Source organism: Pseudoalteromonas sp. McH1-7, from assembly GCF_013366255.1.
Lineage (GTDB): Bacteria > Pseudomonadota > Gammaproteobacteria > Enterobacterales > Alteromonadaceae > Pseudoalteromonas > Pseudoalteromonas peptidolytica.
Genome location: NZ_JABWPQ010000023.1, coordinates 1 through 57,671, shown reverse-complemented (window position 1 = coordinate 57,671; position 57,671 = coordinate 1). Strand labels below are relative to the sequence as shown.

Sequence of the window (57,671 nt, the reverse complement as noted above, 5' to 3'; positions counted from 1 at the left end):
AGCGTGGCGATTGCTACGCTCTTATTTTGCTATTTAGTTGCTCTAAATAACCTGAGCTTCGGATAATTAATGCCTTTCTAGCAGCCAATTTTAACGCTAACTGGTATTACATCGCTCAAGCCAATGCTGGGCGAGAGCGATAATATTGGATGCAGCCAAGCTGAGCCGCATTAGTAAGTAAGATCATCACAAACATCATCACATGTGCCACGCTGACATGAGCAAGGCTCAACTCCGCCGCTAGTCCTATTCCACCAGCCAAGAATTGCAGAGAAAAATACCTTGCACTTAAATTAGAAACATCACCACTTTTTAGCGTTTTATATGTTTGTGGCATCACACGAATAGAGCTCATAACCAGGCCAAGATAAGTGAGCGCTTCAAATACCACCGATGCGGCCAAATTGGTAATCATTAATAATGTAAATGGCAACGCCGATGCACCCAGTAACAATGCAAGTTGATTACGCTGTTTGGTGCTTGCATTATAGCGAATAAAATAATATAAAATTAAAGCACTTAGTAATCCAGTGACCACAAAAGGCAGCACCATAAAGAAACGTTCAAAAAAGACGTTGTAAGCAATAAAGTAAGTGCTTTGCGCAACACCAAAGCTCATCATCAACAGCGATACACCTGACGCACTGCGATTTTTACGGATTTTCCCAATCAAAGGAATAAAGCTTAAAACCAAAACGAAAGAGGAAACGATCGGTAAATACTCGCTCAATGCAAACTCCAAATGTATAAAATGTTGCTAAGTTAAAGTGCTGTAAAACCTTTACTAAAAAACAGTAAAATAATGATTTTTAAGGTTTTATTTTTTGAAGGCGCGCATTTTAAGAGCTAACTTTTAAAATACAAGAATGATGGCGAGATCAGTATTGAGTGTGTTGGCAAGGTTAAAATACAGGCGTATAAAAATAAATACAGGGAACTCACAATGAAATGGCTATTTGTAGTACTTACCGCGATTGGACTGCTCGGGTGTAGCTCAACACCGACTTCTTCTACAGCTGATAAACCAAGTATGACGGTTGCCTCATTATTTAATCACACATTATTCACTCCTCAACCTGTAGTATCAGAGCAAGCTATCTTTTCACTGCCGCAGAGTGAAGTGCAAGCACTGTGGCAATATGTAGAAAAACACAAAAATAGTGACATCACCATAGATGAGTTACTCGGTAACTTTTTACAAAATAAGATTGGTGACTTTAGCTATGATGGCGCAACATTTATCGCCAAAGATGCCCTCTCACAACGCTCAGGAAACTGTATTTCGTTAGCAATTGTATCTCAAGCTTATGCCAATGTTTTAGGGATAAAAACCAGTTATGCTAAAGTTGATAGCTACCCTGTTTACCAAAAAAATAAAAGCTTTGTCCTGACCTCCAGCCATTTTAAAACCAAATTGATCACCCCAAGAGAGCAAGAAAACGATAGTATGATATTTTTTTCTTCGGGTACCATTATTGACTATTTTCCCAATCAAGACAGTGTGTTTTCTGGCAATGCAAACTATGCAGATCTGGTTGCGAAGTTTTATACCAACTTGGCTGTTTCAGCTTTATTAGCAGCAGACTATGACAAAGCTTACTCGCTACTGATGGCAGCACTTGAGTATGCACCCAATGATCCAGAAACAATTAACATTTCCGCGCTGTTACACAAACACGTAGGCGATAGAGTACGTGCAAAACAAATTTACGCCTACGCAGCACAGCAGCAACTTACTAGCACTAACCTACTTCTTAATTATTTAAACTATATACCTGCGGATCAAACCGCCTTGAGAGAATCTATTTTGGCACAACTCGAGCGCAGTCCTGCCTCTCCTTTTGACACACTAACTCTGGCTTCGAGTTATATTGATAAGCAAAACTATAGCAAGGCTAAAAAGCTCATTGAGCCACTGCTATTAAACTACCACTACCTGCCTGAGATCCATGCTGAGCTGGGTAAAATCGCTTATTTAGAAGGTAACCTTCAAGCGGCATTAGTATATTTTGATCAGGCAATTAATAAGTCCAGAGAAACATACAAAAAAACACTTTATAGCGCGAAACAAAACATGCTAACGCAACTGATGATGCAATAAAGCAATATTATCAATGCACAAGGTAAATTATTTGTATATTTTGTAAATAAAAACTTTACAATCCACACAGTCGTTTCTACTTTGGTGTATGGGTGTTTAAAAAACGCGCTAAATTTGTGCGCTATAGTGCACGTAGGTTATACCAGTTACCGTAATTACGTAGTCTATTTTGAGGCGAGAAACTCTTGTCGATAACACCGCTACCGCGTCCTGCTATCGGCAAGATAAAAATTTCGCTACTTAGTTGCTCTAAGTTAGAAATTTTTACGCAGTTAACTCCTTCAAACAGAGCAAGTATTAAGGCTAATTGGTATAAAACCAAATGGCTCGCAATGACCAATCACCCACTAAGCAATCTACGCTAATCACACTCAAAAGGAATAACAATGCAACGACAAATGATTACTGCCGTATTGGGTTTGGCCTCTGGTCTGGCAATGGCGCAGGCACCATTAACAGAAAACCAAATGATGGAATACACCAGTAAGGTGAGTAAAGCAACTATTGGTAAGAAGTATGATCTACATTTACCACTCGTATCGCAGCAAAGTCCCAGCATAGCTAACGCTTCAGCTGCAATTGTCCAGACAGTCTCCCACCCTGGCGCCAGTTATATCAAGCTACACTTTAAAAACCTGAACCTTGAACAAGGTGGCAAACTCATTGTGCGTTCAGAAAACAATGCCGAATACTACGCTTACAGCCAAGACAATCTTCGTGCTGCCACCATCGACCCTACGATATCTGATGATGGCATAACACAATTTTCAGCGATGTCGGTGTCTGCTGATAAGGTCATCGTTGAGTATATCCCAGGTGCAGGTAAAACCGATAAAATCCCTGAGATCGATTTTTACTATCATGGTGTTGAAGGTCAAAACTATCTTGAGAGTGCAACCGATGTCACTACTCTATCTACCTGTGGTGCCATGGAGCGTAAAGATGTACAGTGCTGGGCGCAGTCACACCCAGTGGAGTTTGAGCGCTCACGTCCTGTGGCTAGGCTATTAATGAATGGTAGTGGCTTATGTACGGGTTGGCGTGTCGGGGCTGATAACCGCATGTTTACCAATAATCACTGTGTTGGCTCTGCATCAGAGCTGGCAAATACTGAGGTCTGGTTTAACTATCAAAACACAAGCTGTAATGGAAGCCAACGTGAAACGGTCGTTAAAGTGACGGGTAAAGACTTCCTAAAAACAGATTACACCCTAGACTATACGCTTTTCACCATTAATGATTTCGCCAAAGCACAGCCGTTTGGCTACTTTGGGCTTGATGTGCGCAACCCATCTCAAGGCGAACGTATTTATATCCCACAACACGGTTCTGGCAATCCAAAAGAGTTGTCAATTGAGTCAGACCAAGACAATAGCGGCCTTTGCTCTGTGAACCAAGCAAATGCCAATGGTAGGGGAGCGGGCACAGATATCGGCTATTATTGTGACACTATTGGTGGCTCTTCAGGCTCTCCAGTACTGGCAGCTGCAACTAACAATGTTGTCGCACTGCACCATTTAGGTGGCTGTACTAACAAAGGTGCCAAAATTAGCCTGATCTGGCCGCAAGTTTCTAGCCACTTCGGTGGTCAGATCCCGGTTGGGGATAATGGCACAACCGATCCCACACCAATCGCCTTGTTTACCTATAACTGTACTGACCTTTCGTGTAGTTTCGATGGTTCAAGTTCCAGCTCACCCGATGGTGCCATCACACAATATAGTTGGCAGTTTAGTGACGGTGCAACTGCATTAGGTGCGCAAGCATCACACAGTTTTACAGGTTCGGGTAGCTACAATGTTGAGCTCACGATAACGGACAATACTGGTGCAACGGCATCAACTAGTCAGCAAGTAACTGTGAGCCTACCAGGTGAAGAGCAAAAGCTTTTCAAAGGTGTGGCAAAAAGCAACTTGTCGGGAAGCAGCGGTAGTGAGATGTTTTTCTACTATGATGCACCGGCGGGGGTAAATACAGTGACCTTCAATATTAGTGGCGGAACAGGTGATGCAGACCTGTATGTCCTCAAAGGTCAAGAGCCAACTACCAGCAATTGGACTTGTCGACCTTACCGCTACGGTAACAATGAGTCTTGCAATTTAAATGAAGGGGCTGGTCGTTATTGGGTGATGATCCGTGGTTACAACGCATACTCAGGATTACAAATTGTCGCAGACCACAACTAATACCGTTAGTTACAATTGTAAACTGGTATAAATTGCAGTGTAAAGCACATAGAGCGGGGTTTGCCCCCGCTTTTTTGACTACAACTCGTACCAAACTCCGAGCCAAACTCGGTTTTCATTTGCCATGTTATGCCCTTCTACGCGACCAATACCAGCACTAAAATACAGATCGGTTAAACCCGCAGGGGCAAAATTTGCGGCTCTGCCTAACACGGTTTTTGATAATGATGATTGCATTTTTATCCCGTAGCTTTGCCCAATAACGCTACTATCAACTTGATGCTGCTTATAGAATAATTTAGGTCTACCTTGCTGCCATGAGGTCGCAAATTCGTAACCCAAATAGCGACTACCTGTGGCAAACAAATAAGGTAACATTGGCTCACTTATGGCGTTCAAACCGTGACTAACTGAGGTACTTGTCAACTGACCACCGCCAAGTGAAATAGGGAGACTATTACTATAACGACTATCAACCGAAGCATAGAAAGGAATATGCCACGCTTTTGCGAATAAGTTTACTTGGTAATCAAAGCCATTTAGCTCTCCCAACCATTGACTAGCAGATACATGCAGCGCAGTACCATGTTGCTGTGCATCCCAAACCAAATTGCCGTTTGCCCCATAGCGGCTGCCGTTCCAAACAGTGTCACCCTGTTGTATCCGAATTACACCAAATTCAGGCGTTACATTATTGAGTATGTCACCAAAACGATAGCTAGATGTGAGCGCAAATTGCTTAAAGCGAGCTTCATTCCCCTTTCCTAATATTGCATTGGATTGCTTATCCGGTGCGAGATCTTGATACCCCGCATCTAGCGTTGTTTTCCAATTATGTTGATGGTATTCAAGCTGAGCAAACCCTCCCAATAACGCTCCATTATTAATGCTTTTCTCAATCCCCAACTGCCATGAAAGCTGCCTCAACACATCTTGTCCTTTTAATGCCACGCCAACACTGTCAAAGGCAGCGCTGTGTAGTGCACCGGATAAAGCAATGGAGTAAGACTGTTCAGATGCCGAATACGCCACGGCCTCGTGTGCTGTTTGATCTATTTTCGCAGGTGGTAGTTGATGTTTATGCTGCGCTTTTCGCTCAGCATTATCGACGGGCTCCGATACCCGAACGACTTGCCAACGCGGTGAAACAATTTGCGCCAATTTGACGCCATCAGGAGCCGCATAACTAACAAATACCTTTTGAGAGTGTACCAATACTTGCTTGAGTGGCTTTGCGTTTTTCGGTAAGGTTTCAAGTTTGCGGCTCGACAAATCATAACGCATCACTTTCATATGACCTTCAAGCCCTGAGATGAAATAGAGTTTATGTTCATCGCCTGACCAATGTAATGCCGTTAGATATTGGTGCTGCTTTGGTAGATAGACAATATCAATTAAATTGCCTGTAAGATCTTCAACTACCAGCTGCCAACGTTTATTTGGAGACACGCGCAAATAGGCTAATGTCGAGTTACTTTCAACTAATACAGGGAAATCATAGACATCACCAAGTTTTGCTGTAGTGATCGGAGTCAGCTCGCCAGAATCCAGCGCTATTTTCATTAATTGAGAATAGCCCTGACGCGATACCTCAGCGATGATAGTATTCGCATCAATAATACTAAAACGGCGAATACCAGCACCACGGGTTAGCTGCTTTAATACACCTGTATCACTTTGCCACAAGAACAAATCATTGACGAAGGTATGCTCTGAAGTTGGTGTTTTTGCGACAAAATAAATGTGCTTGTCATTGAGCCATTGTGGGTGATAGATCCCACCAAAGTTATGAGAATTAAATTGTGCAAGACGCTTTTTTGGAAAGACTTCCGGTTTAATATCCGGTACGTCTTCTGGATCAGCAGCCAAGATGGCTTGATTGCGCATGTTGAATTGCTCAGCAGCTTCGTCATTGTCTTTAGCTTCATAAATCCCTAGTGTCACTCGACGGTTATGGTCTTGCTCTACCACTAAGAACCGGCTTCGATCCGGCGAAAACACAATATCTCTGGCATCAAATGAAAACGTCTGCCACAACTGGCTTGCTGTTGGTGGCAGTGCCAATTCTTGCTGCATAGCTTGATAACTGTACTCAACAACAAAGCGTCGATATAACTGATTGGCAGATTTTCCAAACGCGCCTCGAAAAGCAGTTTCAAAATTACGAGACTCAAGCGCTTGCACTCTTGTCCATACCGCATCGAGAGTCTGCGCACCATAATTATCTTCCAACCATGCTAAAAAACGTACACCCACTAAATACGCCATAGAATTAGAAAGATAAGATTTATCACCATTGTTTAACGCACCATAAGTCGGCAATGCACCCTGCTGCGCATAGTAGCGCACAACGCTCTCACTGTAGTTGTCGTACAGCCGTCCACGACCCGTTAGTCTTGACTCCAACAAAGTGGCATACCCTTCACTCACCCAGCGTGGTAGTACTGCATCCAGCAAGTCAGTAATATCGTGCCAATCACGCAGATGCTGACGCCACAGGTTGCGGCTCGGCTGAGAAAGGTGTACCAAATGGATATATTCATGCAAAATCAAAAGCTGTTGCCAGCTCGTGTTGTTTGCGATAAAGGAATCGGATTGGGGAGGCGTTGCCAGCAGTGCCATCATTGGTTTATCTGTGCTAGGTAACGCAAAGCCATTTGCCGCATTATGAGGGTCATAGATCACCACATCAGCGCGCTCATCCAATGCCCTCCCTTGCTGGGCTAGCACTTTCTCTCTTACAATTTCTAGTTCATTTGCCGCTGAATAGGCCCAGTGTTGCAATGAACGGGGATAGTGGACATTAAAATTATCAGTTTTAATGGTTAGCCATTGAGCCTGTGCACCAAAATTTGCCACAGCGACTAATACGACGAGTAGAGCACGCATAACCTGTCCTAAAACGCTTAGATTATGACTAGCTTATCAAGATATTGAGAGAAAAAGTGTGATTTTTATACTTGTTAGTCGTTAAGTTTCGTTATTGTTGCTGTGGCTGTGCCAGCGTTATAAACAGGCTGAGTACACCCAGAGAAACAGCAAATACAAAAAATATCACTGTCGTACTTAGCCCAGCTTGCCACTTTGCAGCCGCAATCAAAGTTGCGCTTAACAGCACCGCACATTTCGCTTTGGTTTGCCCTTGAGGTTGACAAGACTTGGAGTAACTATTCGCGACAAACATAAATGCACAAGCCAATAGGTAGGTGAATAGCATATAAAAGCTCCTTGCTGAGATTTCGAAGACAACATTCATTATATGCTAATGATAATTATTATCAAATAGAAAAGATCATTTTTACTTGTCCACCTGTCTCTGTATTTTCACACACCAGTTGTCCATCATGTAGCTCCACTATATTACGGCTAAAAGTCAATCCAATGCCTTGGCCAGCAGCTTTGGTCGAATAAAATGGTGTAAGAATATTATCCAAATTAGCAAAACCAGGACCATTATCAAGCACTTCAATAACGGCCTGTTGCTGCTGGTAATACGCTTTTAACGTTAATTGTGCCTCTGTTGTGCATGCCTCAATGGCATTTTTGACTAGGTTAATCAATACTTGCTCAATCAGCGCTTTATCTAGTTGTAAGCTACTCACAGTACAATTTACTTCGATGTCAGTTGACTCAAACAAGGCTGCCACCGACGATAGCAACATCTTCACAGAGATCGGCTCTCGGGTTAACTCTGGCGTTTGTGTGACTTTTGCATATTGGCCAACGAATTGCCGTAGATGCTGGCAACGCTGACCGATCACACTCAGCGCCTGTTTATCTCTATCATTCTGTGCTTTAGCCAGTAACGTTTGCGCTAAAGAGCTCACCGGTGTCAAACTATTATGGATTTCATGGCTGATAACTCGGATCAGGTGCTGCCATGCGGCCAGCTCTTGCTGACGCAGAGCTTTGGTAATATCTAACGCCACCAATAAAGAAAACTGCTTACCCTCTTGAAAAAATTCACTGCTGTGTAGCTGCCATCGCGACTGTTTTGTGGGATCTCGAAACTGCCAATGCCCATCCTGCTGCATTAGTCCAAATTGAGTGACATTTACGCCTTTACATTCTTGCCATGGACGATGATAAAGTGACGAAAAAGCGCCATTGGCATACGCCAATTTCAAGTTATCATCAAACATTAAAATGGGCGTATTTAAGCTGTCAATTAGCTGATAAATAATAAATTGTTGGCTATGATAACGACGCTTTTGAGTATGAAGCTGAGTACTTAGTGCCAATAGCCGTTGCTCAAACTCAGCAACCACACCTGTTTTATAGTGGGGCTTCATTGTTTGAGTAAAGTCGCTCTGTGCGATGGCTTCTAGCTGCCAATTGGCACGTGTGATAATACGCCGACAATGGGATAACACCCGCAGTTGTAAAGCGCTTAACAAGATAAAGACACTCGATACTATCACCCCGACCCATACGATGTGTAATGGAGACTGAATAAGTAATAGCAGCACAAGTATCGAGCAACTTAGGGTTAATACGGTACAATACCAGTTGAGCCGCTGTTCGGCACTAGTTAGCAGTTTTAAGGCCATACTTTTCTAACCGCCTATAAAGCGAAGAAGCAGTTAACCCTAAGGCTTTAGCCGCAACGGCGACGTTTCCTTGAGCGCGCTGCATCGCTTGCTCTATCATATCGCGCTCGACTTGTTGTAAAGTCTGTCCAGAACCACTCGGCACGATTGAAGGCGCATGTTTAAACCGTAATTGGCAATCGCTTAGCGCAATATAACCACCTTCAGCCATCAACACTGCCCGCTCTATCACGTGACTCAATTCTCGAATATTACCCGGCCAAGTATGTTCTACCAATGCCGCCTTAGCTTCATCGCTTAATTGCCTTACAGGTTCACCATATTGCTGGCTGTACTTGGCAATAAAAAATTCAGCCAACGGTACGATATCCCCATGTCGTTCAGCCAGTGGTGGCACCTCAATCACTATGGTATTAATACGGTAAAATAAGTCTTCTCTAAACTCACCGGCGCTAACCATCTGCTCAAGATTGGCATTAGTTGCGCAAATGAGCCTGCAATCCGCTTGTTGAGTTTGACTACTTCCAACGACTTCAAAACTGCCATTTTCTAAAACGCGTAACAATTTGGCTTGCAACGGTAGTGGGATCGTCACTATTTCATCAAGAAATAATGTTCCACCTTGTGCCATCGTAAAGCGCCCTACCCGATGCTGTTTTGCATCAGTAAAGGCACCTTTACTGTGACCAAACATTTCACTCTCAAACAAAGATGCAGGTACAGCGCCCATGTTAACCTCCACCCAAGGTTTTTGAGCTCGCTCAGAGTGTTGATGTAACCAGTGAGCTAAATGGCTTTTTCCAGTTCCGCTAGGTCCTGTCAATAATACTCGCGCCTGTGTTTTCGCAACTTTTTCAAGCTGCTTATACAGCGAGCGCATCACGCTAGATTGCCACTGGAACTCTGAGGTAGTAGGCACCTGTGACATGATATTCGTTTGCTTTGCCGTGATGGTGAGTTGTTGTTGTATTGCTTGTAGTAATTGCTGGTTATCCCATGGTTTTTCGATGAAGTCACACGCACCAAGCTGCATTGCAGATACAGCCAAGGTCACATTCCCCCAACCGGTAATGCAGATCACCGGCAGCGTAATGTGCTGTGACTGTAACCACTGTAAAAAAGCAATACCTTCATTTCCCGAGGTGGTATCGCGAGCAAAATTCATATCTAACAGCGCAAGGGCAATCTTGTGTTTAGTAATGAGTGTTTTAGCAAGCTCAGGTGTGTCGGCTTCAATTACATTAAAACCCTGATCTTCCAAAAAAAATGCAGCACTTAGACGAACTTCAGCGTTGTCGTCAATAACCAAGATGGTCGGATTTTCCATAGCAGAGTTTTTATTCTTTTATTGCTTTTGCGGAGCGAAGTTACTCCGCAAAGATTTCATTTATGCCAATTTACTGAACCTGAGCTCAAAAGATGTAATATCACGCTAGCTCGCAGTTCTTTCTTGATACAAAGCAAATTTGTGCGTCAATAGCTAAACAAATTTAACGCTGTAGTAAGAGGTAACAGCTGCTAGAGTTCAAGTTATTATCCCGAATTCAGGTTGCTCAGTTATTTGCTTAGTTAAGTGAGCTACTTTTCACCGAGGAAACCTAGTCGGCATCACCACTATCACTACGACCTATACATCCTTATGCTATTTAGTTTGTACTAAATAACAACATTTAATGTCGTTAGTGTTTGATTTAGAAGCAAAGCACACACAAACACGCGTTATAACCAGCGCAGCACCGTGCCTAGTGTATGACTTTCTCCAGGTGCCAACTGTACAGCATCGTCCATAACATTCGCAGCTTCCAAGCACAGCATGTTGTGGTACTCCTCGTCATTAAAATTACTTAGGCGTTGTGACTTCTCAATCCAGGGGTTCCACAATACACAAGAGCTAGATTGCTCACGTTTTACTTCAATAATTCCAGCTGGGGTATTAATCGTTTGTACTGCGCCCGCTTGGGTATAAACCATGTCTGTTTCGCGCGCAAAACTCACTATCTCATTTTGCTCATATGGGCCTTCACCAAATTCAATATACTTAGCACCTTGTAACCCATCCACCGTGGTGCTGCCAATCTCTGGTGTCGGAAAATAGGTGTGTAAAGCTTGTGTCAGAGTGAAAGGCACATCACCTGTATTCGTATTGGTCAGTCGCACAGCCAGTTTATCTGAAAGCACAAATTCAACTGCTAATGTTGATTGATGGGGCCAATATTGCGCTTCGACCAAGGTCATTGGCAAAGTGAGTTTTACGATAATTTCGTTGTCGTTTTCTATCACACTATCAGCACGCCAGACCAATTTACGCGCGACGCCATGGATAGGCCACTCAGCCTGACTATGCACGCCAAACCAAGGCCAACAAATAGGAATACCACCACGAATTGGTTTTCCTTCGAGATAATCTTCAGCCTCAGAAACCCAGATTAAGTTGCCTTTTCCAGCTGGTGTAAACTCCGTCAGCTGTGCGCCTTGTAAAAAAATCTTTGCCTGACACAGTGCACTGTCAACCCAGATATATTCCAGACCTGACTCTGTGCGCTCAATCGAAACAGAAGGTGATAGTTCCATGGTAATTCCTACGTCAACTCGATGATATGCTTACCTTACCACTTAAATACTGCGAGTAAACTGTTATCAATCATTTTGAAACTTATTCAATTACTTGATAATTAAATATTGCGTTATCAGGTACTTTTTGAGCGCAGGGAAAAGCCTTAAAATATAGTAAAAGCGGGTTACTATGGGCGATTAGAACCATTCAGCTCACCCATCCCCACTTTCAGCGATACACATTAAGGTTTGGATAAGAGTGAGCATACTCATGCTGTTTCAATCTATGGCGAATCACACCTTAAATTTGCCAACTAAATCGGTCAATGCGCTAGATAAAGAATGCAGCCTCACTCCGTTTTCATTTGTGTTCACCGCTATATCACTCACACTATCTGCGGCATTTTTAATCTCTACCACGTTGCGATTAATATCTTCTGCAACATGCTGTTGCTCTTCGGCTGCGGTAGCAATTTGCGTATTTAAATCACTGATATTCACAATTGCTTGAGTGATCTCGGAAAACTGTTGCTGTGCAGAGTTAGTCAGCTCCACTGTTTTTTCTGTGCGTGTGAGGCTGCGCTTCATTTCCCCAGATACCAACTCAGTCATTTTTCGCAGCTTATCAAGCTGTGATGCAATTTCTTCTGTTGACTCTGAAGTACGTTGCGACAAGGCTCTTACTTCATCTGCAACCACAGCAAATCCCCTACCGTGCTCACCTGCGCGCGCTGCTTCTATTGCAGCATTCAACGCCAATAGGTTAGTTTGCTCAGCAATGCCTCGTATCACGCTTAAAATAGACATAATATTTTCGCTTTCAGTATCCAGCTGCATAATATCTGAGGTCGCCTTGTTAATAACCTCAGATAGAGTGGCTACACTCTCTACCGATTCTGTAATCACACTTTGCCCAAGCTCAGAGGCTTGTTGCGTTTGACCAGCCAGCTCTGCGGCATTTGCACAACTGGCCGCCACTTCATTGGCCGTAGCCGCCATTTGGTTGATGGCTGTGGCAGCCATTTCCAGCGCTTGTTGCTGTTGACTCGTCGCCCCAGTGAGCTGATCAGACTGTGACGCGGTTTGTTTTGATGTTTCATTTACTTGCTGCGCACATTCATTTATTTGTGCCACTAATTCAGCGATTAAATTTAGGAATTGATTAAAACTAGTTGCGAGTTTACCTGTTTCGTCTTTGGTTTTTATATCTAGACGTTGGGTTAAATCACCTCCCCCTTGCGATATTTCAGTCAGTCCATCACTCACCTCTACAATAGGCGCTGAAATCAACTTGGAAATGTAATTGGCCAGCACCACAAAAATGGCAATCAGCACGGCGCTCAAGATTAGAATGGTCAGCGTCATTGCATTTGATGCTGCCATTACTTCACTTTTTTCAACTAACCCAATAAATTTCCAGCCAAGCTTAGGCGACGTATAAATGTTAGCAAAATAGTCTTTTTCGTCTATTTCCAACTCAAATAGACCGTCATTATTTTGCGCCAATTCGCGATAACGGCCATTTGCGATGTCATTTAATTTCTTAAACCGGTGTTCCGAAAACTTCGCATCAACTAGGACATTACCGGTATCCTCCACCAGCATTAAGTATCCCGTTTCTCCGAGCTTAATATTACGAATAATCTTGGTTAATCCCTGCAAAGATACATCCATGCCTTGCACTGCAACATTTTGGCCGTTAGCTTTCACGGCCTTCACCGTCGACACTATCACCATATCATCTGGCGCCCAATAGTACGCACTTGTGCGGATAGTATCGCCATTACCGCCCTGTCCTGTTTTAAACCATGGGCGCTGACGTGGATCGTAATTGGCATTTACTTGTCCCAACGGCCATTGAATATACCCGCCTTGCTGATTACCCATATAGATATAGGCAATGCCAGGGTGGGTTTTGCCAAAGTGCTCAAACAGGGTATATGCTGCGCGTTCACTCTCACTACCAGCCATTGAGTTGAGACGGCTTGCACTGGTTTTGTCCATATACGTTTGTACGCCTTGACGGGCACTTAACACATCAGGGTGGGAAGCTAGATAATCAACATTTTTTGCAATTTCATCAAAAAACATCTGAATGCCATTATCGACTTGGATCGCTTCTCTATCGCTTAGCTCTGAAAAAGTCTCAATACCCTGCTGCCTTGTTTGACTAATAATGAGCCCCGCGATAATCAGTAACGGCAGGGCGATTGCCACTGCAAACGATAGTCTTAACTTTTGCGATATATTCATGAATCAACACCATTTCATCGATTATAAAAATATAGTGATAGATACCTTATTGAGCAAGAATGACACAAAAATATGACTACTTGAGCAGCGATTATTGTTCGTTATGACCGCTTATCTCGGTGACTTTGGGGTAAAGCCTTCGGCATGTTATTGTAACAACTTGATAAAATGTCTGGGTCAGGTGTGATAACGCACTTTTCAACTCAGCTTTTTAATTACTAGACCATATATGCCATCTTCTGCAAAATTGGTTTTTATAGTCTATTATCCGTAAGAAGTTTTTGCGCTCAACCACTTAACAACGGGACAACTATGTTAAAACTTTCAACCATCTCACTGGGATTAGGTCTAGCACTAAGCACTAATCCAGTGCTTGCCAATAATTCAGAAATTGACCTATTAAAACGCCAATTGGCTGAACTTCAAAAGAAACTCACGCAATTAGAGGAGAAGGAACAAGCTCGAGCTAAGCAGGAAGAACTTGCAAAAGCTGAAAAAGCTGAAGCGCAAGATAACACCACAACCACCGTTGCCGCAGCAGAGCCAAAGCCAAGTATCAAAGTTGGCGGCGCCGTACGAACTAATTTCAGTCATACCTCATACGATGATGACAATAAAAATCGCGGCGGTGATTTTGATTTCGATATTTTCAGGCTTAACTTTTCAGGTAACGTAGGTGGGTTTGGCTTAAATGCAGAAATCCGCTTTTTTGACTACATGACTGCTGTAAAGTATGCCTATTTAGACTACGATTTCGCCGAGAATTGGCAAGCACAGGTTGGTATGACCAAAGTGCCTTTTGGCAATTCACCTTACAACTCTCATAACTGGTTTTTTAACACCACCTATTATATTGGCCTCGAAGATGATCATGATATGGGGGTGGTCTTTAAACGAAAAGTTGCAGATAACTGGCAGCTCGACCTCGGCTTTTTTAAAAATGACGAGTTAGGTGGCGTAGATGGTTACGTTGATGACCGCAGTGACCGCTATTCTTATGACGTCGTCGGTTTTCGTAAGGCGGGAGATGGTGTCTATGATGATCCCACTCAACCAATCGGTGAATACAATACGTTTGTTGGCCGCTACGCCTACCACCTTGAGCACAGCGGTGGTGTCACAGAAATTGGCCTCTCAGGATTAGCCGGTGGTTTACACGACGGTAATGACCGTGCCGGCGATTACCACGCATGGGCGCTGCACCTAAATAGCAATATAGGCCCTTGGAACTTGCAGTTACAGCATGGCGAGTACAACTACGATATTGATGACGTGAATCGCATGGCTGTGGGCGCTTATGCTTTCTATGACTCAATTGCAGCAGAAGCAACCATGTCAAATGTTAACTTAGCTTACAGTATGCCAGTTGAGTTTGGTCCTATTACCGATCTGCAATTTTATAATGACTTCGGTATTATTTATGATAAATCCGATAACACTGAAGATACATGGATGAATGTAACGGGCGTATCACTTGCCGCTGGTGCATTTTTTACCTATGTTGACTTAGTTCACGCAAAAAACCAGCCGTTTATTGGTGGCTCAATTGCTGGCGATAGCGATGAAACCGAGCGTCGCTTCAATATTAACTTTGGCTACTATTTTTAGCCGTTCATGGGACGCCAATAAAATTCACGCATAAACCTGCAAAAAGCGTGGTATTCAGGGCGATGTAGCTATTAGCGCATCGCCTTTTGGTGCACGCAATGGAGCAGCAAATTACTACCCGCTTCAACATCATGCCAGTGACTCCATTCGTCTTGTGAATGGCTAACACCGTTAAGAGACGGAATAAAAATAAGCCCCGTTGGACATATATCACAAAAAACCTGACAATCATGTCCAGCGCCACTTGGCATGATTTGATAATTAAGTGACAAAGCGTCTGCCTGTAGGCGAATAAACTGGATCATATCAGGTGAACATTTTACTGGTGGTACCCAACTCATCCGCTCATGCTCAAACACCAATTGATGCTTACGAGCAATCGCGCTTAATACCTTATGACAGGCCAACTCCAAGGCTTCCATTATCGTTTCATCCATATCGCGCGCCACAATAGTAAAATTAACCTCGCCCGCAACAGTATGCGCAAAGCCAGGCTTGATTTCCGCTTTGCCAACCGTGATCCTTGTAGTATCAGTACCATCTTCGGCAATAATTCTATCAAGCTGATAAGCAAAGTCTGCCAGCCCCATAAAGGCATCACTGCGCATTTCCATTGGCACAGTACCAGCGTGGCTCGCTTTACCTATTAACTTAACCATCCATTTAAATACGCCAGCAATTCCCTCTACCACGCCGATTTGTATTCCGCTTTGGTCAAGTACAGGACCTTGTTCTATATGAAGTTCTAAAAAGCAGTCAATTTGCTCTGGCGGTAATTTTGCACCCAGCGCCGCCATCGGTTCTAACCCTTGAGCACGCATAGCGTCACTGAGCATATATCCATCGGCATCATGGCTACTGAGTAATTGCTGTGTGGTTAACTTTCCAGTTAACGCCTGTGCGCCAATCATGCCACTAAAACGTCCCTCTTCCTCACTAGTACCTATTACCCATACTGGATGAGTCAATGCTACCTCTTGCTCTTTAAGCACTCGCAGGCATTCAAAGCCTGCAACAACACCCAGCGTGCCGTCAAACATACCACCAGCTGGCACACTATCTAAGTGCGAACCTATGATCACTGCGGGTTTTGTTGCTATTTCAGGAGAAGTCATTTCAATGATCACGTTGCCTGCACCATCCATTCGGCTTATAAATCCCTCTTGTTGTGCACAGGACATCAGCCATTTTCTAGCTGCAAAATCTTCGTCACTAAACCCTTGTCGATAGATCCCCTTGTCTTCATGGTTGTAGCCAAACTCTGCGAGCGCGAATAGCATTGACTTGAGACGTTCCAAATTCACTTTCATAACTCATTCCTCATTTTCGATGACACCTTCCGTGTGCTGTTATTTACTTCGTAACTATAACCCTTAGCCGACAATGTGTGCCTGCTACGCTCACAAGTTACTACCTATACCAACTAGGTGCTCACATTGATTCAGGCTTGGGCTCTGCCTTAAGCTTAGCTTTAGCTTAGTTGAAAATTCGCGAATTTCCGGCTCTGTGGTATGCTTTTAAGTGTGTGAAGTGACTGTCTCTGTCGCTTGAAAAGTGAGAATTTCAATGCCAAAACATAACACCTCCCTATTCAACCGCTGTTTCTGGTTTCACGCAGCAGGGATCCTGTTTGTTGGCCTTGGCTTTATTGGTATGGCGTTACCTGTGATGCCTACGACTATTTTTTTCATTCTCGCGCTGGGCTGCTTTACGCGCTCCTCTCCAAAATTAGCGCATTGGCTACTGACTCACCCAAAATTTGGCCCCAGCCTAGTGGCATGGCAACAATATCAAGTTATTCCACCCAAAGGTAAAATTGGTGCAACAGTAGGAATGGCGATTGGCCTTGTCATACTAAGTCTAAGCGCTGCACCTATGTGGGTGATCTGGGTTGTCGCAAGCATCGAGGCCACAGTGCTTTGTTATATATTTTCACGCCCAAGCACAACACCCGTTAACATTAGAGATTAAAAACACACAAATAAAACAAAGTAAACCCAAAGTTTACATTACTACCCATTTAAGGTATATCTCTTGTTCTTGTAAAAGAAACAACAACAAGTTGAGATACTATGAAAATAAAAATAACCTATCTAGCAACAGTGTTAGGCATAATGGCAAGCTCTGCCAGCGCCCAACAGGAATACCCTTTATTTCCCGGTGATCCTCTCGTACACCAGCAATGGCATCTAAAAAACACCGGACAAAATGCTTTTTCTGAACGAGGTGGCGTGGCAGGAGAAGACCTGAACTTAAGTTTAACTCATGCGCTTGGCATTATGGGAAGCGGCGTCACCACCGCTGTAATTGACGGTGGTGTTGAGCTCACACACCCCGATTTAATTAATAATGTAAAACCAGGATCGTGGGACTTTCTAACCAACTCACCAGACTTAAAACCAGCCAACAGCAGTGACAGTCACGGCACCGGTGTTGCAGGGATTATTGCAGCAACTGCATTTAATGGTATTGGTGGTCGTGGGGTTGCTCCAAGAGCTGGACTTGTTGGTTTTAACTACCTAAAAAATGGCAATATGGAGAACTGGCTACAGTCTCACGGCATGTATTCTGATGGTTTTAACAAGGCTTCATTTGATTTTCCTCGCGTGTTTAACCAAAGCTATGGTCGCACCTTATCTGCACCGCAGCGCTTTAATTATGACTCAACACCATGGCTACAAACCTATGAACAGGCACAAGAAGAGATCACCACCACCAGTCACAGCGGACGCGGTGCTATTTTCGTGAAGTCAGCGGGCAATGGGTATCGGGTACAAAGCTTTAACGCCCGTGGTCTTGGCTCAGGTTACTTATGGTTTGCAAATCGTAACCACGGCTTACCCATGCAAAATGTAAACCTTGAGCGAATTGATACCAGTTACTGGAACTTAGTGGTCTCAGCATATAACGCAGATGGCAAACTTTCTTCATACTCTACGGTCGGTTCAAGTGTATTTGTGAGCGCGCCGGGTGGTGAGTATGGCTCCACAACACCAGCGATCATCTCAACCGATATCAGCGGTTGCGATTGGGGTAAAAACCCAGCCAATTTACGTAACAGCTTGCATGGTGGGCACCCACTCGACCCACACTGTGACTATAATGCCACAATGAATGGAACGTCTTCAGCAGCACCAAATACAACAGGTGCAATCGCATTAATTATGTCAGCAAACCCCGCTTTGACTTGGCGCGATGTCAGGCACATATTAGCTTCTACCGCACGCAAAATTGATGCGGAGCACCCAGGTGTCACCCTGACTTTTAACAATGCACAGGGCGAAGCACAACAGTACGACGCTATCCCTACATGGCAAACTAACGCGGCAGGTTATGACTTCCATACCTTTTATGGTTTCGGTGCCGTAGATGTTGACGCGGCAGTTCACATGGCAAGATTCTATAATGCAGATCGCGGCAATTTTACTATCACACCGTGGCAGCAAGTTGATGCCAACGTAACCATACCTGATGGTTCAGTTGCAGGTGGTGAAAGCTCGGTACAAATTGATAACGATGTCACCGTTGAAGCTGTCCAGATCCGAGTAACAGGAGAGCATACCAGCACACGAGACGTGGCAATTGAACTTATTTCTCCAGCAGGCACTCGCAGTATATTGATGACCCCAAGAACTGGAACGATCACAGGTCGTAATGGTTTTGATGACATGCAGATGTTGTCACATCACTTCTATGGTGAAGCCGCTCAAGGCCAATGGACAATCCGGCTCATTGATACACAAGGTGAAGATGAGGCGTTCGTATTTGACCCTCGTAATGGCGCACAAGATATTCGAGCAGTTCACAGAAATAATGCACAAGATGGTGTACTCACCTCATGGCAAATTCGTTTTATTGGTCATAACTAAGGAGAACCTTCATGAAAGCAATCGTTTTAACTACCTTATTACTGAGTGGCCACGCTTTTGCAAACAACGACGCATTGATCGAGCTGGTAGAAGCCTCTCAAGGCGCTGCTGTTACTATTAATAATCAAGAGTTTATTGCTGTAGAAGCGAATAGTGTTACCTTAACAAAAGGCTTGCAGCTACAGTCGCCGTCAACCGGCGAATTGTACACGGTCACGGGGGAAATTATCGTGGAGCACCTTTCAGTGATCGATGCCACAACTTTTGCGCGAGATAATACGCTGGTTTTAAGTTATGTCAGGGACAATCGTGCTATTTATAGGCATGCTGACTCACAGATAGATCTTCAAGTATTAAACGCTCAATTACGCGCTCAGCCAGGAGTATTGAGCACACAAATTGGTCTACAACTCGAAGGATTAGAAAGCGAGTAAAGGGTTATGAAGTGGAGGCGCTACGCCTCCTCTGCACACTATGCAAACGCCTTAAAAGCGTCATCTAGTGGCGTGTGTGCAATATGATTCACATAGTTACTCATCACTTTTTGACTTAGCGCTAAAATGATTTCCAACAGGTTTTGCTTGGTGTAACCCACGGCAAAAAACGCTTTAGTTTGTGCATCACTTAACTTACCGCGCTCACGCAGCATTTCGAGTGTTGTGGCACGCAATACTTCTAATTTTTCATCGCCCAATGGTGCTTGCTCACGCAATGCTTTGACCAACTCATCACTCACTTTCATTGATTTTGCGATAGCGGAGTGAGCAGGCACACAATAATGACATTCATGCTCTACGTTAATCGCTTGCCATACCACGGTTTTTTCATCATTATTGAACGAGCTGTTTAAAAACGCTTCGTGTAACACTTGATAACCATGTAGATGCTCAGGCGACTCAGCCATCACGCCATGAAGGTTTGGAATACGGCCAAACGCTTGCTGGGACTTCTCGAGTAATGGTTTACCTTTTTGCGGTGCTGAGTCCACAGTATGGATTGTAAAGTCAGTCATAACTTGCTCCTTTTGGTGCATTTTATATTGGTATAACCCGAGATCTAACTAACCTCAGGTTAACTACTCATTGAGTACTAGACTAACCTTACTTGAATGATCGTTCAAATAACTATTCGCTATAGTAAACACAATAACTTTCTAAATTAGTATGAAATATAATTCGCTACTGGCTGGTCGGGTCAAGCCAGCAGCATTGGGATCAAAAATAAATTTTGTTCTCAGCATAGTCGATAACTAGCTTGTCATCCTTAAAGTTACTTAAGCCAAGTAGGATAAATGGCTCATCTTTATATCCAAGCACCTCAAATACCGGCATATCTGACAAGTGACTTTCAGTATTGATGATTTCCTTGCCACCTACGCTAAAGCGCAGTGACTCTATGGCGACCTTTTTGTTTTCTATATTATTTAGACCTCGGCCGATATCTTCTTTACCAAGCGTCAAAGGTAGCTTATTTGCCAAGTGTGAGTTGATGTAATTAGTTGGCGCGCCGGTATCTAGTAACGCATCCACCCGTTCACCATTAAAACTTGCTGTGAGTTTGATAAAGTCGTCGTCTATTGTAAAGCGTGCACTTTCTAGACCGTGTGTCACACTACTTGGACAAGCCTCTTGATACAAGCTAAACGCATTATTTTTAAAATCAAACACATTACAATACTGCGACATATATCCATGCCCCAAAATGCCAGGTAAGACGCCTTCCACCTCTAAGTTATCCATATCTTTAAATACATAAGGCAGCGACTCAATTGCAAAATGCCCGACACTCGTGTGCTCTATCTTTGTCAATTCCAGCTTTGAATTACCATTAGCCCCTTGCACATTCATTGTGCTTATTTTGTCTTCTGGCAAAGCAAGTGCGGCTTTTAAATGAGAGGGTAAAACCCCCAAGTTCGCAGCAGTGTCTAAAATCATGGGATGCGTGATCTGATGATTAAGCGCTGTCATTACATAGGCATGACCTTTCTCGGTATACTTCATCGGTAAGGTTAGTGACTCAGGTTTGGTAGACGCGGTGATGCCACAGCCAACGGTAGTACATGCTAATACTGATAAAATAATTGCTCTCATAATCTTGCTCTCACACTGTTGATGTTTTTGTTGAGCTAACTATGCCGAGCAATTGTCAAGCAATTATCAAGTTATACTAATTTGCTTAATTAAGTGGTCTATTTTGAGGCGAGAAAATCTTGTCGATAACTCCGCTACCGCGTCCTGCTATCGCCAAGGTACCTACATCCGTGTAGGCAAGGCAAAAATTTTGCTATTTAGTTGTTCTAAATAAGAAATTTTTAACACTGTTAGCGTCAGATTTACTCCTTCAAATTGAGCAAGTATTAAGTCAAATTGGTATTAGTCGAGAAAACCTCAGCGTAAAGCTCGCTCCTTGATTTTCAGTGCTATTGGCAGTCAGGGTCGCCCCCATCAACTCAGCAAGTTGACGACAAATGGGTAAGCCGAGCCCCAAACTAGATGTGTCATGGCGTGACGCCTGAACTCGGTAAAAGCGTTCAAATATTTGTGTTAATTGAGTAGGAGACATACCCTGACCGCGATCAGTTACCGTGATAACCAGTTCATTGTCTTGATAATGTAGATGTAGCATTACAATGCCGCCATCAGCGCCGTATTTAAACGCATTATCGAGTAGATTCACCACTATCTGCCTAACTCTTCCTGCATCGAGCGTCACGGTTACGCCCGCTTGAATATCCGCTGTCAACGCCACACCTTGCTCCTGTGCCTGCGCTTGATAACGCACCAAAAGCGCACTTAGCAACTCAGAAACATTCACCTGTGTAGGTGACAACGTCAGTTGTTTTGATTCGGTTAACGATAATAAGCACAAGTCGTCGATGATACGATTGACGTTGTGAAGGTCTTGGGCGATCACTGCCAGCTGAGCTTTGTCCATCGGCAAGATGCCGTCTTCCATTGCCTCCAAGCGTGAGCGAATGCCGTTAAGTGGGGTTCTGAGCTCATGAGATAAGTCTGAGTTCATTTGTTTATATTGCTGATGTAACCCCTGTAACCACGCAGCAAGATTATTGAAGCTGCTAATGATTTCACCCACTTCATCATGGCGCTTAAGCGCCAAGCGGGTATCTAACTCGCCCGACTCTATCGCCTTAAAGCTACGTTTAAGCTGTTTAAGCGGCGACAAGAAGTACCACGACCCCAGCCACGCAAGTAATGCAGCAATAATCGATAAGATGACCAAAGTAAGCATAAAATCGTCCAGCATCGCTTGCTGTAGCGCTTCCTTTTCAAACGACCTGTCTAGCAGTACCTTGGGAAGCCAAAATAATTCTTCATTTTGCGCCAGTTCGTGTTGCACTTCATTAAATTGCACCACAAAGGCTGCAACACCGGGATGATGAATTGAAAATTGATGACCGGATTTGACCTGCTCATACTCAATTGAGAGCGTTGGGTCAAGGGTTTTTGCACTCGTGGTTAACTTGGTGTCTCGCCAAATAAACAGTTGCTCGGGAAAAGTCGCTGATAAAAACGTCAGCGTCGCTTCTGGGTTTACAAAAGCTTTGTCAGCCAATGCGGCTTCCACTAAGTCATCATCAAGCAATGTATGCCCAAATGTCACCGCACTTTGCTTATTGAACGCTAAAAAGGTGCGCTCCGCCGAGTGTTTAGATAACTGATAAAAGCTCCCAAGCAATGCAAAGGTACATAGTGCCACAAGTAAGGTAAATTTAGTTTTTAATTTCATGGCAATACCTTATTCGCGATAAATTGATAACCCTGACCATAACGCGTAGCAATAAACTTAGGCTCAGCTTTGCTATCGCCCAGTTTCTTACGAAGGTTTGCTAAATGCGTGTCAACGGCACGGTCTGTGATCGGTGCATCGCTCCCCCACACTTGCTCTATTAATTGTGCACGGCTAAATACTTGGTGAGGTTGTTTGGCCATGGTGAGTAGTAACTCAAACTCTACCGCCGTCAACGCAGGAGTCTGCTTTGCCACAGTGACGGATTTGCTCTCTAAGTTAATGCTTAAGCCATCAAACAGCAAAGCGGCACTTTGCTGTCCACGATAGCTGCGCTTACATAGCGCTTTTGCTCGGGAGATAACTTCACGCGGACTGTAAGGCTTACACACATAATCATCCGCGCCAAGTTCAAACCCCTCAAGGCGGTCGGTTTCAGACACTTTTGCGGTCACCATAATGGTAGGAATGTTGCGCATAACGGATTCTTTAAGTAGCTCACGGCCATCACCTCCTGGGAGCATAACATCCAAAATCGCAAGCTCAAATGTGAGGTTTTGTAAGGCTCGATGGGCATCTGGGGCGTTATCGAAATGGACAACCTGCATATCCGCTTGTGCCAGATATAAACTTAAAATCTCGGCACTGCTTGGGTCATCCTCGACATATAAAACAGTATATTGGTTAGGCATTGTTGAAATTAACTTAACGAGTCGTGCTGAAGTATTCGAAGCCTTTTGATAGCCGCAATACCTTTCATCATTATTGTGATGAGAGTCAATCGCGCCCACGCAAGTAAGCGATCCGTCAGCTGATAATGTCAATAGCTGCACTATGCCACAACCGCACAGCTTATTAAACGTAGTGACCATAGCAAATTATACCAAGCTGCAAACACCGCATAACAAAAAACAATCAACCATTCACCCTCTTGATTGATGGTAACTATCTATAATAAAAGGACTTTTACATTACTTATCAATGCAAAACTGCAACCTTTGCAACTTGTAGTTAATAGTGTCACTAAGACACAAATATACAACAATACAAATTTTGATCGATTTAAATATTAGTGTCACATAGACAAAAACTTATATTTATTAACATAAAAAACCCTTATTTTTGCTTTAATCTGGACAATCGTTTATTGTGTCCAAAAGACAGTATCTAGATAACCGATGACTTCTGAACACGATTTAACCGAGTTTCACACCCCACTTTTTTCAGTAAACAACGTGCTATTTACAATGTTGCAGGACAGCCTAAAAGTACTGTTGGTAAAACGTACTAGCGCCCCATTTAAAGGTCGCTGGGAGTTACCTGGCGGGTGTGTTGATATTGAACTGGATGACAACACGGATATGAGTGCGCTGCGCAACATCAAAGCGCTCACCGCTGCCACTCCGCAATTTTTTGAGCAGCTACAAGCCTTCTCTGGGATCAACCGTGATCCACGAGGCTTTAGCGTATCGCTGGTTTATTACGCTTTGATTTCACCGCAATGTATCGCCGTAAAACCAAGTGCAGTAGAGGAAGTAAAATGGATGGATCTGAGTGCGATCCAAGATCTCGCAATAGCTTTTGATCATAAGCAGATCATCGCAACGGCAAGATCTCAGCTACAACAAAAAGCATTATATTCAATGATCCCCGTTTATTGCTTAGCGGATCAATTTACCATCGGACAACTTAAAGCTGCCATTGAGGCCATCATCGCCAAGCCTATTCAACGTAAAAGCTTAATAAGGCGTGTTGAAGCTTCCGGCATGCTTGAAGCACTCGATGAAAAAGTGAAGTCTGGTGGGCGACTGGCACAGTTATACCGGCTAAAGTCAGACACAGAAACTGTGTATTTTGAACGGAGTTTGAGCTTTGGATAAAGCACAGATCGTGGTAGTTTTTACGACAACGACAATACTGCTCCTTGCAAATAATCTAGTGCCTGACATTGTGCTTGCAACTGTTCGATAAAATCCTTGGTGTGAGCCGGTGGGATCCGCTGGTTTGGCCAAAGCGCATAAATGTTACGAGTAAATTGACAGTCACCGATATATTTAAATGCTGTTTTAGAGTGCGCGCGCAGCGCGGCTATTTCCGTCATTGGCAATACACCCGCACCGTTCTCTGAACCAACCAATTTTCTCACCAGAGTGATATCACCCACATAAGATACGTGATTGAACTGTGCAATTAGTGTGAGCCACTCATCGGTTGCTGGAATTTGTGAAGCTTTAAACGGTAAGAACAAAGTTTGCGTAGTAGCAATTTCTTCAGCGACCACTACCCGCACTGTAATTTGCCCCAAGCGCTTTTGATAGACGCTAGAATCCTCCAGCTCGCCAACACGGATCGCTAAATCAAAGCGTTTTTGGCTTAACAAGGCCACACTGTTGGCAGGTTCAACATGTAATTGAATATCAGGATGTTGCGACTGAAACGATTGCAGTGCATCGTATAATGGATCAATTATTAGGTTTTGCGGGCATAGCAGGTGGAACGTCTTAGCTTCTAGTGTCGAAAGCGTTTCACTTTTTGCATGCAGCGCAAGCAACGGATCAGCCATCTCATCGACTACAGCTTGACCGTGATTTGTTAGTCTAAGCCCTCTGGCACTGCGCAGTAATAACGGATAACCAAGCTTGTCTTCTAGCGCTAACATCCGTTTAGACAGCGTCGGGGCGCCAATCCCAAGCTCTTCTGCCGCCTTGGCAAAACTTCCCCAGCGGCTTATCTCAATAAACAGTCGTAAGTCATCTAGCATAATTACCCTTGCAATCTTAGCTTTCCACTTCTGCCATTCTGATCGACTGGCTATTCCCTACAATCATACCAACAGCCAAAGGAGAAAACATGCAAAAACTCGTTTTTACATTGCTACTGTCACTATGCCTGTCACTTATGGTGTCTGGGTGGGTTACGTACATCAACTTAGGATTAGTGGCAGACTTTACCATGCGATGGGCACATGCTTTTGCCAACGCTTGGCCAGCCTCGTTTGTCGCAGCTTATTTATTATCAGCCCCCGTTACCGCCGTTACTAAACGCATTATGGAGAAATACCATGACCATCAGCCACAATAACGTTAACTTTATCGCCCATATCACACCTAAGCCCGAGCACTATCAAGATTGTATTAACGCAATCCAAGAGATCTTGCCTGCCACTCATGCAGAAGCAGGTTGTTTACGCTTTGAACTTTATGAAAATGAAAACCGCACCCAGCTTACCTTAGTTGAGCGCTTCATTGATCAAGCCGCGTTTGATTTTCATCACCAGCAAGCTTACACCAAACAGGTATTTACACTGTATCAAGGATGGTTGGCAAAAGCGGTGGATATAATCGCCATCAAACCGCTGTAACCAACACTTTAGCTCGATATAGCACAATGCCATTTTACTAGGTGTTGTGCGATTGGTTTAGTGACTTGTTAAACCTTGGGTATTTTTACAAAGACGATATACTAAGGTGAAGTACAACAATAAAAGGAAAATGCCATGCCAGGATTACCAGCTGCACGGATTTCAGATATGCACGTCTGCTCTTTGGTGACTGGCACCGTGCCACATGTAGGCGGGCCAATATCAGGCCCTTCGGTGCCAAACGTGTTAATTGGGGGAATGCCTGCTTCTGTTGTTGGTGATATCGCTGTTTGTGTTGGTCCACCAGATACCATCGTAAAAGGCAGTACCAGTGTGCTTATCAGTGGCAGACCAGCAGCAAGAATGGGGGACACCACCAGCCATGGCGGTAACATCGTCCTTGGCATGCCAACGGTGTTAATAGGCTAAACACAATTAGCGGTGAGCTTGAAGCCCAGATCTACGCTCACTCGCTGTCCAAGCACCACGTTAATCAGACAGTAAGGCATATCGCCTATGCAGCTTTTCCAAAGACATAGCCAAAGCCTGTAGTGCGTTACGCTCCGATTGACAAGCCGCATTAAGCCTTGTCATCGCAGGACGACGAGGACTGGTTCGATGTGTCGAGTCCAGCTGAGATAACCACTTTTGTGCAGGGTACAATACATCACGCTGCAAGATCTCGATACGGTGAGCAATGATGGCTAAGCAAGCGGGGATCTGCTTACAGTTACGTGGCCTAATTAATGCCTGTTTGCGCTGGCGGAAAAACTGGTAGTACTTACCAATACCATTGTCGATAGCTTTAGTAATTTCGTGACGGCGACCAAATTTCACCCATGTTAGCTTTTTCCACTGCGCGACATTAACTGGCGTCTGCTCCAGTGTATTCAAATCATGCGACAGCGACGATTTACCTAATAACGTTTGCCCAAGCAGCTTATAGTCTAAGGCCTGCAACTCCATTTCTAATCGTTTTAGTTGCGATAGCTGGTCAAACTGATTGGTGCTTTGTTGTTTCAGTACTTTTTTATTAAAAAGCTCAACTTGATCCAATACACTCACACCCTGTTTTACCGTCGTATTCGCTTTACTCAATGACTTTTTGTTGAATAATTCCAGCTGGTCGAGCACACCAACCCCGCGCTTTACTTGGGTATCACTTGGCATTAATTGTGAGGGGTTAAATCGGGTCACCTCATCTAGTAGTCCCAAACCGCGCTTTTCTATTGTTTTCACCGAGTTTAAGTTGCTCTGATTAAACAGCTCAATATCATCCAACAACCCATGACCGTGCTTTTCCTGCGTTGACGTTGATTTTAAAGTAGATTTATCAAAGCTTCTGATATCATCAAGTAAAGAGCTAGGCTTAGATAACTCCACTTTACTCAGTAAGGATTTATCAAAATTTTGTACTTGTTGCAGAAAAGGCGCAGGACCCACTTCATCGCTCTTGGTTTTCAGATCCTTCAACCGAATTTTACGAGACTCGATATATTCTTGCGCTCGCTCCTTTAGCGACTCAAATTCAGATAAATGCTCATTGCAGTAGTCAAGCCACACTGCCATATCCGTATTGTCTCGCACTGTTGCAAATAAAGTGGAGTCGGTTGCATTGACAATAAGGTAAGCAGCAATGAGCGGATCTTTTAGCAAATTGTCATCAAGATACGGATGATGTTTATTGATTTGCAGTAAATGTCGGTTAATCTTTCGAGTGTAGTAGTACTCTTTCGCTAATACTGCGATCTTTTGTACATAAAAAGCGGTCAGAGTCAGTATTTTCGTGACATTACCAGGGAGTGTGATCCCAGAAATGACCGAAAAGCTGTTATCAATTGCCTTCACCAACTGTTTACCTGCCTCAGCCATCGCCAGCAAGAATTGGTTATTCGCAAATGTCGTCAAGGCTGTTCTCAGCTGATAGGTTTTATTGGCCAGCATCATCGTTTTGCTATCTTTAAAACGCTGAGAGCAAGCTTTAGCTGCCATTTTCACCGCATCTGTGTACTCTTTTACAGATTTGGCGGCAGAAACGATAGCGTTGATACCAGGCACTAAAGCAATACAAATTTCAGCAACCAAGCTTATCAACAGTTCGCGGATACTCACCCAGCATTCTTTGACAAAGAACATAAAGTCTTGCGCTATGCCTTTCAAAAAATCGATAACGGTTTGCGCGATTTCTTTTACCCAGTGGTAGCCCTGTTTAACGGCGGTAGCCATGACATTGCCACTTTTGATTTGACTCACAATCGCATTGGCAATTTTATGAATTTCTGATGATTCACGCCGCTGCTCTTCATTGTAATTTGACTGTACTTGGCGATCTTTCTCTTGTTTTTCACGCTTTGACTGTGTGATGTCTTTCTTGGCCTGCTTCACCATGTCTTCCAAGTCATCTTTATACAGAAACTTTGCACGGCTGCCGTATAAAATCCTCACACAATCTCGCTTGGCCTCTTTGGCCAGCAACAAAGAGAAGTCATCAATCTCTTGATCTTGTTTTTCTGGAAATAGAAAGTGATGCAAGCGCTCAACAGGAAAGTTATTATCAGCCGAGTTTCGCTGGCTTGAACGCCAACCGTCTTGCTTCAAATATTTTTCTTCTTTGCTTACCTGCCATAAGAAATAGGCACTTTTTAGTTCTCTAAAGTTGGCAGCAGTTGCAGACGCTCGATACGCTGCAACTTTGCTATCCACTTTTCGTAATAATTTGCCTCTAGGTGTCAGTCTAATACTGGTGTCATTGCGCCATGTATTCAAAATATGAGTCGTGGCAAACGGCATGAAAGCTCCAAGGGATTATTGATCTATCATAGATAATAATATTGCAGCATTGATAGCATGGCCAACCATATTTTCAGGTGGTAGTACCACAGGTAACTCAGGTGCAACGATTGACCCGGTTCCTGACCAAAAGACTGAGTAAGCTAGCCAACCAAATGCGTTGTCTAGCCCTACCCGTTCAGCGAGTTGTTGTGCACGAATACGTAAGGTTTCGCTCGGGGACTGCAACCAGCTCTCTACACAGCTTAATACCTTATGCTCATCATCTGTGTTTGCGCCATAGGATTTCACTATTTCAAGCCCCCAGCGGATAGCATTCATCACCGCTAGACCATGTGCAATAAGTTGAATCGCATCCCGCTCTAGATCAGCTTTTAGCAGTACAGCGACCCCCTGCTGTGGCGTCAATGTTGGCTGTAATAAATGGCTGGCTTCTTCAGAAGCCTTATAGCGCCCGATAATCGTCGCGATAGACGCTTGCTTGAGTTGCCCAAGCACTTGCTCATTAATTCTCGTCATTAATCTACTCAGTTTATTTTTACCAACGCACCACTGATCTCAGCCATTGCCGTACCACTGAGCTTTGCCATTGCCGTTGAAGTGACTTGTGCACCGGCCGTCCCTTCTAGCTTTGCAATGGCTGTAGACTTAACATTGACCCCAGCTGTCCCCTCTAGATTAGCTTGAGCCGTGGCTTTTAAGTCCAAATTGGCGGTAGCACTAATTTTGGTGGAAGCTTTGCTAGCACTCGTAAAATTCATCGCCGAGATCGATGTATCTTGAGACGATTTCAGGTCAATAGCCGCGCCTTCTATTTTAATTCCAGAGCTAGATATTGTAATTTGATTGCTCCCCACTTTTAGCGCAATCTCACTGTCTCCTTCCAGTGTAATTTTATCCGCTTTCAAGCAATAATTTTTCGTCACAGAAACCGTTTGTGACTCTTCCACTGAAGTCGTCTGATTTTTCTTAACCGTTAGGCTATCATCGGCATTGACTAAATGTGTGGCATTATTTGCCACTGTGACGGTAAAGTCTTTACCTGACGTAATCGACAGTAACTCCTCACCTTTTTTGTCATCAAAGCAAATTTCATGGGCGGTATCGTCGGCTAAACCCGTTTTAATGCTCGACTGTGTCGCATCTTTTTGTGGGTAAAGTGGTTTAGTGTTGCTATTAAAAACACTGCCAATCACTATCGGCTTATCAATATCGCCATTGATAAAGTCAACGATAACCTCATCCCCTATCCGTGGGATAAACTGCATTGCGGCCTTACTACCAGCAGTTTGCTGCATTACACGCAAATAGCAACTGGTGGACTTATCATCTGCCGTATCCCAATAAAAATGTACTTTGATCCGCCCATCAGTATCTTGACTGATTTCACCTTTACTATCTGCAGCGCCACTTTCCGTGACTACCACCGCAGAGGTGATCCCACGAGCCAATGGCTTAGCTGGATGTCGGGGGGTCAATGGTTGCGCTTCATCACGACAGCGCACCACACAGCGATAACTAGTCGCTTGATTTGACTGACGCACATCAATATGGTGATTGACTGCTAAAACGTTATAATCGCCTTCTAATTGACTTTGAAGGTGCGTCACCACTGATAGCTTGTTCCCTACTACGACCACATTCGCATCTGTCTCCATTTCGATATCGCCACCTTGTGCTTGTTCAGCCTGGTTTAGCTGCGTCGCGAGTGTACTGACATCGCTAAAGTCATTGCTATCGCTTTGTAACCCAACATATTCAAAGCCGTTGCTCGTAGCGGTAGTCACACTGGAGCTTGAAACTTGACTTTTGGCCGACTCGACTTTTGTTTTTGTATAGTTATAGCCAGACAGGGACAGTGACTTTTTAACCAGCTTTTGCATCGGTTCAAAGCGTTGTAGCAAGAGGTTTTTCGCGGTTTTAACTTGCGCATGGTCAAACTTAGCTTGACTGTTTGTGTCTAGTGGTGAACTCGCACTTTGTACCTGCAAAGTGTGTTTACCACTTGATTGCGCAAAATAGAAAATAACACCTGACTGTGCCATCAATCGAGTAACAAACGCTAAATCGGTTTCATCATACTGGGTACAGTATTCCAATTTGGCGCTAGGCATAGTGCCAAACTTGTACATCCCCTTAAAACCCGCATTATCAAAAATATCCGACAGAATATCTTTTACAGATTGCCCTTGATAAATTCGATATGTGCGATTAAAACGCAGTAACCAGAGCCAAGATTTGAGCACCAGTTGAAACCGTCGCACACTATCAGCTCCGCTTTCAAGTTCAGTTATTTCCGCCACATACGCCTGATACTCTAATAAATTATTAGGTCGACCCGCGACGTCCTGATACCAGTTTACTGTTAAAGTTTCTCCTAGCAAACTGGTGCCATCATCACCATCAGTAACAAGTTCCACTTCAGCAGATACGCCCTTATCTACCTCATCACTAATGTTGCAGTAGTTCAGGCGATACGTTTTGCCGCTGGCTGTTTTTGCAACCAAATAGCTCACCTCACCTGCAATATAAGTTTCCATATTGATACCTTATTGAAGTAGATTAATCACTGTAAAACGGTACTTGGCACTGACAGCCGAGCAAAAAATTCAGGACTAAGTAAGCTGCTGTTATCACCAGCGCCTTTAATATTAAACACCACAGATGCGCCTTGTTGCGTACTTATCTCAATCGCATCTTGTCCTGTGTGTTGCTGAAAGCGCTCTATTAATCGCATGGGCGACCACACCCCTTCAAAGGTTTGTGTCAATTTTTGGTTGTTAAGATCGGTTAATATCAGCTGTAAAGACTGCTCTGAGAAATTTTCTGGCCACACAAACTGAGTCTCCACTAAAGGCCCATGCGTGTAGCTCAATTTACGCTCTCCCACCCGGAGCAAAAACTCACTTAAGGCAGCAGACATAGCTTTTGGCGCTACGGTAATAGTAAACTTCAAATTTCCATCTTGACCATAAAGTGTTTGTTGTAGTTGACGATACGTTGACAAGAACTGGGTGACATCCGGTGCGATGGTTAGGCTTGCCTGTCGTCCAAATACGGGTAATTCAAGCACGTCACCAACCGTTACAAATTGTGCCAGTATTTGTTTATCAAAATCACTAATAGCACTATTTGGTGCAAAGAATGCAGCCAGTGCACTCAGTTTCAAATCTTCACCAGACTTATTAAATGGGTAATAAGCAGCCACATTATTGCGGTACGGGGTTACCACATCTTGCTGCCATTGCTGTTGTAAGTATTCAGAGACCTTACGCTTAACATGGGTAGTGGTTTCACGCAGCACCTGTTCAACAAGTTCAGCCATCAAAGGCTCATCATAACGACTTAACCAAAGTCCAGAAAAGTCTTTAAAGTGAGTGGGGTCGTTAAGCTGCTCAAAATATGTTTGACCAGGAAACACCGTACTATCAGCTTGAGCTTTCCAATCTTTTAATGCTTTTAATTCAGCAACAAAGACTTGATACTCTGCTGCTAATACATCTGCACTTTGTACGAGAATAGGACTACTAGAAAATGCTTGGCGGATCTTTCCAGCAATCTCGTTAAACTCCTTGGCCTGTTCTATCTCCAGCAACAACGCTTTATTTAACGTTGCATTGGCTTTGTCAGCCAACTGCTGCGCTTTTTGTACTTTAGCTGCCAGCTTTTTTGGTGCATTCGCAGCCGATACTTGCGATTGTTCTGTACTAGGCACATCAATGGACTGGACGTATACGTACGCTCGCAATGTCGTGTAAAGTTGTAATAACGGAGACTGTTCACTTTCTGTAAGTTCAGACAGCAACACCTCTAACGACAGCTCAGGTACAAGATGGATCCCTGAATAATACTGCCGCCAAAAACTGATATAGTCATTGATATAACTAAATTTAATATAATTACCAATGCGGGCAAGTTCACGCTTAGAAGGTGTTTGTTGAAACAGACCATGATTGTCTTGCACTAGTTTCTGCATAAATGCAGACTCTGGTAAAAACGACAGCTGCTGTAATGCCTTGGGAGTAAATAGTTCAGGTACGAGAAATTGGGTATTTTCGCGCGAGACTCCAAACAAGCTCACATGGTTGTTATGCTTTGCTAAAAGCGTCGGCCTAATGTCAATTAACTTAGCAAATTCAGGTAACTGCTTAACATATTCATACATAAGCTGATTGGTGTCTTGCAGTGCAAGCTGTGAATCAATCAGTGCCAGTAATTCTTCGTTGGTATCTATCTTGTTGTAACCAAGTAGGTATAGGTCATCAATTAGGCTCAACACGGTCTGAATTTGTGTATCGTCTAGCATACCACTTTGCGCTAACGACTTTGCGAGGTGCTTTTCTACTTGTGCTTTATTTTCTGCTTGCGCAAATGATAGATAGATATCCTTCACATTGATCACATTAAGGTAATCTTCTAATTCTAAGTAAACAAAGAGTTCTTGTTCCAAGTATTTACTCAATGTTGGCTCTAGTGTGGTGGCTAATTGCTGTTGGTATAAATCTCGATAATGCTCTTCTCGATCAATAGAAGCCAAAAAAGGAAATACATACCAAGGTTTGTGCGCTTTACTTTGAGAAAACGCTCTATAGCCAGATTGCAGCAAGGTGAGCGGCTCAATCAGTGAACCCAGTTCATCAAAACTGATCGCTTCTTTGTTTAAAATATACTTATAGTCTTGATGTAACTGACTAAACTCTTGATGCAACGATTGGTTATAATCATAGGCTTGCCACCCGATCCACGCAGAGCCTGCCAATACCGCCCCTGCGGTACCAAGCATAACAAGCTGACGAAAACTATGACGCCAGATCTTCCATTTATTTACTGGTGCTAAATGCGCTAATGGCAGTACTTGGTTGGTAAACGTTTTTGTGATTTCTGCTTTGGGTTTTAAGGTGGTTTCAGCTACGACCGGCAGTAAAGACTGGTTGACCTCAATTAATGTATGAGCCGTTGCAAGATTGACACGTTGCTGCCCGCCTTCCGACTCAACAAGGTGAAAACTTTCAATTTTGTACGGTAATACCTGACCATTAAAATCAGCCAGCTCATCAATAAAGTGTGACACCGCAAGCTTTAAATACTGCAGTTGCATCGGCCCTAGCAGCTGCTTACGTTTAAATTCATCATCTAACTGCAACGATACTTGTTGCAGGTTGTTGGCAAATAACTTTTTAAATAACAAGTCATAAGCTTCACTGAGCGCCTGAGATGACTGTAACCCTTGCTCAGAAAAGTAAATAGAGAGATCAGCAAGCTCAACGCGCTCATTGAGGCTTTCAGCAATACCATCAAGTTTGTTAATACCACATAAGAACAAATGCGCCGGAACAGGATAGCCACTTCGTAAGTAGATAGATTCAAGGCGAGCTTTAAAGTCTGCAATAAACTCTTGTTTTGCTTTTTGCGAGCGCTGGATCACGCTAAACGCATCACTCAGTAGCAATACACCATTTAGTGGCTGCTTGGCACGAATAAAGCTTAACCACGCCAAAAAGTGCTGCTGCTCCTCAACTTTAGCTTGAACATGCCAAATCAGTGCTCCTTGAACATGGTAGACCGTAATATTGGCCGGCATTCCATTGAGTTTAACGCGGTTAAATTGAGCAAATGAGTCGCTGGTATTACCTTCTGAAATAACCAGATACCAAGCCGTTTTATAAATATTTCCACTTAGCTTCAGCTTTTTCGCAATCCGCTGATAAAGGGTGGAATATTGCTTAAAAAAGTTTCTTCTTTGGTATCTTCCCACCACAAAGCGGTTAATACTCGGCACATAAATCACCAGTAAACTCACCAGCGCAAGCAGTGCTCCAAGCCAATACCAGTGGGTCGCCAACGTTAATAAAAAAGTCATTATTACGAGCAGCATAGCCAATAACATGATGGATGCACCGATCCATAAACGAGCTAATGGGGTCTTCACTGATACTCCTTGATGTAGGGTGAAATATTACAACTTTCAGCAAAGAACTGACTCACCTCTTTCGCTTGGGTAAAACCATTGGCAATAAAGCCAACAAATTGGCTTTGTCCGACTTCTTCGATAACTAAGGGGTAGCGTGCATTGTCACATTGCTGCTTCAACTTCTGCGCCCGAGCCATATTTTTAAACGCGCCAATTTGCACTAAGTAACGAGTCGCCGCCTCTGATGTCATCATCAAATCTGACTGACTATGCTCTAGCGCAACTTGTGGTTGTGACTGCTGTAATGACGGATCACTAGGCGCTGTAGTGTCAAGTTGCTGTATTTGTCGGCCATCATAAAACCTCGCGTTTTCGATGAACATTTTTTTCGGCTGCAACTGCTGGATATGCAAAAAAGTATCTCCCGCCATTTCTTGGTATTCTTGGTTCTGCTGCGCATAGATTTCACCAAAATACTGGTTATAAATAAGCAAACCCGTGATCATCAGCGCCATGAAAGTGAACCAAAAGCTCAGTGGTGAGATCCCGGTAAACAGCCCTATGTTTCGGCCTAATTTTTGAGCTGGAGGAGCAGGTGCTTCCAGTGACAGTTTGAATGCACCAAGCTCAGTTAGTGCAAAGCTTACCTCTGCGGTGAGTTTTTTAAGTTCAGTTACCTGACCGTTGTGATACTTTCCTTTAAAGCCCAACTGCAAAATGAGATAGCAGATTTTAAGCAGTGCCAGATGTTTTTTGGGAAACTCCATCAGCTGAAACACTAGGTTAAAGAAGGTATCACCACTGTTACGGATCCCAAATAATTGGCTCACTAGGGTCTTGTTTTGCCACTGAGTAGTATCCAAATGACAACCGTAACTGACTCGCTCATCAAAAAAAGCAGCCCAAACAAAACAGAGTTTATCGAGCAATGCTGGCGATACCGCTCGCTCTCTTCCTCTTTGTTTAATACTTTTCAGCTCAGTAATAACATTGGCTCTAAAGTTTTCTAGTGCCGCAGCATCCTCTAACGACGATACCGACTCAACCATCGCAAGCAATGGTAAGCTAAGTTGTAACAGTGCCTCTTCCTGCCAACTAAACTCTGTTAGCAAGTCTTTTAACGCGGCATTTTTCTCATCTACAAGTGAAAACTGGTTCACCGTATAACTGGCGGTATTCATCATTAACTAATCAAAAATAATTTAACGTCATCGACATGAATACGGGCATCAATATGTAGTGCCAGCATCTCCTTGTTGTCTACTATTTTTACCCACAGCGGATCGTCCAAATCAATCTGAAAGAACTCGGTTGAACCTTGCTCTTTTAGCTCTGGTGGCGCATAAGGCAACGCACTGACTCGCACGCCTGGCGTCGCATTTTTTATACAGTTAATGATGCTTTTATTGCCCGCCAGCTTAAACCCTGTAGTAAATAACTCTTTAGCTAGGCTTTGCGGACTAGTTACAGCAATTACCATGCGTTTAGTCTGACTAATATCGTGTTGCTTCACCTTAACCAGCAACATTCTGCGACTATCAAACAGGGATTTATCCCAGATATACTCAATGACATTTTGCTGCTGCGTAATCGACAATTTATCTTTGATTTTTGCCAGTACGGTATGGAATTTCTCATACAAGCTATCGAATGTTAGCGGTGTCCAAGGGGTACGCATTTCAAAATCGATACTCAGTAGTGCCGCTTCAAACTGCTTAAGTTCAAAGTAAAAACGACCTAACTTATAGTGCTGTGTTCGCTGTGTAGCCTCCAGCCAAGGCAGCCAGTGGTAAATCACCGTCAATAGCTGCTGCTCTTTATACCACGCGCTGTTACTTTGCGTATCCACCACAGACTGTAAGCGTGTCAGGAGCTGATTGACCTTAGCATTAGCCAGTGTTTCTAGCTCCTTTACTCGCTCCAGAAGAATATCGGCCGCCCCGATACTCAAGCAATCAGGAATAAAGGCACGATCTATCACCACTTCACCGTCGCTGCCCACTTCTAATACTTTCCCGACCGCCAGTTTCACAAAACCATCAAGATTTTCTTGCTCTAGCTTCAACGCCACATTTAAGCGTGCAGTTTCAATTTCAAGCTCAGCAGCTTGATTGTTGGTAAAATCAAACACACGCGCAAATTCTGTGGTATACCTTGAGTTAGACGCACCATTGTCAAAGCTATTATTGCCAGCAAGATAAGCAGGTACAACAAGATAAACCATTTGGTCTATCGTCCCTGCGGGGATCTGAAATGCTATTTCATGACTGAGTTTAAAATACTGGCCGTCTGGTAATATCCCTTCACATGACATCACCGAAAATTGACCAAGCTTCAGTAACCCCTCATTGATCTTTAACTGTGCCAAACCGCAATGGGGAGCAAATTCACTAGTTGTCAACGCACTATATTGTTGCGTAACATTTTCAAGGTGCGCTTCCATTTGCTGAAAGTGCTGAGGATATAAAAACGTGCCCTCACGCCAAACAATTTTATTACTCAAAGTTATGCTCCCCAACTAAACAAACTATCCATCCAGCTTTGTTGTGGGATGACAGAGAACTTTATTGAAGTCCCTTGGAGCCCCAGCCAAATCACTGTATTTTCAGATACGTCTTCTGGCACTTCAATCACCGCTTTGGTTGTGCCTTGTTGATAATCACTAAATTCTACCAATACCGCCAAATACCTCACCCCAGGTAACAGCTTAAGGGTTTTTTGTTGTTTGGTATTGGGCATCACCGGATACAAGCGCTGCTTTTCAATTAATTGTTCCGCTAAGATCTGAGTATCAGATTGAAACAAAGAGATAAACTCGCTCTGCATAAACCTATCCGACTTAGTCAGCTGGTAGACACGCACAGCAACTGGGTTGGCGACTTCGTTTGCCCAGTTCAGCTTTTCATCGGCCTCTAACTGTAGTTGGATCGGTAACGAAAAGCGCTGTAGCGGATCAGCACTTGAGCAACCCACCATAAAAAAAACCAACAGTGAAACTAAAATTACTTTTGCATACATTCGATTAATAACGCTTTAAACTGACGCTTAAAGTGTCCTTCGTTCATTTTTCTTGTGTAATAGTGCTTATATGCAGTCCAGTGCTTGCCACTCCATCGTGAAGGTGGCCCCACCATTTCCTCTATCAACTGTGGGTCAAACTCTTTGAGAAACTCATCCATCACTTGGTCGAGCATCAACAACATTTGTTTTTGTTGCTGCCACGGGCTGCGAGAGGCCTCAAGTAGCTTATCTAGCTTTTGCTCAATGGCTGCATTATTGACGCTACTCTCTGACTCTACCGCATTGCTATGCTCTCGTTGGTACTCTATAAAAGGTGCTTGCTCCGCTTGTTCTGTTTGCGTATTTATCTGTTCCAGTTCAGTCTCTAGATCAGCAAAAATATTGCTAGCATCAAACTCAACTTCATCAATAACATCAAAAAAAGCTTCTTCTTTTGGTTCGGTGGTAAGTGACCCAGCTGAAAATTCAGACTGCATTGAGAGTAATAAGGTGTAACCGAATACGACGATAATATCGCCATCAGAGAGCAACGATGAAGAGTGTGTGATCTGCGGACGGCCATTTAAGCGCACCCCTTCGACTTCAGTGTAAAGGCGCAGCTGCCCACTGTCGGCTTCTTGTTCGATGCGCGCGTAGATGTCATGCTGCTGCGTCTCTTGTTCTGCGTGAGGTAAGATTAAGTCACACTCGATTGAAGCGCCTAACACCACCCCTGACTTGGAAACCGTCGCCATTCTCGAGAGTAGCCGAACATCATCAGGACACTCTGTGACTTGTAACATTGCAGCGTTCATTTATTACTTCCTATTATCGGCAACAAGACAATTTGAGGCGGCACTATTAAAAGCCTCAAGAAAAGTGGGGCGCGCTTTTAAAAAGGCGTTTGAGAACAAAACACCCAGTTCTATGGTGCCATACTCGCGCCGAGAAAAGTTGGTATTATGTAGCTTAAACTTGGCCAGCTCATACTCAAATTCATGTTCATCGATTAAGATCGCATCGACTTCATGACCTAATAACAACTTTAACAGCGCATGTCCGTTGCGTGGTTTCATTTGTACGTTGTAGCCTTTACGTTTGATGTCAAACCATTCATCTGAACCAAACTCAGCTGCCACTTTATATTTTTTATACAAGGGGTTGCTGTCACTGATATCCATTTCAGCACCAGAGAAATACCAGTACAAGTGTTTTTTCGCGATGGCAGTAGATAAACTCCCATAGCGCGATCTTGCTTCACTCCCCGCGACAGCAAAAATGGCGTCCAGCTTACCTGTACGCAACTTAAGCTCGGCTTCTACCCAAGTATCAAATTCTGCACGATACGGAGTTTCCATGCGGCTAAATGCGCACTGAACTTGACGGATCACCTTTCCTTTAACCAGCTCGTTTTCAACGTAGTGGTACGGATAGGCGTCATGCGTTGCCAGTTGCACCACCTCTTTGGCCACCGAGTGTGTTGTCGTTAAGGCAAGACCCAATATAAGGGTCTGTATAAGGTTGATTGTTCGCATCATTTCGTTAATTTATCGTCAGTTCAAAACCTGAGCTATCAGCCGTTCCCGAGATCACCACCGCTGTGATGGCCTCACCTTGACTAATACGTTCAATACAGCGCTCAGCTAGTTGCGGCATCAAATTGCGATTGATGATCTGCTCGATAGCACGGCCACCAATCGTTGGCTCATTGCCTTTTGCTACCACATATTCCACAAACGCCTGATCATAACTAAGCGTCGCACCATATGTTTCCGATAGCTTTTGTGCCACACGTTTTAATGAAATTTCAGTAATTTCAGCCAGCTCATCGGTATTTAACGGATAATAGGGAATAATATTACAACGACCTAAAAAGGCCGGTTTAAAGAAGCTTTGTAACGCAGGTCGCACATTCTCAACAAGCTCCACTAAATCTGGACGTGAATCACTGACATTACAAAAGTCGACAATAGCGCTATCTGCGGCATTGGAAGTCATGATGATCAAGGTGTTTTTAAAATCTATATTGCGACCTTCACTGTCTTGAATGCAGCCTTTATCAAATATTTGATAAAAAATATCATGGACACTCGGGTGGGCTTTTTCCATTTCATCAAGCAGTAGCACACAATAAGGGTTGCGGCGAATAGCTTCCGTTAATACACCACCTTTACCATAACCAACATAACCCGCTGGAGAGCCAAGCAACATAGACACTTTATGTGCCTCTTTAAACTCGGTCATATTGATGACCGTCATATCCTGCTCACCGCCAAAAAGTTGATCTGCCAACGCCAATGCGGTTTCTGATTTACCGACCCCACTTGGGCCACACATTAAAAACACCCCAACTGGTTTACGCTTATCCGTCAGTCCCGCACGCGATACCCGAATGCTCTTAGACAGCTCATGCAGTGCATGTTTTTGACCAATAATTCGCTGATGTAATGCCGTTTCTAATGTCAGCAACTTAGCCACTTCGTCTTTAACCAAATTACCAATTGGGATCCCCGTCCACGCGCCAATGACTTGTGCAATGATGTGCTCATCAACAATTGCATGTACCATTGGCTGCTCACCTTGTAACGCTTTTAATGCTGCCAATTGCGCCGTAAAGTCGCCTTGCTCTTCACCAGCTTGGATCTTTGCCAATGTTGAAACTAATTCTTTTTCCTTCTCCCATTGCGCCTTCAATGACACTAATTGGGTTTCAAGTTGCGATTTTTGTTCTTCTTTTTCAGCTATTGCTGTTGCCTGATTAGCCAGCATCTCATGTTCTTTAGCCAAAGATACTAGTGCTTTTTCTAAATAGCGGATCCCTTGCTCTGCAGCTTCGATACTGGCAGGTTTAGCGCTTTGTGTTAATGCAATCCGTGCACATGAAGTATCTAGCACACTAATAGCTTTATCTGGCAACTTACGACTTGGTAAGTATCGGATAGATAAGCCCACTGCCGCTTGCAGCGCCGCTTCCGTGATGAATACTTGATGATGGCTTTTTAACGATTCAGCTACGCCACGGAGCATCTGAAGCGCATCCTCAGCATTGGGCTCTTCAACCTTGACTACCTGAAAGCGACGAGTCAACGCAGGGTCTTTTTCAAAATACTTTTTATACTCTTCCCAGGTCGTCGCGGCGATAGTGCGAAATTCACCACGTGCTAATGCCGGTTTTAGTAAATTAGCAGCATCATTTTGCCCTTCGGCACCGCCTGCGCCAATTAAGGTATGTGCTTCATCAATAAAAACAATGATGGGAACTTCAGAGTTTTTCACTTCATTGATCACATCTTTTAAGCGATTTTCAAATTCACCTTTTACACTCGCACCGGCTTGCAATAAGCCAAGGTCTAGTGAATGAATTTGCACACCAGACAATACTGGAGGTACTTCATTGGCCGCTATTTTTTGCGCAAGTCCCTCGACCACCGCTGTTTTCCCAACCCCAGGTTCACCAACAAAAATAGGGTTGTTTTGACGCTTTCGGCACAAAATATCTATCGCTTGTCTCACTTCATCAGCGCGACCAGATACCACATCAAGTTCATTATCTGCGGCTGCTTGGGTAAGGTTTACGGTATATTTATCTAATGCACCAGTAACGACATTATGTGCTGCGGTATTTGCAGCGCCCTTCGTCGATGTCTTCGGTGCAACAGACAAAGATTGAATATGTGCTTTTAAACTCTCCACCGAGACATTTTTGAGTGCTGCATATTCTTTTTGTTTAAATGACAATGGATCTGGCTGCAATATCTCCAATAATAAATGGAGTCCAGCAACAGCACTGTGGGAAAACTCGACAGAGGCAAGTAACCAAGCTGATTTAACTAACTCAATTAGCTCAGGACTAATGGTTGGCTGTCCAGAGTGGCTTGGCGACAGTTGGCTTAATTTGGCTTCGAGTTCTTGTACGAACTGCGCAATATTAACCTGTTGTGACTCAAGAAACTGTTGTAGTTTAGGGTCTCTGCCCTTCAATAATGAAAGTAACCAATGCTCGACCTCAATAGCACCAGCTTGACTATTCATCGCATCTGCTGCTGCATATTCCAACGCATTTTTTAAGTTACTATCTAAATAAGAAATTAGTTTTGAAATAGATACTTGAGACATGATTTATCCCTAACTCTACAGAGCCCTTACTGTTCGTTTCTGGTTGCCATTGCGTCGTGTTACATTCGCGTTCACACCTAACACAATGCCCTTTTGATGATGAGTGAGTACCAAATCAGATGGCACGGTTCCAATATATTGTGCTTCCACTTCAACCACGACTTCGTGGCTCACATAGTGGCTGCATAACGACTTGATCGCGCTTAATAGCTCAACTTGCTGCGCTTCTTGCTGCTCTAATTTCGAAAAAATAGCAGCATCTTCGTACATAACAGTGACCGTTAATGTTCTGCCAAGCTGAGCAAACTGTGCACCGAGTACCGCGCCTCGACCAAGCTGACAGGAGCCTAATTGGCTTCTTGCATGTGAAGGTATACTTTTGACCTCAATGTCACTCATCGTTAAGTGAATTGCATGAGGAAAATAATGCCTTAGCAAGCGCTGTAAGTTACTCAAAGAATAATGCTCTGCCCGAGTGATAAGTGTTGCAGGAAGCATGGATAACTCGCCGTAGTGCTCTGTAAGCGAGCTAAAATAGCTTTGCAAGAGCTGGCGCTGTTGTTGTGCTGTGGTCGTTGTTTCTGTACGAAAAATCAAAGAAGAAAATGATTTTATCTGTAAAGATTGATGCACCAAGGTATTATCAAAAATAGCAAGAAATCGTAGATAAGCTCGGTTATTTCGCAGATACGCTTCTTTGAGCCAATCTAAAATAAAATGTGCCAACCCGCCACGCTCACCAAATAAAGTGGCTTCGTTACTGTCTACCACAAAGTGCTTATCAGCCAGCTCTTGATAGTCTATTTTTCTTTTGCCATAGGTGTCTGAAAACAAGTGCTGCTTGAAGCTGATTTTTTTCGCCCCAGCCACCCGCAATAATCGAGTAAAGTGAAGTACCGAAGAAACTTTAGCAAATAGGCGTCGCGTCAACTGCATACTCGCGCTCCTAGTTGCGCATCAAAGCGCTTTGCAGGCCAGTTGTAACTGGTATATTTCACGGTTAATTGACTACAGCGATCAAATGGAGTTTGCGCTGCTAAAAAGTCATTAATAAGCTCAGCGAAAAGTGAAAAGTCAGCATTGAGCTCTGAGTTATCTAACGTCAGTGTAAGCGCCATGCCAGGTACAAATATCATTCTTCCTTCAACAAGAAATGGTGCATTGATCTTTTCAGCACACACGTCATAAATTGAATTTAGTTCCTGATGAGTGGCATTAGCATTGACAAACAATTTTAAAAAGCCAATTAATGACGTTTTGGCGTCTTCTACTTGTAATAGCTGAGAGAGATTAAAAGACATGAGCTTGAGCAAGCGCCAGTAATTTTTTTCATCTGTTGCGACATTACTCGGCTGGATAGTGACACCGCCAACGTTAAACTCTCCTGCCAACGCTTCTTCAGTATTCACCACGATTTGGTTACCTACATGGACTTTGTTGGCAAGCTGCGCATCATAACAGGTGATCTGTGCAAATGCGGTAAACCCATTAGGGTAAGTCGCTGTCGCCTTGTTTATAGGTAAAACAAGGTGCTTAACCTCATCCAAAGAAGCTGTTTTATTAGCCTCGTCAATATGCCCTAGTTTCACACTCTGAGACCAATATAACTGCGACTCAAAATCGACGGTCTGCGTACCTACCACAGGCGGGATCTCTTGCTGCCCCTGGGAGGTCACAACATACACTTTATCGATGGAATAAATTTGCACATGATGCTGACTGGCATCTGCTATCACGGGATATGACAGCTCTTGATAGTTCACTCTTACGGGCTCAGATGATTGATGAAATAAATTACTAAATAGTGTTTTGTTTATCTTCACTGAGAGATTTCTTTCTTCCAGCAACACAGCTCCTAGCTCATTTAGGTAAAAGTCGATAAACACACTTTTACCATGACCGACATTAAGCTTATGCGGGTTTTTCAAAATAAAGAACTGGCGCTTTGCAGGGACAGAAAAGTACTCTTTAAGCTTAAAATAGGCGGGAATTTCGTTACTATCTATCGGTGAGATAAGGAAATCGTCGTCAGCCAGTAACGGATGAAAATTACCTTTACCCACATCATATGCAAAGTCGTCATCGGCCACACAAATGGCCACTTTGGTGACGGCTTGGTTAATAATATCGGCAACATTACGGCCAATAGACTCGTTACTAAAGTGCAACTGGATTGGTTGTGCCAGTGCTTGCTGCATATCCACATCACTGCTCAATGGCGATAATTCGACACGCAAGCAATATGGTGAAAGTTTACTATCTAGGTTGGCAGGCACAGCGTGTTGAAATGGGGTTTGCTCTAACTTAAAGCGCGATACCGACATAGGTGAGAAAGTCACAGGCAAGGAGTTACACAACTTAACCGTGGTGTTATCGTCACCTTTATTAATGACATCCAACTCAACTTCTACTTGTTTATCTAAAAACACCGGTTTGTTAAAGTCGTCGGCATTAGGCTGAAAATGCGCTTGCACCACCATAGGTAACGTTTTAAACAAATTAGGCGAGACAATATCCGCAAACTCTTCTACATGACGTGTTCGTAGGGCATCAATTTCCATCGCATTTTTTGCCGCAACCCATGCAAAACTGTCAATTAACCGTGTGACATTAGGATCTTCTTGGCCTTTGTCATTGAGGTTAATATGCTCAGCTTCTCTTCGAAAATGTTTTCGAAAGCCTTCTAAGCCATAGCGAATGCTCGCTAACTCATCTTCGAAGTGCTTTAACATACGACTAATCATATTGACTCTCGTTTTCAATCAATACAGTAAGACGCGTCAAATCAATATCAGTGTCAAACTGCAATAATTCTTCTTTGCCTTTAATCGAAAGTACCGCTGAGATCTCAAAACGCATCGTATTAGCAATATGTTTTTCTTCGTCTTGCGCAAGATACATAACTTCTATGCTGTGAAGTCTGGGCTCAAATTGACTTATTTTGTTTTTGATCCGCATGGCGATTTGCTCACCACTATTGAGTCGGCTAAATAGCGCAATGTCTTCAAGACCAAAGCAAATACTCGATTGATTGACCAATTCTCGGTCACGTTCCTGTAAAAATGCGGCCTCTGTTTTTAAGATCAGACCGATATTATGATGGATCGACTGCACCACCTCGGTAGCATGATCCGCAGAGACATCTTCTCTATCCATATAAAATGCACTGAAAAAGCTCATCGCTCTACCGCCGTGGATAAACTTACCGTACTGGCGACCCGGTCAAATTGATACTGTGGCACTAAATCAACATGACAACTGTAACGCTTAAATTCACCTGACTCTTCCACGACACTGACTTTAGCCGACTTTAGGGGCATCTTCGCGAGTGTCATTTCATCCGACACAATTGAATTTGAGCAGTACTGCTCTAACCAATGTGTCAGGTTGTTTTCACAATCATGTGCTTCCATTGAAGAGCCAACCATTTCCCTAAGTTGCACCTTAAGATAATGGGCAATGCGACTGATCATCAGTGTAGTTTGTAGCAAATAGCGATTTTCTGTCTCACTTTCTGTTTTGATAGAGCAATTGGACTGAAAAAAGTATCTTTCATTTAATGGGTTATGGAATATGGGGATCAAACCAAGCTGAGAAATAAACGCCGCATTACTGGCCGCAAGCCGCGTTTTAAATACCACGGGCAGCTCCTCCTTTTTGGCGCCATAATAATGAATGGCGCTGCCCCCTGAGCCATCTAATTTGCGTGATTTTAAGAATCCAAACCACCTAACCCGATTAAACTCAATAATGACATTCTTTAAAAATGTCGTCGCCGTATTTCCCCAACGAAAGTTGTCTTGAGCATCTTCATTAAACACAAAACCCGCGGGGTGATAACGGTAAATGCGTCGATAACCGACCTTGTTAAATACCAAGCCAATAAAATGGCTGTTGTCTTTAGCTCTGAGACGATGCCAACTCTCAAATTCATGGGCGGCCAGCACCCGCTTTACCTTCGCGGTATCGCATAAAAAAGACTCTCCTGTCGCCCCGAGGAACGCTTCATCAGCATCCAAGACGATAGGACAGAGGCTTTTCTCGCCAAGTTCTGCAAGTAGCTCAAGGGTATAAATATCATCAAACTCATTAGCATAATCGATATCTAAGCTAATATTATGATCAATAACGATAAGACCATAAGGCTCCCCACCAAGTGTATTAAACTCACGGTTAGCTATTAGGTTATATAGCTTTGCCTGTTTAACCGACGGCGAAATATTGAGATCTTGAGATATTTCAGCCCAAGAGATATTCAACAGCTTTACTCTTACCGTCTTGTAATTAACGGGTAGGTTAACCAGCTCATGCAGTGATCGCCAACGCGCCTCTAATGCCACAAACTGGCGATGAGACATAACCAATGACAGCTGTTCACTGATCAAATTGTCTATCTCAGCAATTAATAGCTTTACTTGTGCAATCTGGTTTGAGTGATGTACTGTCGTAGACATGGGGAATCGCGTTCCAGCGCTCAATTAGTTAATACAAAGAAGTGGAGTGAGCATACCCACAGGTATTATCTCACTGCCACTTAATGCTTTTAACGCTCAGGTGAGGCGATAAAAACGTTTTTATCATTAGCCAGGTAGGCTTGCTACCATACGCACAGAGGTCGTTAGCTCTTCCATTTGTAACCAAGGACGCAAATGCGCAACGGCTGAATACGCCCCAGGGCGACCTGGTTGTTCGATCACTGAGATTTGTGCTTCAGCAAGTGGGGTTTTAGCGCGCTCTTCATTACCCATAGCACCTGAGTTTGTGTACATCGCAATCCACTCACTCATTTGCTTTTGAATATCTGCCGCTTCCATATTCGAACCAATATTGTCACGCCCCATTACCTTGAGGTAATGAGCGATCCGGCTACTCGCCATGATATATGGCAAACGTGCAGAAATAGCTGCATTAGCGGTCGCATCAGGATCCGTATACTCTTTTGGTTTTTGCGTAGTCTGCCCACCTAAGAACACGGCATAATCTGTATTCTTATAATGTACTAGCGGCAAAAAGCCCAAGTCGCTCAGCTCTTTCTCACGCTCATCGGTTAAGTTCACTTCAGTTGGACATTGCTGTGTAATATCACCAGAATCCGTGAGGTACGTAAGATTTGGTAAAGCCTCTACTTTACCGCCGTTTTCCATACCACGAATTGCAGTACACCAACCATAAGCTTCAAATGCTTGGTTCATTTTAAGCGCCATTTCGTAGGCCGCATTTGACCAAACAACTTCATCATTACTTGTCGGCTTTGGATTGCCAGCGTTGTCAGTTGCAAGCTCTTCAAACTCAAACGATTTGATTTTTTTACCTTTACCACCGTACGGTAAACGCGCCATGGTGCGAGGCATAGTCAGCGCTACATAACGGGCATCATCGCTTTCTCTGAATGAGTTCCACGAAGCATAACTAGGCGAATCAAAAGCAGGTGCTATTGGTTTACCTTCACTGAAGGTAGAAAAGCTACTTAGTTCGAACATTTCTGGCGCCGCCGCTGCGATAAATGGCGCATGGCTTGCCGCTGCCACTTCTCCCATATAACGCAATAGCGCAACATCTTCATCATTTTGTGAAAACGCGTAGTCACCCAGGATCAGGCCGTACGGCTCCCCTCCAGCTGTGCCATACTCATGTTGATATAGCGTATTGAACAATGGGCTGCGGTCTACTGCTGGCGCATCTTCAAATTGCTCAAGCAGCTCATCTTTTGTGATGTTGAGTAATTTCACTTTTTGAGATGTACCCAGTGCACTGTTGCGGATCAGTTTTTGTAAACCTAACCACGAACCTTCAAGCTCTTGAAAACTGTCTTGCTGCATAATCGCAGAAAGCTGCTGAGACATTTTTTTATCAATCTCAGCCACCGCATTTGCAATAGTGTCAGTGAGGTTTTTATCCCATGTTACCGTGCCAGACATTGCTTCTTTGGTTAAAGAAGTCAGTAGCTCTTTGGTTCTATCAGGTGCCGTTTGACTCGTCGCACTGATAGCACGGTCTAAAAACGAACCGCTATCGCCTGCTGCTGCGCCGCCATCTTGCTGTAATTCTTCAGACATTACTCTTCTCCTTTCACGCCAAGCTCGCTAGACAGCGCGCTCAATGAGTCCGCGCTTTGTAAAATGTCTTTAAGGAGCTTTTCAAAATCGCGAGAGCGATCCGCTTTACTTAGCAGCTCATTCAGCTGATTACGGGTTTCCAGTAGCTTTTTCAGTGGTTCGATACGTTGAACCAAAGCGTCAGGCTCAAAGTCTTTCATAGATTCAAAATCTAGATTAACTTCAAACTGGCTGTCATCAGCTTCGATGACATTATCTACTTTCAATGAAAGTGAAGGTTGAATACGGCCCAGTACATCATCAAAGTTATCTTGATCGACTTGAATAAACTCGCGATCTTCAACTTCTTTTGGGTCCTCTCTGTCACCAGAAAAATTACCGAGTACCGCTGATACAAACGGCAGCTCTTTTTTCTCAGTAGCGCCGTTAGTTTCAACATCATACGTAATACTTACGCGGTTTTTACTAACACGCTTATGTTGCGAATTAAGTGCCATAATGATTTACCTTACTTAAGATCAGCCGCAGAAGTAAGCTGGTTAGTGGTTGCATCGTATTTAACAGATGCAGCTTTCTCAAGCTTACCGCCTTCGTCTTCAACGAAGAAGATTTGCTCAATTTTGGTGTAAGTAAGCGAGAATGACTCAGACGGTTGACCGCCATCGCTACCTGAAATACTAAAGTTTGCCATACGTGCTTCTTCAAGAGAGATAACATAGTAAGGCACAATCCCTTTACCATCACGAGACGGCTTAGTCATCACTAGCTCAACGGTTTTACCGTCTGCACCTGGCTGGAATAAGTAAGTTAGTAGGTACGGTGTTGCACCATCATACGTTTTAGAAATGCTGATTTCACCCAGCGCCACCATACCGTTATCTTGGTTGTTTGCATTGCCAATATCTACAGAAACGCCACGCATAGCGCCCCAAGATAGGCTATCTACTGCGAACCAACCTTTTTTGCTGTTTAAATCGGCAACTGTAGCAGCCCCTTTGATGCTGTCATTGCCGTCGATTCTCATGAAAATTGACGCCATTTGTATTCTCCATAGCTATGTTATTTTTCCCTACTTAGTGTAGGCACAAATTTAAATCTTTCATTTCCCTGAACCATAAGTTCAGGGCTCTTCGCTACCAAAGCGGCCCTGATGTCGCGCTGCTATCTGTTGCAGGCTTTACTTCAGGCTCTGGTTCAACGTTTGCTTGCACGGGTTGCACCGGTTCTGGCACAACGGGTTCAACAACCGCAGGAGTCGGATTAGATACTGCTACACTCTCTTCCGACAATAATTCACCTAAGTCATTGTCTACGCCCGTCAGCTTGCTGATTTCTGCAAGTGCTGGTGAGTCTTTGGCAATTAACTCTCCCATTAAGTCGGAGAACGACATATTTCCCCACCGAATTGCTCTTGCAAGCAAGTAAGGAATAGGACTGTGTGGCTCGGTCTTTTTGAAAAAAACCGCAATTCTATTTAATTCTTCCAGCGCATGTTCACGTGTATACACAGCTTTTGCGACAACTGGCTGCGTGGCAACTACAGCGGCTTGCGGTGCTTGATAGGTGGCCTGTGGCGCGCTCTTGGCGGTTTCATTTAGCGTAGCGACAACAGGCTCTGCTGACTGTACTTCCTCAGTGATTGCTGACTCTTGCTGCTCAACATCAGGAAAAAAGTACTGATACATCAACTTTATTTGCTTGATCGTATCGCGTATAAAGCGAAAGCCAAGCAACGCCAAGCCATGTTTGTTACGATAACCATTGATGAATAAATCAACGTCTTTAAGCTTGCTTTCAATCTCGCTCAACAGGTTAAAGCGCTCACTCAACTCGCCTTTTCGCGACTGCAGCGTGGCTGCAAATTCCGCTTTTTTCGCCTCAAGACTGCCATCTTTTTGCGCCAGCAAGTAGTCACCAAAGGTGTATTCATCTAACAACGGATAGTGCATCAATGGTACGTTCAACAAGCCAGAATTTGGACTGTCGCCAGTTAACTGCTCAAGTGGTTTGGTTTGGTTATCACAATGCTTTTGTGCAGCCTCTGTGGCATCTAGCTTGGCGACTTTCTTTTCAGGAAGCCTCGGATGAATAGATTCTCCAAGTTGCTTAAGTGCAAACAAAAAATCGCCTAACCCTTTATTAAATAAAGATAAGTCATCTTTTTTGTACGCCAATGAAGCAAGCCACCATACAAACACTTCGATGTCACGAGAATCATTTTTAAGCGTTTCACCTGCACTTTGCTGCAACTGATACCAATCATCAGCGTTTTGGCGCTGAAGCACTTGATCTTGAGCCGAGGCAGGCGTTTCTAACAACTTACGCAGGCTGGACTGTGCGACGTTGAGTAAATTACGTAGTTCCCGAAACTTAGTCCGCTCTTCTTTAAGAAATACACCGGCATCAAGCTCAGTACTCGGAGAAAAAAGTAACATAGGCGGCTAATTTCAACCCTATACGCGTTATTATTTATTCTTCATTCCATTGTGGAGCAGAATGATCCAAAGTCAAGATATTAATACCTTGTTAAATTATAGGGTTAGATCACAAAACCGTTAATACACAGAGAAAAAACCATTGTTTTTCGCTATAAATACAAGCATGAACCGCCCTAAATGACGAGAAAATATCAAGCAACTATGGACAAAAAATGAATTTATTCAGACTTTTTGCTGTTTTTCAAAAAAACCTAAAAAACACTTTAATTATAGTTTTTTAACTTTGATTCAACTTTTACATTCCACTATAGTTGCGCCAATTGGCGTCATACAAAGAGGTTTAAATGAAAGACAATTTCATCAGGGATGGCATTAGAGGCAACTTAGTTGTTAAAGACTTTGTGCCTGCCACAAAAATCGGTAAGTTTGATCTCAAAGTGGAACCACACAAAAAGAAAATCACCGTGATTGTCAAAATCTTTTATCGATTTATCGACAACACCGAAGATCAACTCTCTTGGTCCATGAATGAAAAGAATGAATTTAAACGCAATGCCCGGCGCGTCATTTTAGAGAAATGGGCAAACAATTATAAGATCCGCTGCACTAAACAAAACTGGGAAGAGTTTGTGATGGACATTAACTTTGTCATTGCAGAAGTGAACAACCCAGCGTACTGCCGGTATATTGTCGAGGTGAAAAAGCTTGCACGGTATAAATCTAGTGGTGGTATTAATCATGGTATGGTTCCGCATGTTTGCGGCGTAAACAATTTCGCCAATGAAATTGACACCACCAAAAACCAAGAGCGGATTTTCAACTACAAAGAGGGGTTACTGCGCTCAGGATTGAGAAGCTTGCTGCCTGCCGGTGATGGTGACTATATTACTTTTTCATCGGATCAACACATTCTAACCAGTGGTATGAAAAGCTATTTAGACCGTTTTTTAACGGTTGTAAGAGCACGTAGAACCCCAGATGTACTTGGTATTAAAGCGTACATTATTGGCCTGAAAGGCAAAAATGACAGCACCTTTACATACAATTTAGAATCACGCCGAGCAAATTCAGTTGCCAACTATATTAACCAGCGCATTGTCGGCGACAACTTCGCTATTGTGGCCAACACGTCTCAGCAGTGGGCAAAAGACGCAGTGACCTTTTTAAAAACTCGCGATCGTAACCACACGGTGTCTGGTCAAGATGGTGGCGTACTTATTGTTATTCGCACTCCGCATAACGTCGATCGCACCGTACCACATAAATACATTGTGATGACGCATGAATTTGGGCATATGCTTGGGCTGCCTGACGAGTATTTTGGTGTGCATAGCAACTCCACAATGGCGAAGTTAAGGCTAGATAATGTTTGGCCAAGCACCATACGCTCACAAAGGGTATCGACAGGGAACAAACGCCTTAGAGAGATGCAAGACGGCTTTACGCAAATGGCCACGCAGGCCAATGTGTCTTTGCCTAACCTGATTTCTAAAACCACCATAGTCAAACGGCCAGAGGCTGAACAAACTTATCAAGAAATACAAGATAAAAATGACCAAATCACTCGACGCAAGCAACAGTTAAAAGATACCTTTGGTCAAAATAGTTGGGCCTACAAAAAGTATAAAGACTCGCATCCTAGACTTTATGCGCCCCCGAGCACAGAAGCAATTTCCAACAGCATCATGCACAGTGGCAGCGATATTCAAAAGGTGCATTTTGTGACAATTTGGTCGGCGTTGTGCAAAGCAACTGAAACACATCTAGATGTCACTGAATGGGAGATTATCCCCGCTGAATAAAGACTATCACTCCTGACGTGTGAGTAAGAAAGGGGTAAGCAACGACAACAGTCTTTAGTGAACAATAATAACCATGTAGCACAAACTAAGGGGGAAGCATTGTCTGGTTTTCCCCATTTGATCTTTGTTAGGTATTTTTATAACGAAGTTGTGTTTAAACGATATTCCACATTGTTAATTTTGATAGCGTCTGGAATTTGAGCAGTAGTGAAGCAACCAAATGAAATAACGCTAAATAGTACACCTATGATGCGAAATTTCACGCTACCGTCTTGGTAAGCCTAACGCTTGCCTAACTGGCGCGAAATAGCAGGCAAAAGTCAACGACAAAGGAACGCAAGCCTGCTGTTTTGCTGCCGTGGTTTAGGCACTTGTTAAGCCTCATTTACTTACGAGTTCCTTAATGCTTTTTACGACCAAGTCACTGTCATGAATATGCAAGAAATGTTTTTCTGATTCCGAATATACAATTTTGCTATTTTTTGACAAGCTCTTGAAGTAACCATCTGCGTTACTATCAAGATCATCCATTTTTTGGGCAATCTCGTCTGGAACAAATGGCGGGTCATAACGTTTGTCCGTATTTTTTGCACGTATTGTAATTAAAGGTTTTGATCCAAAAGTTGAAGCATTCTTTAATTCTTTATAGCTTTTCATGTGATCGACTTTTTCTGGTACCTTTTCAAATAACGGATCAAGTACTGTTAGCTCAAAGTTCATCTGACGCAGTAGTTGCTTATTATCTGTTTTAAGTTCTTTTGGCCAACGTGTACCCATAGTATAAAAGTAGCCGAAAGTTGGTGGGTCAATTAACACCGCTCCAAGCACCTCTTTTGGAAACAAGTTATTATATGAGTTTATGATATATGAACCATACGAATGGCCTGCAAAATAATAAGGGGATTTAACATTTGCAGCTTGTAATAAGTTGCGTAGCCTTCTGGACATGTCATTTACTGTAAATGGAACAGGGCCTTTTTCACTCTTTCCAAGGCCAGCACGATCGTATAAGCACACACTAAAATCGTTTTTTAAGCGTTTTATGTTTTTTAGCCAAACCCCATCAGAACCAGAAAGACCAAAGCCTTGCTCAAGTATTAATTGAGGCTTGTCATTTTCGTAGCATTCAAGATACAACTTAAACCCACCCACATCATATAGCCCTGACTTTGTTGGTTGTAACTCTTGCTCTGTACCTAGGGCACCAAAGCTAATAAAAATTGAGAATAACCATACAATTGATTTCATTTAGACTCCACTCCCTCAATGAGGCTTAACATTTTAGTATTTATGCGACACGCAGTTTGTGTTGCATAATCGCTTGTTGGACTGAGCCGCTACCTGCTCGGTGTGACAGAGTTGGTGTTGTCTATGCTATAGCTTAATTGGAAAAATAGGCTTTTTGGAGGCTCTCACTTTCCTAGCTAGTGTAATCAGTTTAGCTACTGTTATGTAAGCTTTCCCTGCATTGCTCAGCGCTTATTATGTATTCATTACACCTAAATTTGCCTTAATAAGCAATTATATTTTTACGCGTAAAGAAGCCACTAGCCTGAGCAGTTAATCAGGTTAACCAGTTGATTTTAAACAGCTATCTAGCTACCAACTCGTTCGATCTACTTTGGCCGTTGTTGCATCTAACTTGAATACGCCAATTAGCCGCAAGATACCTGTTGTTGTGGTTCAATAAATCCGGACACTATTTTAGGTGGTATCATTACCATTCAACTAGTGAGCAAATTCGCTGACACCCACTGAGCAAATTCGCTGACACCCACCACTAATTTGCACCTTCATGAGATGCCGCCTAAGCTTTAGCTCTACACTCAATGGATTGAGGAAACCAAGCGATGGCGACTGCCCGTAAAAGACAAATCAGTTTAACCGACACCAAATATTATCACTGTATCTCCCGTTGCGTCAGGCGCGCATTTCTCTGTGGCGAAGATAAATTTACTGGTAAATCATACGAACACCGCAGGGATTGGGTTGAAGAAAAGCTATTGATGTTGGCTTCCGTATTTTGTATTGATGTCTGTGCTTATGCCGTGATGAGTAATCATACTCACATTGTTTTATATGTTGATGATAAAAAGGCGAAACGTCTGTCCGATGAAGCGATAGTGATACGATGGCACAAGTTGTTTAAAGGTAATTGGATAAGCCAAAAATTTACTGAAGGTGAGCCACTCAATGAGTCGGAGCAGTTGATATTCGACGAGCTGGTTGATAAGTACAGGCAAAGGCTGGCCGATATTAGCTGGTTTATACGAGTACTTAACGAAGACATCGCCCGCCGAGCAAATAGAGAAGATAATTGCACAGGTCGGTTTTGGGAAGGACGGTTTAAATCCCAAGCATTACTGGATGAAGCAGCGCTGGCTGCTTGTCTCGCATACGTAGACTTAAACCCCATTAGAGCCAACATCGCCGCAACGCCTGAAACCTCAGACTACACCAGCATCAAAAAACGCATCGACCACGCGAAGATGGGAAAGCAACCAAAAAACCTACTACGCTTTGTGGGCAGCCCACGAAAACATATGCCAAAAGGCTTGCCTTTTGAACTCAAGTCCTATATTGAATTGGTTGAACTCACAGGCCGTTGTATTCGAGACGACAAGCGAGGCTATATCTTTGAATCTCAGCCCATACTCACTCGACTCAATATAGAACCTGAGAACTGGATAAAACTCACTACGCAGTTTTCTCAGGTATTTCACGGTGCAGTTGGTCGAGAGCGAACAGTAACCACCTACTGTGAAACACTGCAAAAGCGACGGCGGACAAACCTAACAAACTGCGAGCGCTTGTTGGCTTAGCAAGGCGAACCTATCAACTCGAAAATCTATAACTGTTGTATTTACAACTCTTTGTTGTGCGCGATAACCCAGCTTTAGTGTAGGGATATGCTTGGGCGCTAAAAATTGGCCTACCGAAAAACGTTTTTGTACCCAGTGATTGAGGTGTTTATATACTTTCTTTACTTCACTACCTCAGTTTGGATGCTAATTGTGATGGGTGTCACTTGTTTTCTCACTTGTTTTCTCTTGTTTTCTCTTGTTTTCTGGTGTAGCGAAGCGAAACTGAGCCAAGCCTTAGCAGTCCCGCACTTTATTGGCTTGTTAAGTATTACCTACGCCAATTCGCATAATTTCAGATTTAACATCGTTTATTTGTTTATAAATGACATAGCTATTTTGCTCGAAGTCCACTAAATATTTTGTGTTTGATTCAAAATCTAATTCGAAGCTTTTGCTCGTGTTTAACTCATACCAAAACTCACCACGTAGCTCTTTCCAAGTTAAGACTAGTTCATGAGTTCCAGGCTGAAACTCTGCTGCACTAATATATTTACTGTCACCCACGACTTTTCCATCAAAGCTTTTTATACGAACAAGAGCAGGTTTTTTGGTGTCTATTTTGGAAGAGAATACCATCATAGACTGGCCCAATTGTGGTTGTGGAATTCCAACAAAACCTTTCGTATGGATTTCAGAAAAAAATAGAGGTTTAGCTATTTCAGGTCTTGTCGCTGCACAGCTAATTAAAAGTAAACTTAAAAGAAACACTAAATACTTCATAATCTCTCCATAACTGAAGTAATACCTAACGCCTCGCTTAACCGGCGCAAAATAGCAGGCTAAAATTAGCGACGAAGGAGCGCAGCCTGCTGTTTTGCGTCCTTTGTGGTTAAAGCGTTTGTTAGGTGTTTTTGTCCCAAACTATTCTTTCAATTTCCCAGTTTTTATACTCTTTGTCTGGGTTAACCCAGTTAATTATTGGAGTTTCCGCTGTGAAAAAGGAAACATCAACAGTATCAGTAGCAATATGATAATAGTGTTTACCGTCTGTTACTTTATCTGTTACATCAATCAAAATGCACAGGTATTCGTTCTTTGTATCATCAGGCTCTCCGTAATAGTTAACTTTTAAGTCGTAGACCGAACTAAAGGTAACATCACATTCCTTTTCATCTGTTTCAGGATCACAGGTTAACTCTAATACGACAGAAGGAACTAAAGCATCAACCTGTAATTCTGACACCCAATAACATTGTTGTTTGAACAGGACTTCTTTAAAAGGCACCATCTGTAGAAACACCTAACGCTTGCCTAACCGGCGCAAAATAGCAGGCTAAACTTAGCGACGAAGGAGCGCAGCCTGCTATTTTGCGTCCCTTTTGGTTTAGGCACTTGTTATATGCCATTTATTAAATTACTTCAATTTCTTAGCTAACAGAGCCTGAATTATCGCCCTGAAATTTAGTATATAAAACAACACAACAAGAAAAATAGAAGAAACTAAGAAAAATGACTTTGTGTAACTATAAGACCACCCATAAGCAATAGATAAAACCCCACAAAGTACTGCCAGCGCTATAACTGTATACGCTGGGTATAATAGTAAGTATTGAAACAGTAACTTACGCTTAGTTATCATTTTGTCTAGTAGTCATAATTATTAAAGCTGGCTCAATTTCAGCTATACCTACTTATTTTAAATATGCCATTCGACGAAACCCTGTATGGCATATAACGCCCGCATAACGGGCTAATAAAGCTTGGCTATAATTGGTGAGGCACGAACCAAGCCAAGCTTTATTAGTCCATGCGTTGATGCGTTTGTTATGTATTTATAAAAATACAGCTATTAATACAACTATCAAGGGAATTCCCGTTATTAATGCAAGTAACCAAATGTTTGAGGAAAGGTTGTTAATTTTTTCGTTTAGGTTGTCAATTTGTTCATGAATATTATCTTGGCAAATACGTTCGTTAGACATCGAAGACGCCGAAGCTATTAAATTAACACCTAAGGAGATCAACACAACATTTACCAAAATGGAGCATATGACTAGCATTGTTTTGAAATCATTTAGTTCTTTTTCGCTAGACTCTTTTATAGGCTCACATGCTTTAAGTTGCGCGGTATTAATATTTGGATTTGCGATTTTTGTGTAAATATAATTCAATTGGCACGTTTCATACTCTTTTTCATATTTACCTACGGTATCCAATAAAGTCATAAGAAGGGGCGCAATTAAAATGCAATATATTATTAACCCCCCACCGTTTATCAGTAACTTATTCCGGGTGGGGGTTTTGAGAGAAATTGAAGTGTGCCCCATTAAAAGAGCTGGAATGACAACAGTAAAAACGGCATACATAGCAGCATTTAGTGCACCAGACTCAAAAGGAAATAAGTATGTAGAAATGAACTCAACCATGAGCTAGAAACTCCGAAAATACATAACAATTTAATATCGACCCAATGGGTCGTTTCTCTACCGAGTCATGGGTCATTAATCTCATTGTACCAGTTTTATC

General features: G+C 43.2%; 47 protein-coding genes. 12 read left to right on the top strand and 35 right to left on the bottom strand.

Features of this window, described 5'->3' with window-relative positions:
- Nucleotides 1-115 precede the first annotated feature (115 nt).
- Complete coding sequence (locus HUZ36_RS16210; protein WP_147388978.1) at nt 116-730, bottom strand: PQ-loop repeat-containing protein; 615 nt, start codon at nt 728-730, stop codon at nt 116-118.
- Nucleotides 731-943: 213 nt separating this feature from the next.
- Between HUZ36_RS16210 and HUZ36_RS16205 the strand changes: the two genes are divergently transcribed.
- On the top strand, nt 944-2,101 hold the full coding sequence (locus HUZ36_RS16205; protein ID WP_176033404.1) for a tetratricopeptide repeat protein: 1,158 nt from the start codon (nt 944-946) through the stop codon (nt 2,099-2,101).
- A gap of 386 nt (nt 2,102-2,487) precedes the next feature.
- On the top strand, nt 2,488-4,287 hold the full coding sequence (locus HUZ36_RS16200) for a PKD domain-containing protein (RefSeq protein ID WP_176033403.1): 1,800 nt from the start codon (nt 2,488-2,490) through the stop codon (nt 4,285-4,287).
- A 78-nt stretch (nt 4,288-4,365) separates the two neighbouring features.
- Here HUZ36_RS16200 and HUZ36_RS16195 read toward each other — a convergent pair whose 3' ends face one another.
- The 6 genes from HUZ36_RS16195 to HUZ36_RS16170 form a co-directional block, all read right to left on the bottom strand.
- Entirely contained in the window at nt 4,366-7,176 is a 2,811-nt protein-coding gene (locus HUZ36_RS16195) for a TolB family protein (RefSeq protein ID WP_176033402.1), read from the bottom strand.
- A gap of 91 nt (nt 7,177-7,267) precedes the next feature.
- Nucleotides 7,268-7,504, bottom strand: coding sequence for a hypothetical protein (locus HUZ36_RS16190; protein WP_125250737.1), 237 nt, complete (start codon nt 7,502-7,504; stop codon nt 7,268-7,270).
- A 61-nt stretch (nt 7,505-7,565) separates the two neighbouring features.
- On the bottom strand, nt 7,566-8,837 hold the full coding sequence (locus HUZ36_RS16185; protein ID WP_147388975.1) for a sensor histidine kinase: 1,272 nt from the start codon (nt 8,835-8,837) through the stop codon (nt 7,566-7,568).
- Nucleotides 8,815-10,164 (bottom strand): sigma-54-dependent transcriptional regulator, encoded by a 1,350-nt coding sequence (locus HUZ36_RS16180; RefSeq protein WP_176033401.1) that lies wholly within the window; start codon nt 10,162-10,164, stop codon nt 8,815-8,817. Before HUZ36_RS16180 ends, HUZ36_RS16185 begins: the two co-directional genes overlap by 23 nt.
- Nucleotides 10,165-10,556: 392 nt before the next feature.
- The gene (locus HUZ36_RS16175; RefSeq protein WP_125250740.1) at nt 10,557-11,408 is read right to left on the bottom strand and encodes a D-hexose-6-phosphate mutarotase; all 852 of its coding nucleotides are present in this window, start codon (nt 11,406-11,408) and stop codon (nt 10,557-10,559) included.
- A 276-nt stretch (nt 11,409-11,684) separates the two neighbouring features.
- On the bottom strand, nt 11,685-13,643 hold the full coding sequence (locus tag HUZ36_RS16170; protein WP_125250741.1) for a methyl-accepting chemotaxis protein: 1,959 nt from the start codon (nt 13,641-13,643) through the stop codon (nt 11,685-11,687).
- 312 nt (nt 13,644-13,955) lie between these two features.
- Here HUZ36_RS16170 and HUZ36_RS16165 point away from each other — a divergent pair, with 312 nt between their 5' ends.
- Nucleotides 13,956-15,251 carry a porin gene (locus HUZ36_RS16165; RefSeq protein WP_147388971.1) on the top strand — a complete coding sequence of 432 codons (1,296 nt, stop codon included), beginning with the start codon at nt 13,956-13,958 and terminating at the stop codon, nt 15,249-15,251.
- Between the two features lie 71 nt (nt 15,252-15,322).
- On the opposite strand, the gene HUZ36_RS16160 is transcribed toward HUZ36_RS16165, so the two are convergent.
- Nucleotides 15,323-16,561, bottom strand: a complete 1,239-nt coding sequence (locus HUZ36_RS16160) for a Zn-dependent hydrolase (protein ID WP_176033400.1) — start codon at nt 16,559-16,561, stop codon at nt 15,323-15,325.
- Between the two features lie 256 nt (nt 16,562-16,817).
- Here HUZ36_RS16160 and HUZ36_RS16155 point away from each other — a divergent pair, with 256 nt between their 5' ends.
- The 3 genes from HUZ36_RS16155 (at nt 16,818) to HUZ36_RS16145 (ending at nt 19,554) form a co-directional block, all read left to right on the top strand.
- Entirely contained in the window at nt 16,818-17,222 is a 405-nt protein-coding gene (locus tag HUZ36_RS16155; RefSeq protein WP_128731442.1) for a YbaN family protein, read from the top strand.
- Nucleotides 17,223-17,323: 101 nt separating this feature from the next.
- On the top strand, nt 17,324-19,120 hold the full coding sequence (locus HUZ36_RS16150; protein WP_128731443.1) for a S8 family serine peptidase: 1,797 nt from the start codon (nt 17,324-17,326) through the stop codon (nt 19,118-19,120).
- An 11-nt stretch (nt 19,121-19,131) separates the two neighbouring features.
- Entirely contained in the window at nt 19,132-19,554 is a 423-nt protein-coding gene (locus HUZ36_RS16145) for a hypothetical protein (protein WP_176033399.1), read from the top strand.
- A gap of 38 nt (nt 19,555-19,592) precedes the next feature.
- On the opposite strand, the gene HUZ36_RS16140 is transcribed toward HUZ36_RS16145, so the two are convergent.
- From HUZ36_RS16140 to HUZ36_RS16125, 4 genes are all read right to left on the bottom strand, one after another.
- On the bottom strand, nt 19,593-20,132 hold the full coding sequence (locus HUZ36_RS16140) for a carboxymuconolactone decarboxylase family protein (RefSeq protein WP_125250747.1): 540 nt from the start codon (nt 20,130-20,132) through the stop codon (nt 19,593-19,595).
- A gap of 202 nt (nt 20,133-20,334) precedes the next feature.
- Nucleotides 20,335-21,210 carry a pepsin/retropepsin-like aspartic protease family protein gene (locus HUZ36_RS16135; RefSeq protein ID WP_176033398.1) on the bottom strand — a complete coding sequence of 292 codons (876 nt, stop codon included), beginning with the start codon at nt 21,208-21,210 and terminating at the stop codon, nt 20,335-20,337.
- Between the two features lie 271 nt (nt 21,211-21,481).
- Entirely contained in the window at nt 21,482-22,867 is a 1,386-nt protein-coding gene (locus HUZ36_RS16130) for a sensor histidine kinase (RefSeq protein ID WP_176033397.1), read from the bottom strand.
- Nucleotides 22,864-23,739 (bottom strand): response regulator transcription factor, encoded by an 876-nt coding sequence (locus HUZ36_RS16125; protein ID WP_252094997.1) that lies wholly within the window; start codon nt 23,737-23,739, stop codon nt 22,864-22,866. The genes HUZ36_RS16130 and HUZ36_RS16125 overlap by 4 nt, the downstream gene beginning before the upstream one ends.
- Nucleotides 23,740-24,045: 306 nt before the next feature.
- Here HUZ36_RS16125 and HUZ36_RS16120 point away from each other — a divergent pair, with 306 nt between their 5' ends.
- Nucleotides 24,046-24,747 (top strand): NUDIX hydrolase, encoded by a 702-nt coding sequence (locus HUZ36_RS16120; protein WP_176033396.1) that lies wholly within the window; start codon nt 24,046-24,048, stop codon nt 24,745-24,747.
- Nucleotides 24,748-24,767: 20 nt separating this feature from the next.
- Here HUZ36_RS16120 and HUZ36_RS16115 read toward each other — a convergent pair whose 3' ends face one another.
- A complete protein-coding gene (locus HUZ36_RS16115) occupies nt 24,768-25,628 on the bottom strand; it encodes a LysR family transcriptional regulator (protein ID WP_176033395.1) in 861 nt (286 codons plus the stop codon).
- 89 nt (nt 25,629-25,717) lie between these two features.
- Here HUZ36_RS16115 and HUZ36_RS16110 point away from each other — a divergent pair, with 89 nt between their 5' ends.
- From HUZ36_RS16110 to HUZ36_RS16100, 3 genes are all read left to right on the top strand, one after another.
- On the top strand, nt 25,718-25,948 hold the full coding sequence (locus HUZ36_RS16110; RefSeq protein WP_147388964.1) for a DUF2798 domain-containing protein: 231 nt from the start codon (nt 25,718-25,720) through the stop codon (nt 25,946-25,948).
- Nucleotides 25,929-26,228, top strand: a complete 300-nt coding sequence (locus tag HUZ36_RS16105; RefSeq protein WP_147388963.1) for a putative quinol monooxygenase — start codon at nt 25,929-25,931, stop codon at nt 26,226-26,228. The genes HUZ36_RS16110 and HUZ36_RS16105 overlap by 20 nt, the downstream gene beginning before the upstream one ends.
- A 135-nt stretch (nt 26,229-26,363) precedes the next feature.
- Nucleotides 26,364-26,657, top strand: coding sequence for a PAAR domain-containing protein (locus HUZ36_RS16100; RefSeq protein ID WP_125250755.1), 294 nt, complete (start codon nt 26,364-26,366; stop codon nt 26,655-26,657).
- A 60-nt stretch (nt 26,658-26,717) separates the two neighbouring features.
- Here HUZ36_RS16100 and HUZ36_RS16095 read toward each other — a convergent pair whose 3' ends face one another.
- The 18 genes from HUZ36_RS16095 to HUZ36_RS16010 form a co-directional block, all read right to left on the bottom strand.
- On the bottom strand, nt 26,718-29,018 hold the full coding sequence (locus HUZ36_RS16095) for a hypothetical protein (protein ID WP_176033394.1): 2,301 nt from the start codon (nt 29,016-29,018) through the stop codon (nt 26,718-26,720).
- Between the two features lie 15 nt (nt 29,019-29,033).
- Nucleotides 29,034-29,537, bottom strand: a complete 504-nt coding sequence (locus HUZ36_RS16090; RefSeq protein ID WP_125250756.1) for a DUF6931 family protein — start codon at nt 29,535-29,537, stop codon at nt 29,034-29,036.
- 8 nt (nt 29,538-29,545) lie between these two features.
- Nucleotides 29,546-31,558, bottom strand: coding sequence for a type VI secretion system Vgr family protein (locus tag HUZ36_RS16085; protein ID WP_125250757.1), 2,013 nt, complete (start codon nt 31,556-31,558; stop codon nt 29,546-29,548).
- Between the two features lie 26 nt (nt 31,559-31,584).
- A complete protein-coding gene (locus HUZ36_RS16080) occupies nt 31,585-34,947 on the bottom strand; it encodes an ImcF-related family protein (RefSeq protein ID WP_176033393.1) in 3,363 nt (1,120 codons plus the stop codon).
- Entirely contained in the window at nt 34,944-36,113 is a 1,170-nt protein-coding gene (locus tag HUZ36_RS16075) for a DotU family type IV/VI secretion system protein (protein ID WP_254879568.1), read from the bottom strand. The genes HUZ36_RS16080 and HUZ36_RS16075 overlap by 4 nt, the downstream gene beginning before the upstream one ends.
- The gene (gene tssK, locus HUZ36_RS16070; RefSeq protein WP_176033392.1) at nt 36,113-37,432 is read right to left on the bottom strand and encodes a type VI secretion system baseplate subunit TssK; all 1,320 of its coding nucleotides are present in this window, start codon (nt 37,430-37,432) and stop codon (nt 36,113-36,115) included. Before tssK ends, HUZ36_RS16075 begins: the two co-directional genes overlap by 1 nt.
- A gap of 2 nt (nt 37,433-37,434) precedes the next feature.
- Nucleotides 37,435-37,947: a type VI secretion system lipoprotein TssJ gene (gene tssJ / locus HUZ36_RS16065; RefSeq protein WP_176033391.1), complete on the bottom strand. Its 513-nt coding sequence runs from the start codon at nt 37,945-37,947 to the stop codon at nt 37,435-37,437.
- Nucleotides 37,932-38,744: a hypothetical protein gene (locus HUZ36_RS16060; RefSeq protein WP_176033390.1), complete on the bottom strand. Its 813-nt coding sequence runs from the start codon at nt 38,742-38,744 to the stop codon at nt 37,932-37,934. Before HUZ36_RS16060 ends, tssJ begins: the two co-directional genes overlap by 16 nt.
- A gap of 3 nt (nt 38,745-38,747) precedes the next feature.
- On the bottom strand, nt 38,748-39,467 hold the full coding sequence (locus tag HUZ36_RS16055) for a transporter substrate-binding domain-containing protein (RefSeq protein ID WP_125250762.1): 720 nt from the start codon (nt 39,465-39,467) through the stop codon (nt 38,748-38,750).
- A gap of 4 nt (nt 39,468-39,471) precedes the next feature.
- A complete protein-coding gene (gene tssH / locus HUZ36_RS16050; protein ID WP_176033389.1) occupies nt 39,472-42,045 on the bottom strand; it encodes a type VI secretion system ATPase TssH in 2,574 nt (857 codons plus the stop codon).
- Nucleotides 42,046-42,060: 15 nt separating this feature from the next.
- Complete coding sequence (locus HUZ36_RS16045) at nt 42,061-42,981, bottom strand: type VI secretion system baseplate subunit TssG (RefSeq protein ID WP_176033388.1); 921 nt, start codon at nt 42,979-42,981, stop codon at nt 42,061-42,063.
- Entirely contained in the window at nt 42,972-44,789 is a 1,818-nt protein-coding gene (locus HUZ36_RS16040) for a type VI secretion system baseplate subunit TssF (RefSeq protein WP_176033387.1), read from the bottom strand. Before HUZ36_RS16040 ends, HUZ36_RS16045 begins: the two co-directional genes overlap by 10 nt.
- Entirely contained in the window at nt 44,782-45,225 is a 444-nt protein-coding gene (gene tssE / locus HUZ36_RS16035) for a type VI secretion system baseplate subunit TssE (RefSeq protein WP_125250766.1), read from the bottom strand. The genes HUZ36_RS16040 and tssE overlap by 8 nt, the downstream gene beginning before the upstream one ends.
- Nucleotides 45,222-46,499 carry a type VI secretion system contractile sheath domain-containing protein gene (locus tag HUZ36_RS16030; RefSeq protein WP_176033386.1) on the bottom strand — a complete coding sequence of 426 codons (1,278 nt, stop codon included), beginning with the start codon at nt 46,497-46,499 and terminating at the stop codon, nt 45,222-45,224. Before HUZ36_RS16030 ends, tssE begins: the two co-directional genes overlap by 4 nt.
- 126 nt (nt 46,500-46,625) lie before the next feature.
- A complete protein-coding gene (gene tssC / locus HUZ36_RS16025) occupies nt 46,626-48,101 on the bottom strand; it encodes a type VI secretion system contractile sheath large subunit (protein ID WP_125250768.1) in 1,476 nt (491 codons plus the stop codon).
- On the bottom strand, nt 48,101-48,598 hold the full coding sequence (gene tssB, locus HUZ36_RS16020; RefSeq protein WP_125250769.1) for a type VI secretion system contractile sheath small subunit: 498 nt from the start codon (nt 48,596-48,598) through the stop codon (nt 48,101-48,103). The genes tssC and tssB overlap by 1 nt, the downstream gene beginning before the upstream one ends.
- Nucleotides 48,599-48,609: 11 nt before the next feature.
- A complete protein-coding gene (locus HUZ36_RS16015) occupies nt 48,610-49,140 on the bottom strand; it encodes an Hcp family type VI secretion system effector (protein WP_125250770.1) in 531 nt (176 codons plus the stop codon).
- 94 nt (nt 49,141-49,234) lie between these two features.
- Entirely contained in the window at nt 49,235-50,536 is a 1,302-nt protein-coding gene (locus HUZ36_RS16010) for a type VI secretion system protein TssA (RefSeq protein ID WP_176033385.1), read from the bottom strand.
- A gap of 347 nt (nt 50,537-50,883) precedes the next feature.
- On the opposite strand from HUZ36_RS16010, the gene HUZ36_RS16005 reads away from it, so the two are divergent.
- The gene (locus tag HUZ36_RS16005) at nt 50,884-52,341 is read left to right on the top strand and encodes a hypothetical protein (protein ID WP_176033384.1); all 1,458 of its coding nucleotides are present in this window, start codon (nt 50,884-50,886) and stop codon (nt 52,339-52,341) included.
- 381 nt (nt 52,342-52,722) lie between these two features.
- Here HUZ36_RS16005 and HUZ36_RS16000 read toward each other — a convergent pair whose 3' ends face one another.
- The gene (locus HUZ36_RS16000; protein WP_176033383.1) at nt 52,723-53,589 is read right to left on the bottom strand and encodes an alpha/beta fold hydrolase; all 867 of its coding nucleotides are present in this window, start codon (nt 53,587-53,589) and stop codon (nt 52,723-52,725) included.
- 602 nt (nt 53,590-54,191) lie between these two features.
- On the opposite strand from HUZ36_RS16000, the gene HUZ36_RS15995 reads away from it, so the two are divergent.
- Complete coding sequence (locus HUZ36_RS15995) at nt 54,192-55,163, top strand: transposase (protein WP_176033382.1); 972 nt, start codon at nt 54,192-54,194, stop codon at nt 55,161-55,163.
- A 303-nt stretch (nt 55,164-55,466) separates the two neighbouring features.
- On the opposite strand, the gene HUZ36_RS15990 is transcribed toward HUZ36_RS15995, so the two are convergent.
- The 3 genes from HUZ36_RS15990 to HUZ36_RS15980 form a co-directional block, all read right to left on the bottom strand.
- A complete protein-coding gene (locus HUZ36_RS15990; protein WP_176033381.1) occupies nt 55,467-55,925 on the bottom strand; it encodes a hypothetical protein in 459 nt (152 codons plus the stop codon).
- 121 nt (nt 55,926-56,046) lie between these two features.
- Entirely contained in the window at nt 56,047-56,433 is a 387-nt protein-coding gene (locus tag HUZ36_RS15985) for a hypothetical protein (protein WP_176033380.1), read from the bottom strand.
- 544 nt (nt 56,434-56,977) lie between these two features.
- Nucleotides 56,978-57,571: a hypothetical protein gene (locus HUZ36_RS15980; protein ID WP_176033379.1), complete on the bottom strand. Its 594-nt coding sequence runs from the start codon at nt 57,569-57,571 to the stop codon at nt 56,978-56,980.
- Nucleotides 57,572-57,671 lie beyond the last annotated feature (100 nt).

What these genes read in the sequence shown, in the direction of transcription:
- HUZ36_RS16045 (WP_176033388.1), bottom strand. Translation starts at nt 42,981, where the DNA reads ATGCAGTTGACGCGACGCCTATTTGCTAAAGTTTCTTCGGTACTTCAC.
- HUZ36_RS16150 (WP_128731443.1), top strand. Translation starts at nt 17,324, where the DNA reads ATGAAAATAAAAATAACCTATCTAGCAACAGTGTTAGGCATAATGGCA.
- HUZ36_RS16140 (WP_125250747.1), bottom strand. Translation starts at nt 20,132, where the DNA reads ATGACTGACTTTACAATCCATACTGTGGACTCAGCACCGCAAAAAGGT.
- tssJ (WP_176033391.1), bottom strand. Translation starts at nt 37,947, where the DNA reads ATGTATGCAAAAGTAATTTTAGTTTCACTGTTGGTTTTTTTTATGGTG.
- HUZ36_RS16125 (WP_252094997.1), bottom strand. Translation starts at nt 23,739, where the DNA reads ATGGTCACTACGTTTAATAAGCTGTGCGGTTGTGGCATAGTGCAGCTA.
- HUZ36_RS16095 (WP_176033394.1), bottom strand. Translation starts at nt 29,018, where the DNA reads ATGCCGTTTGCCACGACTCATATTTTGAATACATGGCGCAATGACACC.
- HUZ36_RS16170 (WP_125250741.1), bottom strand. Translation starts at nt 13,643, where the DNA reads ATGAATATATCGCAAAAGTTAAGACTATCGTTTGCAGTGGCAATCGCC.
- HUZ36_RS16110 (WP_147388964.1), top strand. Translation starts at nt 25,718, where the DNA reads ATGCAAAAACTCGTTTTTACATTGCTACTGTCACTATGCCTGTCACTT.
- HUZ36_RS16200 (WP_176033403.1), top strand. Translation starts at nt 2,488, where the DNA reads ATGCAACGACAAATGATTACTGCCGTATTGGGTTTGGCCTCTGGTCTG.
- HUZ36_RS16160 (WP_176033400.1), bottom strand. Translation starts at nt 16,561, where the DNA reads ATGAAAGTGAATTTGGAACGTCTCAAGTCAATGCTATTCGCGCTCGCA.
- HUZ36_RS16130 (WP_176033397.1), bottom strand. Translation starts at nt 22,867, where the DNA reads ATGAAATTAAAAACTAAATTTACCTTACTTGTGGCACTATGTACCTTT.
- HUZ36_RS16205 (WP_176033404.1), top strand. Translation starts at nt 944, where the DNA reads ATGAAATGGCTATTTGTAGTACTTACCGCGATTGGACTGCTCGGGTGT.
- HUZ36_RS16010 (WP_176033385.1), bottom strand. Translation starts at nt 50,536, where the DNA reads ATGTTACTTTTTTCTCCGAGTACTGAGCTTGATGCCGGTGTATTTCTT.
- HUZ36_RS16100 (WP_125250755.1), top strand. Translation starts at nt 26,364, where the DNA reads ATGCCAGGATTACCAGCTGCACGGATTTCAGATATGCACGTCTGCTCT.
- HUZ36_RS16030 (WP_176033386.1), bottom strand. Translation starts at nt 46,499, where the DNA reads ATGTCTACGACAGTACATCACTCAAACCAGATTGCACAAGTAAAGCTA.
- HUZ36_RS16105 (WP_147388963.1), top strand. Translation starts at nt 25,929, where the DNA reads ATGACCATCAGCCACAATAACGTTAACTTTATCGCCCATATCACACCT.
- HUZ36_RS16145 (WP_176033399.1), top strand. Translation starts at nt 19,132, where the DNA reads ATGAAAGCAATCGTTTTAACTACCTTATTACTGAGTGGCCACGCTTTT.
- HUZ36_RS16115 (WP_176033395.1), bottom strand. Translation starts at nt 25,628, where the DNA reads ATGCTAGATGACTTACGACTGTTTATTGAGATAAGCCGCTGGGGAAGT.
- tssH (WP_176033389.1), bottom strand. Translation starts at nt 42,045, where the DNA reads ATGTCTCAAGTATCTATTTCAAAACTAATTTCTTATTTAGATAGTAAC.
- HUZ36_RS16155 (WP_128731442.1), top strand. Translation starts at nt 16,818, where the DNA reads ATGCCAAAACATAACACCTCCCTATTCAACCGCTGTTTCTGGTTTCAC.
- HUZ36_RS16175 (WP_125250740.1), bottom strand. Translation starts at nt 11,408, where the DNA reads ATGGAACTATCACCTTCTGTTTCGATTGAGCGCACAGAGTCAGGTCTG.
- HUZ36_RS16060 (WP_176033390.1), bottom strand. Translation starts at nt 38,744, where the DNA reads ATGAACGCTGCAATGTTACAAGTCACAGAGTGTCCTGATGATGTTCGG.
- HUZ36_RS16055 (WP_125250762.1), bottom strand. Translation starts at nt 39,467, where the DNA reads ATGATGCGAACAATCAACCTTATACAGACCCTTATATTGGGTCTTGCC.
- HUZ36_RS16165 (WP_147388971.1), top strand. Translation starts at nt 13,956, where the DNA reads ATGTTAAAACTTTCAACCATCTCACTGGGATTAGGTCTAGCACTAAGC.
- HUZ36_RS16195 (WP_176033402.1), bottom strand. Translation starts at nt 7,176, where the DNA reads ATGCGTGCTCTACTCGTCGTATTAGTCGCTGTGGCAAATTTTGGTGCA.
- HUZ36_RS15995 (WP_176033382.1), top strand. Translation starts at nt 54,192, where the DNA reads ATGGCGACTGCCCGTAAAAGACAAATCAGTTTAACCGACACCAAATAT.
- tssC (WP_125250768.1), bottom strand. Translation starts at nt 48,101, where the DNA reads ATGTCTGAAGAATTACAGCAAGATGGCGGCGCAGCAGCAGGCGATAGC.
- HUZ36_RS16120 (WP_176033396.1), top strand. Translation starts at nt 24,046, where the DNA reads ATGACTTCTGAACACGATTTAACCGAGTTTCACACCCCACTTTTTTCA.
- HUZ36_RS16015 (WP_125250770.1), bottom strand. Translation starts at nt 49,140, where the DNA reads ATGGCGTCAATTTTCATGAGAATCGACGGCAATGACAGCATCAAAGGG.
- HUZ36_RS16090 (WP_125250756.1), bottom strand. Translation starts at nt 29,537, where the DNA reads ATGACGAGAATTAATGAGCAAGTGCTTGGGCAACTCAAGCAAGCGTCT.
- HUZ36_RS16180 (WP_176033401.1), bottom strand. Translation starts at nt 10,164, where the DNA reads ATGGAAAATCCGACCATCTTGGTTATTGACGACAACGCTGAAGTTCGT.
- HUZ36_RS15990 (WP_176033381.1), bottom strand. Translation starts at nt 55,925, where the DNA reads ATGAAGTATTTAGTGTTTCTTTTAAGTTTACTTTTAATTAGCTGTGCA.
- HUZ36_RS16085 (WP_125250757.1), bottom strand. Translation starts at nt 31,558, where the DNA reads ATGGAAACTTATATTGCAGGTGAGGTGAGCTATTTGGTTGCAAAAACA.
- HUZ36_RS16000 (WP_176033383.1), bottom strand. Translation starts at nt 53,589, where the DNA reads ATGAAATCAATTGTATGGTTATTCTCAATTTTTATTAGCTTTGGTGCC.
- tssE (WP_125250766.1), bottom strand. Translation starts at nt 45,225, where the DNA reads ATGAGCTTTTTCAGTGCATTTTATATGGATAGAGAAGATGTCTCTGCG.
- HUZ36_RS16190 (WP_125250737.1), bottom strand. Translation starts at nt 7,504, where the DNA reads ATGCTATTCACCTACCTATTGGCTTGTGCATTTATGTTTGTCGCGAAT.
- HUZ36_RS16040 (WP_176033387.1), bottom strand. Translation starts at nt 44,789, where the DNA reads ATGATTAGTCGTATGTTAAAGCACTTCGAAGATGAGTTAGCGAGCATT.
- HUZ36_RS16185 (WP_147388975.1), bottom strand. Translation starts at nt 8,837, where the DNA reads ATGGCCTTAAAACTGCTAACTAGTGCCGAACAGCGGCTCAACTGGTAT.
- HUZ36_RS16075 (WP_254879568.1), bottom strand. Translation starts at nt 36,113, where the DNA reads ATGATGAATACCGCCAGTTATACGGTGAACCAGTTTTCACTTGTAGAT.
- tssB (WP_125250769.1), bottom strand. Translation starts at nt 48,598, where the DNA reads ATGGCACTTAATTCGCAACATAAGCGTGTTAGTAAAAACCGCGTAAGT.
- HUZ36_RS16135 (WP_176033398.1), bottom strand. Translation starts at nt 21,210, where the DNA reads ATGAGAGCAATTATTTTATCAGTATTAGCATGTACTACCGTTGGCTGT.
- HUZ36_RS15985 (WP_176033380.1), bottom strand. Translation starts at nt 56,433, where the DNA reads ATGGTGCCTTTTAAAGAAGTCCTGTTCAAACAACAATGTTATTGGGTG.
- HUZ36_RS16005 (WP_176033384.1), top strand. Translation starts at nt 50,884, where the DNA reads ATGAAAGACAATTTCATCAGGGATGGCATTAGAGGCAACTTAGTTGTT.
- HUZ36_RS15980 (WP_176033379.1), bottom strand. Translation starts at nt 57,571, where the DNA reads ATGGTTGAGTTCATTTCTACATACTTATTTCCTTTTGAGTCTGGTGCA.